This window comes from Thalassoglobus neptunius (assembly GCF_007859735.1).
Classification (GTDB): Bacteria; Planctomycetota; Planctomycetia; order Planctomycetales; family Planctomycetaceae; genus Thalassoglobus; species Thalassoglobus neptunius.
Map to the genome: position 1 here is coordinate 1 of NZ_SIHI01000016.1, position 57,671 is coordinate 57,671.

44 protein-coding genes (1 of these 44 running past the window's edge) are annotated in these 57,671 nt (G+C 52.3%); 26 read left to right on the forward strand and 18 right to left on the reverse strand.

Annotated features, from left to right (window positions below):
• Both KOR42_RS27890 and KOR42_RS17620 read left to right on the forward strand, forming a co-directional pair.
• Window positions 1-162, forward strand: a complete 162-nt coding sequence (locus KOR42_RS27890; protein ID WP_390620856.1) for an integrase core domain-containing protein — start codon at window positions 1-3, stop codon at window positions 160-162.
• A gap of 400 nt (window positions 163-562) precedes the next feature.
• Window positions 563-1,003: a hypothetical protein gene (locus tag KOR42_RS17620; protein WP_146511164.1), complete on the forward strand. Its 441-nt coding sequence runs from the start codon at window positions 563-565 to the stop codon at window positions 1,001-1,003.
• Between the two features lie 110 nt (window positions 1,004-1,113).
• Here KOR42_RS17620 and KOR42_RS17625 read toward each other — a convergent pair whose 3' ends face one another.
• The 3 genes from KOR42_RS17625 to KOR42_RS17635 all read right to left on the reverse strand — a co-directional run bounded on the left by KOR42_RS17625 (window position 1,114) and on the right by KOR42_RS17635 (window position 5,130).
• Entirely contained in the window at window positions 1,114-2,280 is a 1,167-nt protein-coding gene (locus KOR42_RS17625) for a DUF1573 domain-containing protein (protein WP_197441306.1), read from the reverse strand.
• A 204-nt stretch (window positions 2,281-2,484) separates the two neighbouring features.
• On the reverse strand, window positions 2,485-3,981 hold the full coding sequence (locus tag KOR42_RS17630) for a sulfatase (protein ID WP_197441307.1): 1,497 nt from the start codon (window positions 3,979-3,981) through the stop codon (window positions 2,485-2,487).
• 252 nt (window positions 3,982-4,233) lie between these two features.
• Window positions 4,234-5,130 carry a hypothetical protein gene (locus KOR42_RS17635; RefSeq protein ID WP_146511167.1) on the reverse strand — a complete coding sequence of 299 codons (897 nt, stop codon included), beginning with the start codon at window positions 5,128-5,130 and terminating at the stop codon, window positions 4,234-4,236.
• A 299-nt stretch (window positions 5,131-5,429) separates the two neighbouring features.
• Here KOR42_RS17635 and obgE point away from each other — a divergent pair, with 299 nt between their 5' ends.
• The 5 genes from obgE to KOR42_RS17660 all read left to right on the forward strand — a co-directional run bounded on the left by obgE (window position 5,430) and on the right by KOR42_RS17660 (window position 12,028).
• Window positions 5,430-6,440: a GTPase ObgE gene (obgE, locus tag KOR42_RS17640; protein WP_146511168.1), complete on the forward strand. Its 1,011-nt coding sequence runs from the start codon at window positions 5,430-5,432 to the stop codon at window positions 6,438-6,440.
• A gap of 280 nt (window positions 6,441-6,720) precedes the next feature.
• A complete protein-coding gene (locus KOR42_RS17645) occupies window positions 6,721-7,755 on the forward strand; it encodes a prenyltransferase/squalene oxidase repeat-containing protein (RefSeq protein WP_231740984.1) in 1,035 nt (344 codons plus the stop codon).
• 54 nt (window positions 7,756-7,809) lie between these two features.
• Window positions 7,810-9,063, forward strand: coding sequence for an NPCBM/NEW2 domain-containing protein (locus tag KOR42_RS17650; protein WP_146511170.1), 1,254 nt, complete (start codon window positions 7,810-7,812; stop codon window positions 9,061-9,063).
• 176 nt (window positions 9,064-9,239) lie between these two features.
• Window positions 9,240-10,997 (forward strand): polysaccharide biosynthesis/export family protein, encoded by a 1,758-nt coding sequence (locus KOR42_RS17655; protein WP_146511171.1) that lies wholly within the window; start codon window positions 9,240-9,242, stop codon window positions 10,995-10,997.
• Window positions 10,994-12,028 carry a disk-shape morphogenesis protein volactin gene (locus KOR42_RS17660; RefSeq protein ID WP_146511172.1) on the forward strand — a complete coding sequence of 345 codons (1,035 nt, stop codon included), beginning with the start codon at window positions 10,994-10,996 and terminating at the stop codon, window positions 12,026-12,028. Before KOR42_RS17655 ends, KOR42_RS17660 begins: the two co-directional genes overlap by 4 nt.
• A gap of 381 nt (window positions 12,029-12,409) precedes the next feature.
• On the opposite strand, the gene KOR42_RS17665 is transcribed toward KOR42_RS17660, so the two are convergent.
• The 4 genes from KOR42_RS17665 to KOR42_RS17680 all read right to left on the reverse strand — a co-directional run bounded on the left by KOR42_RS17665 (window position 12,410) and on the right by KOR42_RS17680 (window position 17,520).
• Window positions 12,410-12,856, reverse strand: coding sequence for a hypothetical protein (locus KOR42_RS17665; RefSeq protein ID WP_146511173.1), 447 nt, complete (start codon window positions 12,854-12,856; stop codon window positions 12,410-12,412).
• 191 nt (window positions 12,857-13,047) lie between these two features.
• A complete protein-coding gene (gene mraY / locus KOR42_RS17670; RefSeq protein WP_231740985.1) occupies window positions 13,048-14,127 on the reverse strand; it encodes a phospho-N-acetylmuramoyl-pentapeptide-transferase in 1,080 nt (359 codons plus the stop codon).
• Window positions 14,128-14,547: 420 nt separating this feature from the next.
• The gene (locus tag KOR42_RS17675) at window positions 14,548-15,963 is read right to left on the reverse strand and encodes a UDP-N-acetylmuramoyl-tripeptide--D-alanyl-D-alanine ligase (RefSeq protein WP_146511175.1); all 1,416 of its coding nucleotides are present in this window, start codon (window positions 15,961-15,963) and stop codon (window positions 14,548-14,550) included.
• Between the two features lie 39 nt (window positions 15,964-16,002).
• A complete protein-coding gene (locus KOR42_RS17680; protein WP_146511176.1) occupies window positions 16,003-17,520 on the reverse strand; it encodes a UDP-N-acetylmuramoyl-L-alanyl-D-glutamate--2,6-diaminopimelate ligase in 1,518 nt (505 codons plus the stop codon).
• A 472-nt stretch (window positions 17,521-17,992) separates the two neighbouring features.
• Here KOR42_RS17680 and KOR42_RS17685 point away from each other — a divergent pair, with 472 nt between their 5' ends.
• The 3 genes from KOR42_RS17685 to KOR42_RS17695 are packed head-to-tail and all read left to right on the forward strand — an operon-like array spanning window position 17,993 to window position 21,800.
• Complete coding sequence (locus KOR42_RS17685; RefSeq protein ID WP_197441308.1) at window positions 17,993-18,583, forward strand: RNA polymerase sigma factor; 591 nt, start codon at window positions 17,993-17,995, stop codon at window positions 18,581-18,583.
• Window positions 18,580-20,124, forward strand: a complete 1,545-nt coding sequence (locus KOR42_RS17690; RefSeq protein ID WP_146511227.1) for a serine/threonine-protein kinase — start codon at window positions 18,580-18,582, stop codon at window positions 20,122-20,124. Before KOR42_RS17685 ends, KOR42_RS17690 begins: the two co-directional genes overlap by 4 nt.
• Window positions 20,125-20,129: 5 nt before the next feature.
• A complete protein-coding gene (locus tag KOR42_RS17695) occupies window positions 20,130-21,800 on the forward strand; it encodes an HlyD family secretion protein (RefSeq protein WP_146511178.1) in 1,671 nt (556 codons plus the stop codon).
• 86 nt (window positions 21,801-21,886) lie between these two features.
• On the opposite strand, the gene KOR42_RS17700 is transcribed toward KOR42_RS17695, so the two are convergent.
• Window positions 21,887-23,023 (reverse strand): VWA domain-containing protein, encoded by a 1,137-nt coding sequence (locus KOR42_RS17700; protein WP_146511179.1) that lies wholly within the window; start codon window positions 23,021-23,023, stop codon window positions 21,887-21,889.
• Window positions 23,024-23,085: 62 nt separating this feature from the next.
• Window positions 23,086-23,856, reverse strand: a complete 771-nt coding sequence (locus tag KOR42_RS17705; RefSeq protein ID WP_146511180.1) for a hypothetical protein — start codon at window positions 23,854-23,856, stop codon at window positions 23,086-23,088.
• A 248-nt stretch (window positions 23,857-24,104) separates the two neighbouring features.
• On the opposite strand from KOR42_RS17705, the gene KOR42_RS17710 reads away from it, so the two are divergent.
• A complete protein-coding gene (locus tag KOR42_RS17710; RefSeq protein ID WP_146511181.1) occupies window positions 24,105-25,937 on the forward strand; it encodes a UbiD family decarboxylase in 1,833 nt (610 codons plus the stop codon).
• A gap of 32 nt (window positions 25,938-25,969) precedes the next feature.
• Here the strand turns inward: KOR42_RS17710 and KOR42_RS17715 are convergent, their stop codons facing one another.
• The 3 genes from KOR42_RS17715 to KOR42_RS17725 all read right to left on the reverse strand — a co-directional run bounded on the left by KOR42_RS17715 (window position 25,970) and on the right by KOR42_RS17725 (window position 28,929).
• Window positions 25,970-26,365, reverse strand: a complete 396-nt coding sequence (locus KOR42_RS17715) for a hypothetical protein (protein ID WP_146511182.1) — start codon at window positions 26,363-26,365, stop codon at window positions 25,970-25,972.
• Window positions 26,366-26,630: 265 nt separating this feature from the next.
• Window positions 26,631-27,671, reverse strand: coding sequence for a hypothetical protein (locus KOR42_RS17720; protein ID WP_146511183.1), 1,041 nt, complete (start codon window positions 27,669-27,671; stop codon window positions 26,631-26,633).
• A 172-nt stretch (window positions 27,672-27,843) separates the two neighbouring features.
• Entirely contained in the window at window positions 27,844-28,929 is a 1,086-nt protein-coding gene (locus tag KOR42_RS17725) for a polysaccharide biosynthesis/export family protein (RefSeq protein WP_146511184.1), read from the reverse strand.
• A gap of 529 nt (window positions 28,930-29,458) precedes the next feature.
• Here KOR42_RS17725 and KOR42_RS17730 point away from each other — a divergent pair.
• Window positions 29,459-30,832 carry a hypothetical protein gene (locus KOR42_RS17730; RefSeq protein ID WP_146511185.1) on the forward strand — a complete coding sequence of 458 codons (1,374 nt, stop codon included), beginning with the start codon at window positions 29,459-29,461 and terminating at the stop codon, window positions 30,830-30,832.
• A 283-nt stretch (window positions 30,833-31,115) separates the two neighbouring features.
• On the forward strand, window positions 31,116-33,002 hold the full coding sequence (locus KOR42_RS17735) for a preprotein translocase subunit SecA (RefSeq protein WP_231740986.1): 1,887 nt from the start codon (window positions 31,116-31,118) through the stop codon (window positions 33,000-33,002).
• A 66-nt stretch (window positions 33,003-33,068) separates the two neighbouring features.
• Here KOR42_RS17735 and KOR42_RS17740 read toward each other — a convergent pair whose 3' ends face one another.
• A complete protein-coding gene (locus KOR42_RS17740; protein ID WP_146511187.1) occupies window positions 33,069-34,619 on the reverse strand; it encodes a hypothetical protein in 1,551 nt (516 codons plus the stop codon).
• A gap of 272 nt (window positions 34,620-34,891) precedes the next feature.
• Window positions 34,892-37,987 carry an MFS transporter gene (locus KOR42_RS17745; RefSeq protein ID WP_146511188.1) on the reverse strand — a complete coding sequence of 1,032 codons (3,096 nt, stop codon included), beginning with the start codon at window positions 37,985-37,987 and terminating at the stop codon, window positions 34,892-34,894.
• Between the two features lie 279 nt (window positions 37,988-38,266).
• Between KOR42_RS17745 and KOR42_RS17750 the strand changes: the two genes are divergently transcribed.
• The 13 genes from KOR42_RS17750 to KOR42_RS17810 all read left to right on the forward strand — a co-directional run bounded on the left by KOR42_RS17750 (window position 38,267) and on the right by KOR42_RS17810 (window position 53,541).
• Entirely contained in the window at window positions 38,267-39,478 is a 1,212-nt protein-coding gene (locus KOR42_RS17750) for a class I SAM-dependent rRNA methyltransferase (protein WP_146511189.1), read from the forward strand.
• A 292-nt stretch (window positions 39,479-39,770) separates the two neighbouring features.
• Window positions 39,771-40,562 carry a dienelactone hydrolase family protein gene (locus KOR42_RS17755; protein ID WP_146511190.1) on the forward strand — a complete coding sequence of 264 codons (792 nt, stop codon included), beginning with the start codon at window positions 39,771-39,773 and terminating at the stop codon, window positions 40,560-40,562.
• 438 nt (window positions 40,563-41,000) lie between these two features.
• On the forward strand, window positions 41,001-42,311 hold the full coding sequence (locus KOR42_RS17760; protein WP_197441310.1) for a GspE/PulE family protein: 1,311 nt from the start codon (window positions 41,001-41,003) through the stop codon (window positions 42,309-42,311).
• A 201-nt stretch (window positions 42,312-42,512) separates the two neighbouring features.
• Window positions 42,513-43,517, forward strand: coding sequence for a CNNM domain-containing protein (locus KOR42_RS17765; protein ID WP_146511192.1), 1,005 nt, complete (start codon window positions 42,513-42,515; stop codon window positions 43,515-43,517).
• Window positions 43,518-43,629: 112 nt separating this feature from the next.
• Window positions 43,630-44,682 (forward strand): type II secretion system F family protein, encoded by a 1,053-nt coding sequence (locus tag KOR42_RS17770; protein WP_146511193.1) that lies wholly within the window; start codon window positions 43,630-43,632, stop codon window positions 44,680-44,682.
• A 198-nt stretch (window positions 44,683-44,880) separates the two neighbouring features.
• Window positions 44,881-45,915, forward strand: a complete 1,035-nt coding sequence (locus KOR42_RS17775; RefSeq protein WP_146511194.1) for a type II secretion system F family protein — start codon at window positions 44,881-44,883, stop codon at window positions 45,913-45,915.
• An 18-nt stretch (window positions 45,916-45,933) separates the two neighbouring features.
• A complete protein-coding gene (locus tag KOR42_RS17780) occupies window positions 45,934-47,556 on the forward strand; it encodes a type II secretion system F family protein (protein WP_146511195.1) in 1,623 nt (540 codons plus the stop codon).
• Window positions 47,557-47,603: 47 nt separating this feature from the next.
• The gene (locus KOR42_RS17785) at window positions 47,604-47,951 is read left to right on the forward strand and encodes a hypothetical protein (RefSeq protein ID WP_146511196.1); all 348 of its coding nucleotides are present in this window, start codon (window positions 47,604-47,606) and stop codon (window positions 47,949-47,951) included.
• Window positions 47,948-48,526, forward strand: coding sequence for a hypothetical protein (locus tag KOR42_RS17790; RefSeq protein ID WP_146511197.1), 579 nt, complete (start codon window positions 47,948-47,950; stop codon window positions 48,524-48,526). The genes KOR42_RS17785 and KOR42_RS17790 overlap by 4 nt, the downstream gene beginning before the upstream one ends.
• Window positions 48,523-48,972: a hypothetical protein gene (locus tag KOR42_RS17795; RefSeq protein WP_146511198.1), complete on the forward strand. Its 450-nt coding sequence runs from the start codon at window positions 48,523-48,525 to the stop codon at window positions 48,970-48,972. Before KOR42_RS17790 ends, KOR42_RS17795 begins: the two co-directional genes overlap by 4 nt.
• Window positions 48,972-49,853 (forward strand): DUF1559 domain-containing protein, encoded by an 882-nt coding sequence (locus KOR42_RS17800; protein WP_146511199.1) that lies wholly within the window; start codon window positions 48,972-48,974, stop codon window positions 49,851-49,853. The genes KOR42_RS17795 and KOR42_RS17800 overlap by 1 nt, the downstream gene beginning before the upstream one ends.
• Before the next feature lie 84 nt (window positions 49,854-49,937).
• Window positions 49,938-51,896, forward strand: coding sequence for a hypothetical protein (locus KOR42_RS17805; RefSeq protein ID WP_146511200.1), 1,959 nt, complete (start codon window positions 49,938-49,940; stop codon window positions 51,894-51,896).
• A gap of 181 nt (window positions 51,897-52,077) precedes the next feature.
• Window positions 52,078-53,541 carry an ABC transporter permease gene (locus tag KOR42_RS17810; protein ID WP_231740987.1) on the forward strand — a complete coding sequence of 488 codons (1,464 nt, stop codon included), beginning with the start codon at window positions 52,078-52,080 and terminating at the stop codon, window positions 53,539-53,541.
• Window positions 53,542-53,555: 14 nt separating this feature from the next.
• On the opposite strand, the gene KOR42_RS17815 is transcribed toward KOR42_RS17810, so the two are convergent.
• The 4 genes from KOR42_RS17815 to KOR42_RS17830 all read right to left on the reverse strand — a co-directional run.
• The gene (locus tag KOR42_RS17815; protein ID WP_146511202.1) at window positions 53,556-54,977 is read right to left on the reverse strand and encodes a M14 family zinc carboxypeptidase; all 1,422 of its coding nucleotides are present in this window, start codon (window positions 54,975-54,977) and stop codon (window positions 53,556-53,558) included.
• A 109-nt stretch (window positions 54,978-55,086) separates the two neighbouring features.
• Window positions 55,087-55,779: a hypothetical protein gene (locus tag KOR42_RS17820; RefSeq protein ID WP_146511203.1), complete on the reverse strand. Its 693-nt coding sequence runs from the start codon at window positions 55,777-55,779 to the stop codon at window positions 55,087-55,089.
• A gap of 490 nt (window positions 55,780-56,269) precedes the next feature.
• Window positions 56,270-56,629, reverse strand: a complete 360-nt coding sequence (locus KOR42_RS17825) for a hypothetical protein (RefSeq protein ID WP_146511204.1) — start codon at window positions 56,627-56,629, stop codon at window positions 56,270-56,272.
• Window positions 56,626-57,671 carry the 3' portion of a DUF3592 domain-containing protein gene (locus KOR42_RS17830; protein ID WP_197441312.1) on the reverse strand. 247 nt of this gene lie beyond the right edge of the window, so only the last 1,046 of its 1,293 coding nucleotides appear in the window; its start codon lies beyond the right edge, outside the window — the gene reads right to left on this strand; it ends in the stop codon at window positions 56,626-56,628. The genes KOR42_RS17825 and KOR42_RS17830 overlap by 4 nt, the downstream gene beginning before the upstream one ends.

Here is a 57,671-nt window from a genome sequence, read left to right on the forward strand (position 1 = left end):
ATTCAGGACTGGCGGATGACTTACAACCACCGCCGTCCGCACAGCTCTCTTGGAGGGTTGACGCCTGCCGAATTTTCGACTCAGTGTGCTTCCGTTCCAGAGAAGGTTCCGCCTACGGCTCCACCTTCTCCTCCACTCCAGCACACTGACTTACTTACCTAACCCCAACTCTCATAAGCCTGGTTCAAACTTCGGGGGCATTTCAACTGATGATCGTCCTATCGGAAGTTTAGGGTCCGTTATGTTGACCGGATTCTCTTTGCCACAGTTTCTTGTCGTGTTTCGAATTAAGGTAAGTTGTTGACCACCTCAACCCAATAGTGGCAAAGTCACATTCCAACCGACCGGTAAAACGATGAATCTGCTCTATGGGCGGAGAAGTTGAGATCATTCACATCACTGGATTCTCATAGGTATAATGGAAACGGTCAACATGTCCATGTTCATCCTCAATCGAGTGCCCCCAGAATACTTGCTACTACAACGATGGTTGCCGTATCAAACAACTGCTCCCCAACCTAATCTCAGAGAAAACACTAGTGAACATAATAAGGCATTCCCGATGGGCAAACGTGTTGAGATGGATGTGTTTGTCGTTGCGATCTTCTTCTTTGCTGCTCGCTCAACAGGTGGCCAAGAGTGGTGGCTGGTGGCGGCTGTCGTCCAGGCAGCTGCAATGAGCATTTGGGTCCGGCTATGTATTGAGTATCCAAGGCGCGACCGCGGATTCATACCTCATTTTTTCGTGGCTACAATTGCCGCAGTGATCCTTGTCTATGTAAACGGATGCAGCATGGCGGGAGACCGCTTGCCAGAGGTGTTCACCGTGGGGTTGATCTTTGCGGTTTACGGAGGACCTTTCGTCCTCGGAATTTGCACCCTCGTTGACGCCTTCTATCTACTGTCTCGCAAAGACGCACAATCAGAAATGCGACTGACTGACACATATACATTCTTACTCTTCGCAGCACTCTTGCTGGTGCATACCAATGGTGCTCCTTGAGGCGTTTGCGAAACACCAGCGGCAAGTGCCCCAAGAGAGTCACTGCCGAATGACGCTCTGGAGAAGAATGAATCGCAGATGGAATAAGTCTCGAAGAGAGGGCTCTCTGGTTACTCGGAGCGGATTTCGAGGTCGAGGGACATTGAGATTTCTTGCAGCTGCGGGTGGTTCGTTTTGATTTTCAGCGAGCCTTTGCGTTCTCCGTTCCATCTTCCGACGGGGCTGTCGGGAGGAACTTGAACGCGGAGAGTGAACCGTTCTCGGGATGAGGTTTCGGAAGTCTTTTCCGGAACCATTTCGACTTTGAGAAACTTTGGTTCGACCTGAATTTCTCCGATCTCAACAGGTTGTTCTGCCTTCTCGATCATCAGTGTCAGGCGGGAAGAGGATTCTTCCCCTTGAACCACTTTCCCGAGGTCGAAGAGTTGCGGGCCTTTGTACCAGGAGGGGCCGACAATCACGATCGGACCGGATTGATTGCCGGTCAGGTTGAATTCGAATTTCTGGTGCTCTTCGAGATTCGTCGTGACGGTCACTTTTTCTCGAAATGGTCCAGATCGCCCATCCGGTTGAAAGGTTCCTTTCAATTGGTAACCGACTTTGGCAAGAACGTCTCCTCGCTCATCCTCAGACATCGGGATCACTTCGACCTGAACGTTGTCGGAACTGGTCGTGACATCTTCGATATTGAAGTCTTCAATCACGCCGGAGTAGATGACTCCTTCGAAGGTGGTCGGTGTTTCTTTGGAGACGGTTCCGAGGACCCATCCTCCTTCCGGTTCAGAGACAATCTCGCGGTGCATTTCTCCCTCAACCCGGAAGAGCAGCTCTTGATTTTCGGGATCGTTGGTCCAGATCGATGCTCCCTGGCCGAATGGTCCAAGGGCTTTTGGTGTCCATTCCAGATGCACTTTCGCACTTTCGCCAGGTGCGATTTCGTCTGTCTTGAGACCACTCACGGTACATTTACATTGCGACGGGCCGCGAGCGATCTTCAGTGGGACGTCCCCCTGATTCTCGATGACGAAGTCATGCTCGCCGGTTTGCCCCAACGCCATGTTTCCGAAGTCGTAAATCAACTCCTCAGCCACGGCTTTCGGATGGGGTCCATCTCCTGAGAGATCGAAAGGGTTCCGCCGCTCGTAATCAACTTTGGGAAGCGGCTCAGGCTCATTGTCCTCTCGGTCACGAAGCTCTTCAGGCTGCTCCACGACGAAAGACGGCGCGGAATTGGCCAACCAGGCGACGAGACCAATGGCGAACAATAAGGACAACACGATGCTCACTAGCTGCATCGGCTTCATGGACACGACTTTCCAAGGTTAAGAATGTACACGTTTCCAATGCACAGAACGGCGAATGTCCAGAATTCCCTCGCTGGTCGACGTTTCAGCGAGGCTGTCTGTATCTTAAGTCCACAGCACTCCCGGTCAATTGCCGGACTCGAAATCGCCAGTCGAATGAACCGGAAAACCCGAATGCTATTCGTTTGGCGAACCGTTGGCGACCGAGGAATTCGCGTTTCGGCGTTCGACGAGCAATCTCGATTGGAGTTCTCGCTGTATCGCTGAGGGAGTTTTGGTGTTCGCGAGATTGGTGAATTCTTCGGGATCCAGTTCGTAGTCGTAGAGTTCCACGCCGTATTCTGCTTCGTCGCCCCATTCGGTGTAGCGGTAGCGGTCGGTCCGGATCGTTCGCCCGAGAATGTCTTTCCCTTTCAGCTCGGGATAGAGGTTTCCTCCTCGACTCTTCGTGACGGAGTAGGCGGCGCTTCCGGTTTGGGCTGTTGGATCCGCGAGCACTTCCGTCAGGCTGTCCCCCAGCACAAACGGTGGAATCTCAAGTCCACACAACTCGGAAACAGTTGGATACAAATCGAGAAGTTCAACGGGATGCTTATGAACCTGTCCGGACGAAGTATGGCCCGGGACGCGGATCATCATCGGCACCCGACATGAACCTTCGAAGAGATCTGATTTCTGCCACAGCCCGTGGTGACCGAGATGGTACCCATGATCGGAGGCAAAGACGACGATTGTGTTTTCCTCCAAGTCCAGCTCCGCGAGTGCATCGAGCAATCTTCCCACTTGAGCGTCCATATACGAAATGGCTGCATAGTACGCCTGAATGATTTCCTGTCGCTGTGGCACTGTGAGAGTTCGCTGATGAGCACGATCGGGAAGGGCGGCGTGAGGGATATCGTCCCGGTCTCCCGGCTTCTCCATCACAGGTTCGATCGCGTCCCGGTCGTAAAGATCGAAATACTTCGACGGAGCCACATACGGAGTATGCGGGCGATAGAATCCGACCGCCAGAAAGAAGGGTTTTCCGGTCTTCTCAGGACGATGTTGCTTCATGATTTCGATGGCAGCGGTCGCCCCCCGGCCGTCGGTCTGGTCTTCGTCAGGAGTGTCGAGATTCAGCCAGCTGAGTGTGCCCCCAAACTTTCCGGGAATCAGAGAGTGGATTCTGTCATGCACGTCCCGGTCTCGGCCACGAGGACTGATGGTCGCGTCCCAGGAACCAGGGTCGTCTTCCCCGGGGGTTCCGATCTGATCGGGAACTCCGTAGTGATAGATCTTTCCAACGCGGGCTGCGAAGTAGCCGTGATTCATAAAGTGCTGAGGAAGTGTCGTCAGGTCGGGATGACGCTTCCGAAAGTTCCCCGAGTTGGACAGAACACCGGTCTGTTCCGGATAAAGCCCCGTCATCAGTGACGAACGACTCGGATTGCAGACTGGATACTGAGAATAAGCCTTTGAGAATCGAAGAGCAGTCGCTGCCAGTTCATCGATTTGAGGCGACTGAACCAGAGGATGCCCATAGCAACCGAGATCGCAGTTCAAATCATCGACAAGAATGAACAGCACATTCGGAGGAAGTGCATCCTCAGCGCTCAATCGATGTGAAGCAACACACGCTGAGACAACGACCAGGCAAATCAGCCACGCAGGATAAAAGTTGAACTGAATTCTCATCGGCACCTCGAGATCGGGGAATGTCTCGTTCAGACTCGCACGGTCTGCCGGACTTGTCAACGATCCCCGAAACGGATGCGAATAGCCGTCGACTCGGCGGAAGTGCGCGCAAGAGTTTCGCCCGCACTTCTCCGAGCCCATTCTCATGATTCCTGGAGGCCGCCCTTCGGAAACTCACTCAAGCAATGACATCTTCCCCGGAATGAAACGAGTTCCGCCGCGTGTCGAGAGCCCCAGAAGAAGGTTTGCGTTTTATCGAAACGTGGACTCATTTCCATCGGATAGCTGAACGGGAAGAATTCGTTGAGTGTGTTTCTGTCGAAACGTGAGCTTGCTTGGTCGATTCGTGAATCCGGGAACTTCGTTGTTCTGATTCAGTTCGAAACCAATCAACTCTCCTCTTTCGAGATGAATCTGATACGTCCCGGCAGGTTGCCTCCGCAGCAATTGCATCTGCAATTCGGCACTCTCAACGGGTGTAATGACAACGGTCTCCAATTCAAGGCTGGCCACTCCGTTCTCCACGGAGACGAATTTGAATCGGTCCTGCAGACGAACTTTCTTCTTGAGTTGTGAGTCCGGCAGCGACAACTCGATAAACGAATCTTCTTTCCAGGTCTCTCCAACACGAACCGGTTGCTCAGGCAAACGCCTGAGCACTTCGACGGTAGAAGGGTCTGGCTTGCCTCCGTCGCCGAGCAATGACTCTGCTTCGAGAACTTCTCCAGTTGGCGTAATGGTGACTCGCATTCTGGGGCGACCGATAATCTGCGCCAGTGCCTGAAACTTCACCGACGGTTCTTCACCGGTCCGGCTGTCGAACGCCTCTTCTTCGCCATTCTCTCGAATTTTGATCGTCACCCAGTTGATTTGCAGCTCTGCAATTGCGGAACCGTCTTCGAGTACATCGATGACTTTCATCGATTTCCCGGAAGCCTGGAAAGAAAACGGCTCGTCCACTTCCTCCTGAACTTGAATCACGTAGTCATCCCGGAGCGATTCTTCGTAACGAATCACTTGTCCCGGATGGAACTGATACCGAAGAGAATACGCTTGCCCTTCTTCGGCATCGGCAGACGAATGAACTCCGAGACCCAAAGTCAGAACGAAAAGGATGATCGTGAGAAGTGATGTGGAACATCGCATCATGGGCGTCCCTGCACATGAGGTGAATGGGTGGAAAACTTGCTGCTCAAGGTGGCTCAGAGGAATGGTCTAGCAAATATTGCCGTTTGCAGCGATAGCGATTTTGTTCACCTTTCCAAAATTTCGCGAACTCTTCCGTGTTCCGCCCAGCAGCCCTGATCTGAGTCGCTGCTTCGTGATCTTCGCTGCCTGCATCATCGCAAGTTCGTGAAAGTTCTGTAAACTGGTGGTTTCAAACGTGGCTTTTCACTTTCGTTCTTTCTCCATTTGGGGGACGGAGTTCGTCCCAAACTGTGTGACTTATGTTTGTTGATCGTGTGGAAATTCTGTGTCAGGCAGGAGATGGAGGAAATGGGTGCATGAGCTTTCGCCGGGAAGCTCACGTTGCTCGTGGGGGCCCCGATGGCGGTGACGGTGGAAACGGGGGAAGCCTGTTCATCACTGCCGATCAGAATCTGGGAAGCCTGGTCAATCTGACAGGTCATCGACACTGGAAAGCTGAAAGTGGTCGCCCCGGTGAAGGAAAACTGAAGACGGGAAAATCCGGACAGGACACGCACATCTATGTTCCTCCTGGCACAATTATTCGAGACAAGAATCTCGGGTTCGTGCTGAAAGAACTGTTGCATCAAGGAGATTCGCTGCTGATTGCACAGGGAGGAAAGGGCGGTCGCGGAAACAAGCACTTCGCAACATCGACTGATCGTGCGCCAAGACAATTCGAAGAGGGAACACCCGGTGAAGTTCGCGAAGTTTTGCTTGAGCTGAAACTGATTGCCGACGTCGGTCTGATCGGGAAACCGAACGCGGGAAAGAGTACGCTTCTCAGTCGCTTATCAAGAGCAACTCCGGAGATCGCTGACTACCCGTTCACGACGAAGTATCCCAACCTCGGAGCTGTCCGCGTCGGGTATGATCACGACTTCGTCGTCGCTGATATTCCGGGTCTCATTGAAGGGGCCCATGCTGGTGTTGGCCTTGGACACGAATTTCTGCGGCATGTCCAACGGACGAGAGTCTTCATTCACCTCGTTGAACCAAGCCCGATGGACGGAACGGATCCTATCGAGAACTATCGTCAGATTCGCGAGGAAATGCGTCTCTACGATCCAAGTCTCGTGGACCGTCCGGAACTCGTCGTCGTCACGAAGAGCGAACTTCCCGATGCAGAAGCCTGTCGCGATCTCCTGAATGAAGAACTCGACAAACCAGTGCGGCTCATTTCCGCTGTCACGGGCGATGGTCTCGCAGAACTCATCAAGGAAGTTTCGCGATTGCTTCGTGAAATGGATCAGGTCGATGAATTCCATTAGCAACGAAACCGCTTACTAAAATTTGCATCAATCAGAGCGACAGTGAGTTCGGTCCCATCGTTCCTGCTATTCAATTCAACGATCACAATTTTAAACAGTTCAAACGAGTACACATCCGAACGTAACATTCTCCCGAAACGAACGATTAAATTCGTGTTGGAGACCCCAGTTGAAAGAGCCAGTTCAACATCAAGGGACTGCTATGAACCGTCAACGATCGAGTCAACTCACTTCAGGAATGGCGCATCATCGTGCAAGCTGCGGTCAGCGGAAATTTCGGTTGACGATAAATTTGCTCCTGATCGCGATCGTATTCTTAACTCCGTTCCCACGTCGCTCTTTCTCTCAGGACTCTCCTACAAATTCTTCGGGAAGCGCCCCCCAATATGTGACCGATCAAACCGTTCAAGCGACCGCTGAAGGATTGAGATGGCTCGCTCGTCGTCAACGAATGGATGGTTCGTTCGGAAACAACCGCGAACGATCGGAGAGTGTCGGCATCGCCGCTTTGTGTGGGATTGCGTTTCTCTGCTCAGGAAGCGTTCCCGAAGCAGGCGACTACTCCGAGACGATCAACCGTACGGTTGAATTTCTTCTCAGCTGTTCTCAGAAGAACGGGTACCTCGTCGATTCCGATTCCGCTTCACATGGCCCAATGTATGGGCATGGTTTCGCGACAATGTTCCTCGCGGAAGTTTATGGAATGACTCCTCGTGACGATCTCGGTGAGAAACTGCGGCGGGCTGTCGATTTGATCATCGCCACTCAAAATTCTGAAGGAGGATGGCGATACAATCCGGTTCCGCAAGAAGCTGATGTTTCGGTCACAGTCTGTCAGGTGATGGCACTTCGCTCAGCACGCAACGCCGGCATTTCTGTTCCGAAAGAAGTTGTCGATCGAGCGGTCAATTACATTAAGAGTTGCCAGAACCCGGGCGGCGGTTTTCGATATCGCCCGTTCGATCCGGCAGAATCACGACTGGCCCGTTCGGCCGCTGCGGTCGTCGCGTTGTATTCCGCCGGAGTCAGTGACGATCCAGTCGTACAGAACGGCTTGAACTACGTGGTCGAACGACTCAAAATTCGGGATGACCGTGAATATTACTTTTACGCTCAGTACTACGCAGCCCAGGCTGCCTGGCAGGCACGTGATAATCGCTGGCGGATTTGTTTTCCGATTCTCCGGGACGAATTGTTGAGTCAGCGTGCTGGAGATCACTGGGAAGACCCATTGCAAGGTGACGAATACGCGACAGCCATGGCACTCGTCGCTTTGCAGATTCCTTACGATGTTCTTCCAATCTTTGAGCGATAACGAAGCCGTCGTGCAATTCAAGTTTTCATCCAGTCCTTGACGCAGAACTGTCCGATGGCACTTCACAGAACAACTCGAACTCAGAAACTCACCTATCAAGGTGTGAATATCTGTTTCGCCATGTTCTTACTCGTCACGTTCTCGATGTGTGTCCCAGATGTCGCTCACGCTCAGGAACATTCCGCTGTCCAAATACGACTTTTGGATGGGACGACTCTTTCCAGCGAGTCCGTTCATTGGCCGGAGTCGAATTCACAGATCGAACTCCAAACGGAAACAGGGCCACAGCTCATCGACTGGGAGTCTGTTGACGTCGTCGAATTCGACCAACCAATTCGTGAGACGAATCTCTCCACTTCCGCGATTCGCCTGACAAGCGACGATCTTCTCTTCGTCGACTCAGTTCACCTGCTCGACGAACAGATCGAAACGGAATTCGCAGGACAGACGATTCGTATCCCAATCGAGATGTGTCGTTCGATGACTTTTCACACGACTCCTCGATTGCTTCACGACTCAACCGGTTCTCTTCCGAACCGAGATGTCGTCACTCTCATTAACAACGATCAGATTCAAGGCGACCTGATCGATTTCAGCCGGGAAGCGGTTGAGATCGACTGCAATCTTGGCAACCTTTCGCTTCCCATTGAAAACATTCAGAGTGTTCAATTCAATCCGATTCTGTCGACGGTCTTGTCGCTAGAAACTTCACTGGCACGCATCATCTTTCGCAATGGCAGCCTCTTAACCGTCGAATCCATTCAGCATTCGCAGACCCCGGATCACATTCAACTCAATGTTCCGGAACTGGGAATTTTAGACATCAGCATCGATGCGGTTCAGCGAATCGAATCACTTGCGCGCCCGTCCGTTTCCATCGGGCAATCAATTCAACCTCAAGTGGCAACCTCTGACTTTTTCGGATCACAGCTCAAATCCATCTGGAACAGAACTCCCGACGGACGAACCCTATTGACTGACGGGCGTTTCTTTCGGGATGGAATTGGTGTTTACCCGAAGACAGAAATTCAGCTGCAAGTTCCCGCAAACGCGCGATCGTTCATGACATCAGTCGGGCTGGATGATCGACAGGAAGATTGTGGGAACGTCGAAGCGACGATCTTTCTGGACGACGTCGTTCTGTGGACGGCAACTCTCGACGCCCAGTCACAACGCTTCGCGACCACGCCCGAAATTCCCGTTTCGCCCGGCTCTCTCAAGTTGGTGATCGACTTCGGCTTACGCGCAGACCTCGCCGATCTCACATGCTGGTGTCAGCCGCGATTCTTTCTCGATGAACGCCGGTAAACCAACTTCATCTCGACATGTCCGCTTCGAGCTGGCATCTCTTCTCTCCCCTCGGAAAATCCAAATAATCGGAATAATCGTCAAAGTTTGACTCAACTTTCTGCTCTCCTGCGTCGATTTCGAAAGGGGACCACCCACGCTTGCGGCTCGCGGTCCGCTATGGAGAGACATCACGAATGTTCATCACTTTCAATCGGAGCACGGCACAACAGGTTGTCCGAACACTTCTCACCGTGGCAATCACACTCAGCGTCTCGACGCTCTTCGCTCAGCCCGGATCTTCGCGGGCCATCGGAAATGCACGACCACGAATGAAGGTGCTGAATCTGGAAACGACACCAGTTCGCGGCCCGTTCTATTATTCGATCGTCGGAGCAGTCGATCTTCCCGGAGTCTTCGTCTCCACCGATCGCCCCAAGATTATTCTGAAAGACCTCCTCGCAGCTGCCGGGGGCCTGACCCCAGACGCAAGTTTGGCGGTCCGACTCGTAAGGCACGGATCTTCAACGGTCCAGATCTTCGACAACTCACACACTCGAGCCAATTTCGCGATTGAACCTGACGACGTCGTCGTCATTGTCCCTCGACGTGACTCTCCAACGGGATTCGTGACACACGACGTCACTCCGGTCGCCTGTCTCGGACTGGCCAATCGCCCTGTCGTCCTACCGCTTGAAAGTACGATTCTCACAGTCACCGATCTCTTGAAGAGTCTTCGACAACACGACCTCGCTCCGACTGCGGTTCAGGTTCTCGATCCCTATGCCCGGCAAGCACAGGAACTGCTGTTGAGAGGCTCTGTCGTTGTCTTCGATCCGTCGACACTCAATCTGGAATCGCTCAATCAGATCCAGGAGTTTCCGCCCGCCGTTCCGCTCAACCATCGCGAAATGGCAGCAAGAATTGGAACAAGACCAGCTTCGCAGATGAATCAGGAGCCTCAGCCCAAAAGCCCCAGAAGTCCATTGGCCGTCCCGCCGAATCCGGCACCTACCGAAACGCCGAAAATTCAGGTGACTGGCATTACGACTCCGGACGCTGATCCTCCCGTTCCGAATGGCGCAGAACTGTCCATTCTTCCAGAAACCGCTTCGTTCAATCTCGAATCCGTGAAGACAGAAGCATGGACAGATCAGTCATCGCACATGGTTCCCCCACCGCCAGAGGAGCCGAATATTGACGAACAAAAAGAGACTCCTGCCATTGCAGGGCAAGAGATGATTGAAGTCGCTCCTCCGCTTCCGCCTCTCATTTCGTCTTCCAAAAGACAAGCTGTTGCGGAAATGGAAAAGGGACCATCGTCGCCTCAAAACACCGGTCGCGTCGCAAAAGGACCGAAATCCAGCCAAGCCTACTGGATCGTGATTGTCGCTGTGAGTTCGGTGAGTTGCATTGGACTCTGGATCGCAATCGTCTGGTCGCGTCACGAGCGTCGTTCCAATGGCAACGAGAGTGAAACCGTTGCTCCTCAGCGAAACGAATCCAATCTCGGAAACCCGGTCGTTCAAGAAATTCTCGATAATTCAATCGGAACGATCGAGGAAGATGTGATCATCCCCCATGCCCAGAAGCTGCATGGGGAGCCACAAACTGTGCGGATTGACATGGCGCACGATCTTCCAGCCCCGCATCATCTTCAAAACATCGATACTCCGGCCGACTCTGATCAGGAATCGGCACCTTCGCCGAGTGCAACACACAGACTCATGGACGTTGAGGTGATCGCGCCGAAGCTGAAATATCTGGAGTACCGAAGCGTTGAAAAAAGCTTCAGTCTCGCACCGACTCCAACACAATCACCGCGAACAAAACCGGTTCCACCTCGTCGTCGTTCTGAAGAGTTTGATGTCGTCATCCCCGTGAGCGATGATGACTCGCAAGACAGTCCATTGGAACGGGCCCTTCGTTCACTTTCAGAAAGCAAACAGCAATGACTGTGGCCCTCGATCTTGGCTGCTCCGAGTTTCGATCGTATCGCCGCGTCGGAAAGCGGCTGATTGCGCGCCGAACACCGTCGCTGTTTTGCTCTGCTCCTGATGATATCGAAATTCATGAGATTGCCAGTCAATCACGAATCCCGTACTCCGTCGCTGAGAGTTCGCTCGTTTTTCTCGGGAAGACTGCTGTTGAGATCGCTCCAGAAATCGGCCGCCCACTTTCCGCAGTTTTCCGGAATGGGTATCTCCCGGAGAAAGATCCGGTCGCGCGTCAGGTCCTGTCCATTCTGATCGAAACACTTCTTCCGCCTGCGACACATCCTGACGAACGATGCGGCGTTTCGATTCCCGCGTCTGCCGGGAGGCGACAGAGTTCCAAGACAAATTTCATTCATCAATTGCTCTCTTTGCGGGGTTATCATCCTCTCTTGCTGGATCCCGCGACAGCTCTCGCGATCAGCGAACTGGCATCGTCGAACATGACCGGGCTGACGGTTGTTGTTGGTGCGGAATCCGTTGCATTCGCTTTGATGCATCGTGGGCGATCAGTTTTTCACTCGCAATATTCGAAGGGCTTTCGAGAGATCGGTCAAAGATTCGCGACTGAATTCCATCAATTCGTCTGGGATCAGAACGGAACGCAATTCCTCGACCTGGAAGCAGCCTCACGGCTCCTGCCAACTCTGAAGACCAATTCCGCCAGTGAGCCAAACAATCAACAAAAGTGGCTCGCCAAGTCGATTTTCGATCTCATCTTCTCCGCGTGGAACGCACAGTATCTGCGACTGTTTCGAGAGTTGGACGATCCCGTTTTTCGAGAAGAGTTACAGGTCGTTTACACAGGCGGCCCAACGCATTTTGAAGCGTTTCCGGACTTGTTAAGAGCAGTCTTTCAGAATAGCGCGATTCCAATCTCGATCGGAATGTGCCGGCCTTCTCGATTCGCTCCCTATGGCGTTGCACGTGGCTTGCTCGTGCATGCGGAACTCGATTCCAACCTCATCAAGCTGAATCGCCAAATCGCGTAGTCTCAGCATTCACTGAGGCGATCTTCTTCTTCGATGGGCAGCGATTCGTCGAAGCAGACAGACTTCGGAGGAATCGTGAGAAGTGCGATCCGGCGAGTCAGAGACGCGATGAGAGTGGCCTCGAGGAGATTCTCGCCTAGCTTTGGAAGTCCGTTTCGTCCACTACGATCGTCTTCCGGAACTGTTCACTTTCCGCCATTTGGGTCGCTGTAAAAAAAGGTGGGAGCTGACACGATCACATCGTGCCAGCTCCCGTCCCTCTCTCCCTACGACGCCTTTAAATTCACTGTTTCCAATAAACCCAGTGTTTCAAAATAGGGATCAAGTTTCTCGGGGATTAAACCCTTTGTATTAACTCCCGCTCGTCACGATTGTTTCGATTTAACCGTGATCGTTAATGTAGTCGAGTTCCGCTTGCGTGTGTGTCTCGATCACTGCTTGACCCTGCTTAAGTCGTTTCTGCAGTTCCGCGTGTCCGGTGAGTTTGTCGCCGCGTCGTTGTCCATTCACCAGAACGGTTCCGAGATCGGTAATCTTGACCAGATCGCCTTCGGAAACCTCTCCGCTTTCGACTCCGTTGATCATCAGTTTTCCATTTTCCGAAAGTACGACCAGTTCAGGCGAGTCGTACATCAGAGAACCGTCTTTGCCTTTGACGATGGAATGATTTCTCAGATCACGATGAATGCTGTAACGAATTCCGTGGTGTGTTCCGTTCCAGGTCAACGCGTTACATCCAACAGTCGAAACTGCCAGCACGGAACCAGAAACGAGAGCACAAACCAGAGCGAGTGCGGAAAGGTTGAATCGTTGAACCGGATGTATCATCAGGGGACTCCTCAAACCGCAATATCGCTCGTCGGCGAGCAATCCATCTTTGAAGCAGGTCAGGAAAAGGTTGGAAGCCGATCCGATCCGTAAATCGGATCGACTTCCATTCCCTCTCTCCCTACGCTGCATACTAACTTCGTTGAATCTTGTTGAACGTTGCTGCTCGTTTGTCGACACCGGATCTCCAGTTACAAGATCTTCAGACTTGCAACACTCAGGATGGCCAGCAGTGCCGAGCCGATCCAGAACCTTGTGACGATTTTAATTTCGTGCTCACCTTTGAATACGAAATGGTTGTGCAACGGGCTGCACGCAATCAATTTGTTTCCAGTCATTCGGAACCATCCGACCTGAGCGATCACACTCAGCGTCTCGATAACGAACACTCCTCCAGCGATGACCAGGACCGCCTCTTGACGTGTCACCAGTGCTGCCAGTGCCAGGAGTGCACCAATTGGAAGGGAACCGGTATCGCCCATGAATACTTGAGCGGGATAACAGTTAAACCAAAGGAATCCCATCACCGCACCAACGAGTGCTCCGATAACAATTCCGAATTCTCCTGCTCCAGTAATGTGCGGGATACTCAGGTAGTCCGCCATCACCACATGCCCGGCGAGGTAGGTCAGTCCGATGAATGCCGATCCAACAAAAACCGTACATCCACTGGCTAGGCCATCGAGGCCATCGGTCAGATTCACTCCGTTCGAAGTTCCAACCAGGACCAGAACACCCCAGGCGATAAATCCAGCTCCGAGCCAGATTCCGTGTTTTCCAATTGGCCAGATCAGTTCCAGGCCGTGTGGAGTTTCTTTATGAGAGAAGTACAACCACGTGGCTGCCACTCCCCCCAGTATTAATTGTGTAATAAACTTGTGCCGAGCACTGAGTCCGCGTGTTTTCTTATGAACCTTTGTCCAATCATCAACTGCTCCCAGAGCAGCGAATGAGATCGCGACAAAGAGTCCAATTTGAACAAAAACGTTTGAAAGGTTGCCCCACACCAACGTTGAAATCACAACCGACGCAATGATGAACAGTCCGCCCATGGTGGGGGTTTCCTGCTTATGTGCGTGCAGTTCATTTAAACGTTTGGAGGCACTATCAATTCGTTCTCGACAGCGGGCTTTCAGCCAGCGAATCGCGAACGGTCCAAGTAACAAAGCTGCTAGGAACGAGGTCACAGAAGCCAGTGCAATACGTCCCGTGAGGAGAACGCGCGAGTCACCAGCAGCGTGCCGCTCCAACTGTTCCGCGAACGGAACCATGTGGTTCAGCAACCATGGAATCATGTGAGTTGAATGGATTGAGGAATGGAGAGGGAGGGGAGGTTTTCGAACTCGACCTGAGAAGCCGAACTCAAAATCAGTTAATGGAGTGTACTTACTTAAACTGGAAATGCAGTTTAATCAGTACATGAAGTGATATATCGAAAGGGATGTGTGAAAAGGGATCCTGCTGTGTAGCAGCGAATTTGAGCGATCGACCCAGGAGACCACTCGTAGTTCCGCCTGTGGTGCTTACCGACCCGAGACGCCTAGTGGGACGGTGCTGAGGAAGTCCCGCAACCTCAACAGCAACACAACAGGATCCTCTCGTTCTCTTGGTGTGCGAATGTTGAAAAGTCCGTAGGAAATCTTCGTATGTATTCTGATCGAGCCTCCACGACTTCGCATGAGCAATCCGCTCTAAGCGACTTTTCTCGTAGACGCTTCGAAATTCGATTCAATCTGCGGAATCTGTTCCGCAAGCTGTTCCAGACGAGGCAGGAAAGTTTCCATTCGAGTCCCTCGCGAACCTTTGACGAGAACCACATCATCCGGTTCCAGCCACAGGCTCAACAGTAACATGGCGATCTCGTGATCGCGTGCGATTCCCAGGCAGCCGGCATCCATGCCATGTTGTCGTGCGCTTCCTGCGACACTTGCTGCCTGTGAACCGATCGCAATGACTCGATCAATTTTGGCTCGAGTGACTTCTTCGCCGAGGAGATGATGGAAATCCTCCGACCATTCTCCGAGTGCGAGCATGTCTCCAGTGAGGAGAATTCGCTTCCCCTCGGTTGTCATGTCCTGCAACGTTCGACACGCGGCCGACATGGAAACAGGGTTGGAATTGTATGTGTCGTCAATCACGGTCCAGGGACCGATCTTCCGCAAGTAGCTCCGTCCGGGGATGGCCGCGAATGAATTCAGACCGTTCTGAATTTCGGAATCGGTCATGTCAATCTGTCGACCGATGGCGATGGAAATAAGTGCGGATGTGACATGGTGTCGTCCGGTGGCCGGAACATGAAATTCCGACTGATCGACACGAAACTTGACGAGATTGTTCGATACTTGAATGTCCCGGGCGACCAGGTCATTCCGGCTGCGTTCTCCGACAAATACGACGGAGCAGTCTGCGTTGTCTGCGATCTTGCGAACGTTGCGGTCGTCGCCGTTCAGAACGACAAAGCCTTCCTTCGGAATACGCTCAATCAATTCCGCTTTGGTTCGCAGGATGTTTTCGAATGATTTGAATTCGTCGAGGTGACAGGGACCGATGGCGGTGATGACACCGATCTCTGGATGAACAACTTCTGTGAGGTCTCCGATCTCACCCGGCTGCGATGCACCGATTTCGATCACACCGAAATCCTGGCGATCGTCAAGCTGCAACAGGCTGAGCGGGACTCCAAAGTGGTTGTTATAATTCTGTGGGCTTTCGATTCCTCGAAACTTGTTCGAGAGAACCGAGTGGATCATATGGCGAGTAGTGGTCTTGCCGACTGTTCCCGTCACTCCAATGATCAGTGAATCAAATTGACGCCGGTACGCTTCTGCGAAATCCCAGAACGCCATCAATGTATCGGCAACTTGTATTGTTCGTTCGAGGTTGTAACTTTCCGGTTCCACGACTGCCAGCAGCGCTCCTTGCTTGAGAGCTGACTCAACGAAATCGTGTCCGTCAAAGTTGTTTCCTTCCAGTGCCCAGAAGACATCTCCGACTTGAATCTGTCTCGAATCAATACAAATTCGAGTCACATCCGGATTGCCAGCTGGTAAACCGTTGGGAACTCCGCCGATTGCGGAGATCAGGTCATCGACCGCAATGGGTTGCATGTTTCCGCTTCCGAATTGTGGTCTTTTCGATGCGATTCATCAGGCGACCTTCGCCGTTGCTTCGGCACGATGGAGCGTGCGAAAATTCCATTGAATCGCTTCTCGACAAACGGCGACATCGTCAAAAGGAAGACGCTGATTGCCGACAATCTGAAATCGTTCGTGTCCTTTGCCTGCCACGAGAACGGCATCGCCGCCTTTGGCTTCGCAAATCGCACGATGGATGGCTTTCTTTCGATCGACTTCAATGATTGGCTTCACCGACGTCGATTCGAAACCTTCCAGAATGTCTTCGATAATCTGTTCGGGTGACTCGCCACGCGGGTTGTCGCTCGTCACGATCACCTTGTCTGCAGCAGCTGCTGCAGCTGCCATTTTTCTTCGCTTGAATCGATCTCGTTCTCCGCCAGCACCGAAGACAATTGTTGTTTGCCCCGATGTCAACGGACGAACCGTTTGGATCGCATGCTGAATCGCGTCGTCAGTGTGGGCATAGTCCACATAAACGTTGAAGTTCTGTCCGCAATTGACAGTCTCAAGTCGACCGGGAACCGGAGGACATTTCGCGAGCCCAGCCTGGATTTCTTCTGTTGTCAGTCCCAAATGCAGTGCAGCACAAGCGGCTGCAACAGCATTCGAAACATTGTGTTTTCCGATGAGAGGAATCTCGCAATCGAAACGTTCTACACCGTAGTGCATGCGGAACCGTGAACCGCTTGACGAGAGTTCCAAAATCTCCGGGAAGATATCTGCATCGTCAGTAGCCCCGAAGGAAAGAACGCGAACTCGCCGTTCCTGTTCCGGGATGAATTGCTCCCAATGGGGGCACTCCGTGTTGACGACAAGGATGCCTTCGGGCTTCAAGTAGTCGATAATTCTGGCTTTGGCTGCAATGTAATCTTCAAGTGATCCATGATAATCGAGGTGGTCATGAGTCACGTTTGTAATGACAGCGACATCCAGTCCGAGCCCTTCGGGCCGTCCTTGAGCCAGAGCATGACTCGACAATTCAATTGCCGCGTAATTTGTCTGGTGATCTCGCATCGCTGCCAGCAGTCTGGCCGTTGTCATCGCATCGGGCGTTGTCAGTGTTGAGGGTTCTGAGTGGACGCCGTCGTTGTATTCGATCGTTCCAATAAGGCCGGTTGATCGAGAGGCAGATTGGAGAAGGGACCTCAAAATCCAGGTGGTGGTCGTTTTGCCATTCGTCCCGGTCACCCCTGCGATTCCCATTCGACGGGAAGGATGACCGTACATTGCATGACAAAGTTGACCGTACGCTTTCCGGACATCTGGAACGATGCACTGGGGAAGTGAAATGTCCGCGAGTGGGTAATCAGTGAGGATTGCCGCGACCCCGCGTTGGAGGGCAAGGGGAATATGATCACGGCCGTGGGATTGTGTTCCAGGAAGAGTGGCAAACAGGCAACCAGGAGTGCAATCGTCGGTGTGAGCCGCCACTTCCGAAACGGTAATGTCGGGACAGCCAACGAAACTTGCCAGTGGAATCTCTTTGCGGAGATTCACGGCTCCAGGTTGTCGATGCGGAATCAACATGAAAACAGGGCATCCTGCCCCACAACCTGCCAGGCAGGTTGCGTCGTCCGTGACGAAGTTAAAATGAAGGGGAAGGAGCACCGAAGAGGTTGTTTCGCCAATGAGTTTGACTTTGTAACCAATTCTGGTGCAAGTGGTTGTGTTGTCAGCGGCGTGTTTGCTGCTGGCCAAGTGAGAGGGATTCTCTCCATTTTCCGAAAACGGTCAAGCAGGCTTTGAAGGAAATTCCGATTTCATCCCCCCACGTTGTAACTGTTACATCGATCACGTCGAAATCGCCTCATTCCGCATAATTCACTGAAGAACCGGCTGTTTCGCCCCACAGTCCCCCCTCGTGCGGTCGCCATCAGAGCCATGGTCGGTTGGATTTCACTTAGTCGAAGCCGACAATAAATCTTCGAAAAAGCGTGTCAGACCACACTCGTTGATGTGTGCTTCTTTCCATTAGATGCCCAACAACTTCGGAGGATCCGTGTCCGACCTGCCGACAACACGCTGGAGTTTGCTTCAACGCGTTCAAAATGCGGACGACAACGATGCCTGGCGCGAATTCCTGGAGATCTACCAGTCTGCGATCTATCGATATGCCCGACGAAAGGGTTTACAGGCTGCGGACGCGGAAGACCTTGTCCAACGAGTCTTCGCGAGTGCCGCTGAGAAAATGAAGACGTGGCGTCTTGATCGAAAGAGCGGCTCCTTCCGGGCGTGGCTCTTGGTTGTGACAAGGAACGCAGTCGTGAATGCGGCAACCCGATCCCGTCGTCACCATTCCCTCACATCCGTCGATGTTCACGCCGTTCCAGATGGAGAAATTCCGTCAGAGGAAGAAGCGGAGATTCAACTGGAATTGCGGAGGGCGACGTTTCGCAAAGTCGTCGAGAAAATACGCGACGAGTTTTCCGACTCGACCTGGATGGCGTTTTGGAGAACAGCTGTCGATGGACACTCAAAAACAGATGTTGCCAAAGAACTCAACATCTCGATCGGCTCACTCTACGCAGCACGGAGTCGAGTGATGAAACGCTTGCGAGAAGGCGTCCTGGCAATGGAGGACGAAACATGAGCAACACAAAACCGACATGCTCTTCAGCCCAATTGACAGCCTTCCTGAATGATGAGCTGTTGGAAACGGATCAGGGACGATTCCTCAAACATCTTGACGATTGCCCTTCGTGCCAGAAGCAACTCGATAAGCATTCTGCGGACCAACAATGGTGGCTCGAAACTTCATCATTCCTCAGCGACGATGTCTTTGATTCGGAACTCAAAGAGTCGCTGCCGAGTCCTCTGACCAAACATCACAACGATCCCGTTCTTCATTCTGCCATCCCCGGTGTCCTCGACGCACTTCAGCCGTCGGACGATCCCCGAATGCTCGGCCGGTTTGGGGGGTACGAAGTTGTCGGAGTCGTCGGATGTGGCGGAATGGGTGTCGTCCTCAAAGGGTATGAACCAGCCCTCAATCGATATGTCGCCATCAAGGTTCTCGCTCCACACCTCGCCATGTCGGGAGCAGCACGAGCCCGATTTTCGCGAGAAGGACAAGCAACAGCTTCGGTCGTTCATCCGAATGTTGTGTCGATCCACCGAGTTTCTGAATCGAGCGGATTGCCCTTCCTGGTCATGCCCTACGTCGCGGGGGAGTCCTTACAGCGACGTCTCGACCATTCCGGCTCACTTCCCATCGAAGCGGTCATTCGCATTGGTCTGCAAGTCTGCTGTGGACTCGCTGCTGCACATGCTCAGGGACTGGTTCACCGGGATGTGAAGCCCGCCAACATTCTGATGGAACCCGACGTTGATCGAATCATTTTGACAGACTTCGGCCTCGCCCGGGCAGCGGACGACGCCAGCATGACGCGAACAGGAGTTCTGGCTGGGACGCCTCAATATATGTCCCCCGAACAAGCTCGTGGCGAACGTGTGGATCAACGCAGCGATCTCTTCAGCCTCGGAAGCGTTCTCTTCACGCTGTGTACGGGACGCCCTCCGTTTCGAAGTGAAACGAGCTACGCAATCCTGAGAAAAATCACGGATGAGATTCCAAGACCAATTCAACAGTTGCGGCCCGAGACTCCCGTCTGGCTGATCCGACTGATCGAACGTCTCCATGCGAAAGATCCTGACGATCGATTCCAGACAGCTCACGAAGTCGCGGAGCTTTTCGAACAGTGCCTTGCACACCTGCAACAACCCGATCAGCGGCCGCTTCCAATATCACTGCAACGATCACCTGTTCGATATCGTTCACGCTTCCTCTGGGCAGGCGGATCAATCTTGGCACTTTCAGCAATGATTGCAGCGGCAACTTACCTTGTTCCGAATCCTGAAAACCTCTCTTCAGCTTCCTCGCAGCCTGAGCAAACCGACGCCCCTGCGAGACTCGACGACTCACAAAAGAAAGAGACGAAGACGATCGCTGTGCCGGAAATTCTCCCTGATGACGACGAACTCTCGATGTCGGCGATCATCGGTGAAATCCAGGAACTGGAGGGGGAACTCAGCCGTGTCGAAGACCTCCTCAATGAAGCTGACACTCAACACGACACCGCGACCGAATCCCCATCTCCATCTCTCGAACCGCTCCCTAGCCCGCAGGAATAACGAACATGAACTCATCGAACACAAATTCGTCGAAGCGGCAGTTTTCGCCCACAGCTTCAGCTGTCACGATTCTCCTCTGTCTGGTCGGAGCAATCGTCGTACTGAACTGGCGAGACGTCGGTCAACTCAGTGCGGAACCTCCTGCAACTGTTGCGGACCCCTACCGGAGCCCAACTGCCAAGCAATCAGTTCCCCCACAACCCGTTTTCGCAGCTGACCAGCTCGCTCAGTCAACGCCTGCGGTAGCGGCGTCTGGTTCATCAAATCCGAATCCCCAACCGAACTCGTTTTCAACACAAGGTAATTCGGCGAGTGGCATCCATCGCGAAATTTCGGAACTTGATGAATCCATGTGGGAAACGGAACAAGCGATTCTGAGAGAAAAGATTACTCAACTCCGGCAACGACTGGCTGAGATTGAAAACAAATTTCATGAGCGTGAACGACGATTTCAGACAAGCCGACGGAATCGCCCCCCCGCGGTACCGTCACCGATCGGACTTCCGCTAGGGCCACCCGATCTGACGAATCAGCCACCGCGATTCGACTCGGCTCCCTCACCGTCACGGCAAAATTTCGGCGATGACTCTTTCCAGCCCGTTCAACCCGCACCACAGCAACAGCCATTGCCAGAATTTCGTCCTCAACAACAACAGGCTGCCCCACCGGTAGATTCATTTGGTTCGCAGCAAGAACTAAGAGATCCCTCATTCGCCCCGACACAACAGCAGCAGCAATCACCATTTACGCAACCTGAAGATCCGACCCGGACTCGTCAAAACGAACCATTTCTTTCTCAGGAAGTCGAGCACGAGGAAGTGATCGAAAACCAAACTGACAATCAGCAACGGACTGAATATGCAGACGAAAAATCACAACAACTGGCGATCGAAATTCTGGGCCTCGAAGTCCAAAGAGCGAAGCTTCGACTGAATACAGCACAACAGAGCCTCGCAGAATCTCAAGAACAATTCGATTCTCATCGAGACTTCGTAGCCATGAGGTCTGCTCCGCCAAGTGAAGAATTTGAGATCATACGCAGAGAACTTCTGCATGAACTGCGTGAAAGTGAACAGGCTGCCATTGACGCGGAGATCGAACTGAAGCGAGCACTCCTTAAACAGCAGCAAGCAATGGCCCAACTCGACAGAAATCAAGAAGAAGTTGAAGCGATCATCACCTTCACATCTCCGGAGGTGTCCATCCAGAGCACTGCGATCGATCGAGAACTACTCGTACTGGAAGTTGAACAAGCGAAATTTGAACTCGAAACCGCTCAGAGTGAATTGGAACGTGTCAAAAGACTCTACACGTCCGGAGCCGCCAATCAGCAAGATCTCGCCGAAGCCACTAGTCGGAAGCACTCTGCTGAGATTTCACTACGACGAGCGGAACTCCTTCTAAAACGATCTGATCCTCAACAAGGTTCGCCTCCCGTCGATGCACTCGACCAGCCCAGTGAGAATCAAGTTCCCACTCAAGAACCGATAAACGATGCGGCCCCGGAACCAGCTGAATCTCCATCTCTTGACATCAGGTTGCCGGAAGAACCAGCACCAGAAGACACTGTTCCCGATCAGTCTCAAGACTCTACTTCCGACACCATTCAGCAGACCGAACTGAATTCCGTTCCGTCGGACGATCCTCTTCCAGTTGAACTTTCACTTTCACCGTAGTCCTGTGGGATCGACGGGTTTCGAATGCGCGATCGAGGTACTTCGTTAAAACGTGCTAATGATCAATATCCAGCTCGAAGGCGTGATCAGACTCGCGCCTTCGTTTTTCGCCCTTTGACGAAGCTGTTGATGACCATGTTCCCCATGTCCTGAGCATTACAGGTTGCGCAGATTCCTTTAGACACGATCGCCATCTGTTCCACAAAGTTGACCAGCCCGTGGTAGAAATAGTCTTCGATCAAAGCGAAACTTGATATCTGTATTCCGTCGCTCGCACAGCGTTTGACTTCGTTCAAAGTATGGCGTGCTGTTTTCTCAGCGGGCGGATAGAGCAGCACCATTTCACGCCCTTCAATATGCGCGGTCGGCTCACCGTCCGTAATGCAGATGATCTGCTGATTCTGGGCTGGTTGACGCTTGAGAATTCGTCGCGCGAACTGCAACCCGGCTTGAATGTTCGTGAAGTGTTCCGGCACGAACTCCGGCGGTTGATCGAGTGGAACCCGCAAGCTGACGTAAGGATCGAAAATGCTCACCTGCTTCGGTGCGGAGTTGAGAAGATCACGCTCGGACATGGCTGTGGCGTAAGTGTAAAACCCGACGATTTGCAGGAAGTCAGACTGATACCGGGAACGAACCAGCCCCTGAAGAGCCATCGCCACGCGCTTCGCAGCTGCATATTTTCCATAATGCATCATGCTTCCCGACATGTCAATCAACACGACGGTCGCACATGATGTTTGATATTCGGTGTCGAAGATCTCAAGATCCTCTTCATGAATTGAGACGGGCGATCCGCCACCTTGCCGGTAGATCGCGTTCTTCAATGTCTCATGCATGTTCAGATTCGAAACCGGGTCCCCGTACTCGTACGGTTTCGATTCCTCAGTCTTCATCTGCCCGAGCCCACGGAACTCTGTTTCGTGTCGACCGAGTTTGTCTTTGTTCTGGATCTGAAAAAGTGATTCCAGCGCCTTGTTTTCAACGCGTTTGAGCCCCTTCGGAGTGACGGAATATGTGCCATCTCGATCTTTCGAGACATACCCCTGCTTGACCAACATCTCGACGACATCGGGATTCTCATCTTCCCAGTCATTCAGGGAGTCCAGGACAGCGTCTCCGTAATCCATCAAGAATTCGGAGAACTTGTCAAAGAGCTGATCTGCCGACTGCGGAGAGAACTTCTTTGATCCATCGAATTTTGAATATTCAAATGAGGGCATGATCAACACTCGGAATTTGAAGAAATCAGGTCACTCTCAACGCTGTCGCTGTGTGGGGATTTTCAATCGCTGTCCGAAGCCTTCTTCGGCGAATCAACCGGCGGACTCGGAGAAGGCCCCTTCGATGTTTGTTCGCCTTGAGAACTCTTTGTGGATTTCGCTTCGCCCGGCTTCCCGTCCGGTTTTCGACGCTTCTTCCTACGGCGAGATCGCGATTTTCCCTTGGGGCGAGCGCCCCCTTCTTGAGTCGACGAATCTGAAGCAGACGGCTTTTGCGAAGGCTTTGTTGAAGGCTTCTTCGAACGGTGTTCTTTCTGAACGGTCGACTCCGAGGCAGACTCTGGCTTCGACGACAAGTCCTTCTCACCAAACGAGTTCGGATCGACTGAATCGGCTTCAGACTCAGAAACTGAAGGGGTTTCCCGATCCGATTTCGAATTGTCGCCAAGATCACTTTTTGCGGTCTCAGTTTGAGCGGTATCGTTTTCAGCTGATTCGATTTCGCTCGCCGAATTCATTTGTGCCGCTGAATTTGCAGCTGCTTCGACGCTCGAATCGGAGACAGTCGACGATTCCGCTTCCGAGGAACTTTCGGTCGCAGAATCCCTCACGGTTTGATCAGGAAAGTCCTCTTCGGTGACGTAGCAATCTAATTCGCCGAGTTCGGGGCGAACAAATCGCTTCGGCTCAACCAACCGCATGAACGTGTTTCCATCCTGGCAATGGCAGAGAACGGATGTGTGGCGGGCGTTGACTTTGCGTTCGTACCCACACTCGGGACACTTCCAGAGTCTCCGGACGTCGTATCGAATTCTCACAGATGGGCCACGCATACAGGTCCTTGTGTTAGCGCAAGTCGAATTTTGCGGATGACTGAGTGAAAACTGACCATCGCTCAGGTTGAATCCAGTTCATGATTGTACGCAATCCGCTACGATTCGGCGAACCGCGTACATCGACGGATTTTCCACTGACGCCTGAACCGGCTGTCTTCATGCGATCTGAAAAACCATGTCTGAGCTTCGATGAGAAGACTCAGAGACAAGAAGTCGCTTGAAACCAGTCGACAAAACGAAACGCCATGGGTTACCGAAATCTCAAAGACTGCGTCGTCGACCTCGAAAAACACGGCCAGCTGGTTCGCATTACGTCGCCAGTTGACCCGCACCTCGAAGCTGCAGAGATCCAGCGACGAGTTTATCAGGCGGGCGGACCTGCTCTGTTGTTCGAGAATGTGACGGGATGCCAATTCCCGATGCTCAGCAATTTATTCGGAACGATTGAGCGCACCCGATTTCTTTTTCGAGACACCATCGACCTCGTTAAGCGTCTCGTCGAAATCAAGATCGACCCGGCTGTCGCGATCAAAAATCCTCTCCGATACGGACGAGCATTCCCTGTCGCGTGGGCGATGCAGCCGAAATACGTTTCTCGCGGACCTCTGACACAGAATCAGACATCTCTCGATCAGCTTCCCCAACTCGTCAGCTGGCCCGACGATGGCGGCCCGTTTGTGACTCTACCTGCGGTCTACTCAGAACATCCCGCTCATCCCGGTTGGCAGAAATCCAATTTGGGAATGTACCGAATCCAGATGGCCGGAAACGATTACACGCCTAATCGCGAGGTGGGCGTTCACTACCAGATTCATCGAAGCATCGGAGTTCATCACGCAGCTGCCATCCAACGCGGAGAAGCCTTGAAGGTCAACATTTTTATCGGTGGACCACCGGCTCTTCCGTTGTCGGCCGTCATGCCGCTTCCGGAGGGCCTTTCTGAGCTGACGTTCGCAGGAGCACTCGGCGGGCGTCGTGTTCGCATGATTCGCAGCAAGGACCATCTTCCACTGATTGCCGAAGCAGACTTTTGTATCTCGGGCACGATCGATCCACAGCGACTGAAACCGGAAGGTCCGTTCGGGGACCATCTCGGCTATTACAGCCTTCGACACGACTTCCCCGTTTTGAATGTCGAGCGGGTTTATCATCGGAACGACGCAATCTGGCCATTCACCGTGGTCGGTCGGCCGCCGCAGGAAGACACGTCCTTCGGTGAAATTATTCACGAGATCACAGGCCCGGCGATTCCTTCTGTTTTGCCCGGAGTGAAGCAAGTCCACGCTGTCGATGCTGCGGGAGTTCACCCACTGCTTCTGGCAATCGGAAGCGAACGATACGTGCCGTATGCCGAGGAAAGAGTCCCTCAGGAGATTTTGACTCAGGCGAATGCGATTCTTGGACAGGGACAACTCTCGCTGGCCAAATATCTGTTCATCGCAGCTGAAGAGGATGCCCCGGAGCTGAACCTGCACGATATCGACAAGTTCTTCCACCATATATTGGAGCGAGTCGATTGGCGTCGCGATTTGCACTTTCAGACAAAAACCACGATCGACACACTCGACTATTCCGGAGACGGGTTCAATTCCGGATCGAAAGTCGTTGTCGCAGCTGCGGGGAAACCTGTCCGGGAGCTTTCGCGTGAGATCCCCGAATCGCTTCGACTTCCGTTTGGGTTTTCAACTCCGAAGGTGGCACTTCCCGGAGTCCTGGCGGTTCAAGCTCCACCATGCGAACGAGCAGACGACCACGTTCTGAAAGCGTTTTGTGATCAGCTTTCGACTGGCGACTCCATCAACCATTTTCCGCTGTGCGTCTTGGTCGACGATTCAGAATTCACAGCCCGGTCGCTCAACAACTTTCTGTGGACCGTATTCACTCGGTCCAACCCAGCAGCCGACATCGATGGAATCGAGAGCTTCATCGATAACAAGCACTGGGGCTGTCGCGGGTCACTCGTGATCGATGCCCGAATTAAGCCCAAGCACGCCCCGCCTCTGATTGAGGACCCCAAAGTTACTGCCAAAGTCGATGCTCTGGCTCAGCAGGGTGGACCACTGCACGGAATTCTCTGACGGTCCACCCAATTTCAAGTACTGAATAGATCTTAACGACCTCTCAACTGACTTCGGTCGTAATAACTTCCCGTGTTGTTGAAGTGGTTGCCGGGATTGAAGAAATGCGACCGGTGACCGGTTGGCTTGAGTTGATCGTCGGCCAGTTGTTCTTCTCGTTGCCGCAGGACGGTGACGTCTTTTTCCAATCCCTGAATCAGCCCATAGTTGGTTCGGTTCGCTTGACGAAATTCTCGTTCCGGGAGAATTCTCTGGTAATAACTCAGTGCTGAGTTAAATCGACCGTTGCCGAGAAAGAGGAACGGGCTTGTCGTCGGCGTCAGATGCGGCCTCAACGGTGCTGGTGCAATCGCTGTTTGCGCAGCTGCGAATTTCCCGGACAACATCACGATTGCGATGACGAACAGGTAGCTGGTACTTCTCACCATGATGTCAGTCCCTTCATTGAATTGGACAATGATGCCATTGAAAACAGTTCATGACATTATTGCATGCTTACAGGCCGATTTCTCTTATTAAAACCATTTTCGTGGCTTCTCTACCGGCACCTGATCTCGTTCTCTCGTGATGGCACAGCGTTCAAAGCAGCGTTCGAAATCTGGGAAACGCCGCAGTTTCATCCCGATCAATGCGTTCGAAATTGACTCAATTCACAAATCTTGAGATCACGTCGAACGAATTCGTTGACGGGGTCTATTCAAACACTGGTCCCAATCGTGGCACTGTGCGACGAATGGGAAAAGCTGGCAGTTCGACTGTTGTATGCAGAAAGTGGTACTCGCTTGATCCGCGAGGTGCCCCCTCGATGGTGGCAAATCCCAAATGATCTCCGGTCGCAGCCACCGGTTTGGAGTGTCCGGGACGACTGCCGTGTCGTGCGTGAACGACCGTCGGCCGATTGTCCTGGAGTCGAACGAAACCAACCCGTTCCACTGTCGTCGATTGTACGGTTGTCGGATGTTGCACATTCTCTTCAACCTTCGGGGCTTTCGCCTTTCCCTGATAGGGTAACTCTTCGAGAGTTAAAACGACTGGCATCTCCGACTCCTGAACGACGGCGACGGGAACCGAACGGGTCACTGGGTCCGGAAACGTCGACTGCGGAACTTGTGTCGGAAATTTCCGGAGAGGCTGCGGAATCGCACTCGTTTGTGAATTCACTCCGTTCGATTCTTGAGGCGGAGCCAATGAGTGACGTCCGGTCCGAAACAGCGGAACAGCCATTCCGGTCTCGGCAGGAGCTGCCTCAAATGATGGTGCTGGCGGGGCTCCTGTTGGGACCTCTGTCGGAACTTCCGGAGAATCCAGTTGAATAGGTGGACTCGCTGGAATCGACGGATACTGTGGAACCGAATGTCCTCCCGCCGGGACAGACTCGATCACCTGTCCCGGAGGACAAAATTGAGATCCCTCATAAGGCGAGCGGCTCCACTGAGTCTCGAAGTACCCGAAGTTGCAAGTGTTATCGGGAGTGACTACGGGATTCAAAAACCATCGGTGCCAGGTGTGCCACGCTTCGACTCTCGCCTTGCGTTTTGGCATGGTCTTATTGTGAATCCGATCGTAGTCGAAAAGTCGACTGATGGGACCACTCTCCTCGTAGTATTGCACTTCGGTATCGCAGGCTTTGTCTTTAGAGAACCAGCCGAACAAGTCGGCCGCCTGCAGGGGAAGAGCGTTCCATCCCACAGCACCGAGTACAGAAGCAGTAATTACAACTTTTTGCAGTCGCATGATCGCGGACCTTCATTTCAGGAAAGCTTCAGCCGACAGTTTTCTCGTTCAGGAAAGCACAGCAGGTGACAGAAGTGGCTTCGAATTTGGTTTCGCAGATCCGCATGAGCAGTGACAGCAATCTGTTGAAGTCAAACAACTCTTGCAGGTCTGCGAATGAAACCCTCTTGCACTAGAACCCGCCTCCCTGGTTGCCAATCTGGTAGAACGAATCCCATGTGGAGTCCCCGAGGAGGATCACACCGAAGACACGTTCCACTGGAGAGATGATCTTCGCGAATGTGTTGTCCAGCTTGATCAGGCGATCAGCCTGGATGTAAATCCGGTCACCCGGCATCAGTTGATAGTTGGTCGCAGTGACACCTTCAGCAGCAATCTCACGCCAGTTCACAGGAAGAATCTGTGCGACTCCCATTCCTGCAGGAGCTGGGCGAGCGACCCAGATGTTCTTGGACGACACCTGAGAAAGCCCTTCAATCTGAGCCACCGCATCGAGAACGGTTTCGTTCCCGGTCGCAGGCAAGCGAATCACCTGCTCACCATAGCCCCCACCGTCTGTGATGACGTAATAGCTCTTGCTGTTGTAGGCGAGAACGTCCACGTTCACTTGCGGTTGATTCAAGTGCGGTTTCAGGAACTCTTCGACGACGTGTCGAATCTCATCGACAGTCATCCCGGAAACGTACACGCTTCCGTAAGATCCCAGCGAGACTGTTCCGTCGGGACGAATCAAATGTTCCCCGCCAACAGGTTGCTTGGCGTTTATATCGATCAGTTGCAGACTCACCTTCGGTTCTGCCAGATCGTTTGATGCGACAAGATGATCTTTGATCAACTGTTTCGCATCTTCTTTACTCAGCCCGGCAATCTTGACGGTTCCATAGAACGGACCAAGATCGACGTTTCCTTCGAAGTCAATCAGGAAGTTCCCGTTGATGTCCTTGAACGAGCGTTCGACATCAATGACTGCTCGAACTTCGTCGATCGAGTCCGTCTGAGTCAGGATTTCCCAGGGAAGACCATAAGCGACCTGAAGGAAGACGGTATCACCCGGCATCAACAAGCTGTTCGGATGCCGAATGTTATCGATCGCTTCAATGATCAAGACGTCCGGTGGAGCAACCCGGTATTCCGGCAGCGACATCATCTCCAGTTCTCGTGGGATGCCCTGCGTCACGTAAGGTTGGCTCTTCACTGTATGTGCACAACCTGTGAAGACCATACACGCCAATAGGAGAAGTCGAATCCCCAAGTGCATCTCAATCACCTCAATCCGTTACGCGGCTGACAGACAACCCTCACACTGGGTGAGAGTGTCGGGCCTGATGGAAAGGACTTCACTAGCGAGAGTCCTGACGTTGCTTGAGGAATCGGTACAACACGCGTCAGCGGTACAGCCCATTCAGATAGATCCTCGATCGTGATGTGATCTTTGTACCGGACGTGCGCGTTAATCCGGTTACAGGAAACAGGAAAACTGCACAACATAGAGAGTCTCGTTTCCGGGCGGGCAGACAGTGATTGTGAACGTTGGCTCACTCAACTTCAGGCCCTCGTCCGTCCCCTAAACCCTAACCGAACTGGTAGTTACGCAACGAACTCAATGACGACCAGGTCGCTCGTCGCCCCCATTTCGCGGCCCCGGTTCGATCGGACGAACCATCATTTAACGAAGAATTCCTACAGTCATCACAATTTCTTTTCTCAAACCATCTTGACTACCCAAAGGAGACAGTCTTCCGCATTCGCAATCAATTCTCTATCCACTCAAACAAACGAGGAAGTTCATGCTTCAGAACCTGTCATTCAATCGTCCGTCAACCTCACGCCGAATGGTTCAATCAGTTTTCGAAACTGAAAGCCTTGAATCGCGAACACTTTTGTCGGCCGTCATGGTGACTTCCTCTGCAGATAGTGGGGAAGGGTCGTTTCGCGATGCCATTGAGCAGGCCAACGCCGATTCTTCAATCACGAAAATCAAGTTCAAGAGTTCCGTTGATCTCGTGAATCTCGAATCGACCGTCGAATTCACTGGGGCTCAGGATCTCAAGATTGATGGCAAGAACGTTACGCTTCAGACAGTCGGAGAAGACATCGGACAGTTCAATCTGTTTGAGTCGACAGGGAATGCAGATCTGAGTCTGCAGAAGATGACATTGATCGGCGGATTGAACGGAATCTACGTTCCGATTTCGGCAGACGCGGAAGGGACTGTATCGTTTGAAGGAAAGAACCTTACCGTTCTGGACAGCGACCTGTTCGGACTGCACATCGCTGATCAGCTTGAAGACTCCGATGCGAGCATTGAGTTAAAGCTGAACAAAAGTAACTTCTTCAACAACGGAATCGGCGATCTCGACTATGACGGAGTGCGCGTCGACGAGGGCGGAGCAGGGAATATCTCCGCTGAGATCAAAAACTCCCGAATCGATGGAAACGGTGGCGATGGACTGGAACTCGACGAGCGAGGGGATGGAAGCGTTTACTTGACTGTCAAGAATTCCACGTTTGACGACAACGGGTTCTACAACGAAGCCGATCTCGATGACGGTCTCGACATCGACGAAGCTGGGGATGGTGGAATTTATGCTTCGATCATGAAGACGAGCCTGAGCTATAACTACGATGAAGGTCTTGATCTGGATGAAGAAGGCGAAGGCGACGTCGAGTTGATGCTCAAAAAGATCGACGCAAGCTGGAACAATGACGAAGGCGTCAAACTTGACGAAGAGCAAGACGGAGACGTCTACGTCGACTTCAAGAATGTCTTGACATTCGGGAACGCCAACGAGGAAGGAATCGCGATCGAAGAAGCTGACTTCGGAGATTTCTTCGCGAAAGTCAGAAACGTTGACGCAAGCCAAAACGGAAAAGATGGCATTGATTTCACCGAAACTGGTGAAGGGGACTTCTTCGCCGACTTCAAGAAAGTTCAGGCATTCGACAATGCTGAGAATGGCGTCAAACTCGAAGAAGAAGATGAGGGAACCCTCAACGCTTCTGTGAAAAAGATCGTTTCAGAGTTCAACGGCGAGTACGGTTTGGCCGTGTATCAGGAGACTGTCGGTTTCGACAGCTACGGACTCCTCCTCCTTCGCCAAGCTTCGCTGTTTGACAACGGTTTCGGCGACCTCGACACCTGGGATGTTTACGTCGAGTAGAACGTTCTGGCGAGACAGCTGGAATCGCACTCGCTGAGAGCGACAAACATCATGCTGAAAGAGTCACTCTGTCTTCGCAGAGTGGCTCTTTTCATTTGGATCGTCCGTGATTCAGGTCCTCTTGCAGGCTGAGTTCGACGGGATACGATACTCTCAAACCACAAATCACTGATTTTCAAATATACAGACACTCAGTATTCGACTTCGTTTTTCGTGCATTATTTCGTCACGAACCCGAAAAACACTCAAGTCGCAGACAACGAATGGATCGTGAGACGCTTTGTTGGACCGCCTCGCCTACTGGAGAAAGCAAGCCCGCCTGATCATTCGAAGGTCGGAAGCGCTACAGAGCCTCAGTTCTGAAGAATTGGCAACCTTTGCTCGTGAGATGAAATGGAAGGCCCGGTCGGGAGTTTCACTCTCTCAGATTCTTCCAGAAGCTTTCGCACTCACGATCGAAGCATCGCACCGTGCGCTCGGAAAACGCCACTACGAAGTTCAGATCATGGGGGCACAGGCGATCTTTGAAGGGCACATCGCCGAAATGCAAACCGGTGAAGGGAAAACACTCACCGCGGTTTTGCCGGTCGCCCTGCGTGCTTTCGTCGGGAAGGGAGTCCATGTCGTCACAGCCAACGATTACCTCGCCGCTCGTGACGCTGAAGAAATGGGACAGGTCTACCAACAGCTTGGGCTGACGACGGGATGCGTCACGCAAGACATGAGCGACTCTGAACGACTCGAAATGTATGCGCGCGACATCACCTACGGAACCGCGAGCGAAATGGGATTCGATTTCCTTCGAGATCGAATCAAGAAGGGAGCGGACTCCGGTTTACTTTCGAGTCGGAAGATCTTCACCGAAGAGACTGAGTCTTCAATGCCGGTCCAACGCGGCCACTACTTCGCAATGATTGACGAAGCGGACAGCATCCTGATTGACGAAGCACGGACGCCGTTAATCATCGGAGTTCAGGAAAAAAACAAAGATGCTGTCATCAGCCTCTATCGATGGTGTCGCACCGCGATCAGAAATCTTGAGATCAATCGAGACTTTCTGTTCGATCAGCGAAAGCGAACCGTCTTCCTCACCGAGAGTGGATGTCGTCACGTCACTCTCATGTCAAAACCCGTTCTGTTGGACACAATTGATACTGAGCAGATTTACCAGCACATCGAGAAAGCACTCACAGCCGAACTCGCTTTCGAAAAAGACCGGGACTATGTCATTGATGATGGAGAAATCGTGATCGTCGATGAAGGGACCGGTCGGAAGATGGAAGGACGAAAGTGGCAGGAAGGATTACATCAAGCGGTCGAAGCGAAGGAGCGGCTCGACCTCACGGAATCGACCGGGGCAGCGGCTCGAATCACGATTCAAGCACTCTTCCGCCACTACGAACATCTGGCAGGAATGACAGGAACTGCGTTGCAGGCGCGGAGCGAATTCAAGCGTGTCTACAATCTTAAAGTCTCCGTCATTCCCACCAACCGACCCTGTATTCGGACCGGCAGCCCAACGCGTGTCTTCGTTGATCAGTCGTCGAAGTTCGATGCCGTTATTGCCGAAGTCAAAACGCACATCATGGGCGGTCGTGCTGTTCTCATCGGAACGCCTTCTGTCGAAGCTTCCCATGCATTGTCGATCAAAATGAAGGAAGAGAATCTTCCGCACACCGTGCTCAACGCACTCTATCACGATCAGGAAGCGGAAATCGTCAAGCAGGCAGGACAGCGGGGAAGAATTACGATTGCAACGAACATGGCAGGTCGAGGAACGGACATTCTGCTGTCAGAAGAAGTCCGAAAGGCAGGTGGGCTGCATGTCATCGCGACCGAGATGCACAGCTCCAAGAGAATTGACCGCCAGCTGATCGGACGATCTGCAAGACAGGGCGACCCCGGAAGCTATCAGTTCTTTCTATCATTGGATGACGAACTGTTGCGAGTGATGAGACCATCGCAGCTGCAATCACTGAAGCGCAGAGCGAACCCAAATTCAAACGGAGAGCTGTCCTCCAGCTGGGTTCGCCGGTTTGAGTCGCTCCAAGGCAACCTTGAGAAGCGGCACGTTCACCTGCGGAAACAGTTGCTCAAGTTTGACAAAGATCAGAAGAAGAAATTTCGGCAAATGGGGCTCGACCCGTATCTCGAAGTCGCCGAATCGTAAACTCTCTTTTGTCTTCGGCTGCGACAGATCTCCCGATCGCACGAGCAGAAATCAATACGCGTCTCGCTACAGAGTCTTGAGGTATTCGAGATATTGTCGATCGAGTGTTTCGAAAGGGATTCCCAGGAGCTGTTCCATCGTTTTCGTATTGAGGCGAACTCGATCATCCGGGCTGTAAATCTGTGACAGATACTCCATAAACGCGTCGCGGTAGATTCCCCCTTCGTAGTGCAAAAAGAAGTGGCACAACCCTGTCGCCTGACTGTAATAAGCGTGAAGGACATCGTTGTCATCAGGGCGCATGAACTCGCGTTTGCCCATCACCATGAATCGTCTCATGGGAATGTAATACAGCTCTTCGAGAGCTTTCTTCTTCGCCCAGTATATTCGGGGGTGTTCCGGATCGCCAATCGAGAACGATTTCGCACTCGCACTCGAGTCCAAAGTTTCGGTCGTGTCCACAATGGTTTCAAAGGATTCCATGTAACACGGAAATCCTTCGATGACCCAGAAGTGATAGTACTCACCCACTTCGATGGTTTTGGAACTGCTTTCGCCCAGCAACTGGTGAGTCACTTCATGGAACATGGTTTCGATGTTGCTTTCCTTCGCTTCCGGATCGTCAACATGAAAGAAGTAAGCCGTTCGAGTCCGTGGAAGATAAAACCCGTTTGCGATTTCGATCCGGCTTTCGATCGTCTTGAGTTCCCTGATGAACTCGTCCTTGTTTCGAAAGTACGCGATGCGATGCGGATTCCGCCGAACTCTCGATGGAGAGGCAGCCCCGTTAAACAGTCGCTGCATCTGCTGGGGAGTGCTGAAGATCGCGGTGAATTGTTCCATGAAGAACTGATGGAACATTTCAAGGTTCCGTCCCAGTTCGACGCCCCGCTCAAGTGAATGATTCGTTTGGATGAGAAAGTTCTCAGTCTCGATCTCCCAGGCGTTCTTGAAGTCGCTTCTCAGAATCTTCTCTCGCTCGGCACTAATCCACTTGCCTTTGAAGAGCCGTTCTCCGTTTTCATAGCGACTGACATGCTCTTTGGCGATCCAGCCGAAATCCGGATGATCGACGAACCCTTTCAACTTCATGCGACGTGCGAAAGGTGTCGTCCAGTGATCGTCATCCTGAACGTATCCCAGCAACTCTCTCGCGTACCGGTGATCGGGATCGAAGTACAAGACGTGTCGAATGAGTTGGTATGCCAAACTCGGATGCCGAGCTTCAATGGCTTCCCGGGCGAGACGGTACAGCTGAATGGCATGATCTTTTTCCGCCGCACGAAGCCGGATTCGCCATTGCTTATGAACCGGATCGAGATCTCGCGGAAGCGGAGGAGTGAGCTGCTCCGGAAGTTCACGAAGGTCCAAAGCTGACCGCTGCGAATAGCGGGCTCGATGATGAATTCGTTCAGCGTCAGTTAAGTAGCTGTTCTGCTCACAGAATTCAGCGATTGATTCCATCTCTTCAGCGAAATCGGAGTGAATCGCTTCGAATCTCGCGAAGAGCCTTTGCAGTCGATCATCCTTTGCGACTGCCTGGGCTCCCAGCAGATGAATCGCAATCAACGAGAACGACAGCGCAACGCAGCGGGCGGATCGGATGGAACATTTCATGGTGAAATCCTACGTCGATGATTCACTCTCGAAAAGATGAATGCTCCCGAATCACACATCGCCCGCTTCACTTGTCTTGTCGCGCTGCGTCATATTTCTTCATGACAGACCCGCTTCGAGACCGAACTGCGTCAGACCATCGATTCCGAAAGCTGCCTAGACGACCAAGCGACCGAAGGTGTTTGACCGCTTCATCAATTCGCAGAGGCAGCGTTCAACTCTTCGCCAAATCAGGTTTGGTTCCGAGTTGATCCAACGCCCCCCGCAGCGAATTACTTTTCGATCTCAGAAGAGGTTGATGGCGCATTCGGTTGAGGTGCTGCGACAGGTCGAGCGTATCGAACCTGCTGCATCTGCTGACTGCGATATTGCTGGAGCGGTTCCACCAAACTTGACTCCAGAAAGGCCCGACGATTCTCCCAGTCGCCCTGACGAACGTTCGCTTCAACTCGCAATTCTTCCATCGTTTCCATTGCGGAATCGATCGCGTCGAGGCAACGTTCCGTGTCAACGAGTTCGTAGTCTTCCTGACTTCCATCGGTCGCTTGCCAACGAGTCTGCCAGCGCATTCGAAGGACGTCGAGGAGACCATTCAGGTGATCCCATTGTTCGGACGGAGTGAGCGTTTCGCCATTTTCGTCAGTCACGAGCGAAATCGTATCGCAAACGTTTCGAACGGATCGGTCTCGAGGGGAAGAGAAGTAAATCGAGTGCAACAGATAGTCGAATCTTCTCGTGTCGGTTTGTTCTTCTGAGACGCGTTTCAAGAGTTGAATCGCTTCGTTTCGGGCGAACGGGGAGACGAGTGGATCAAACGGATGAGTATGCTCGATCAACGTGTCGACATCTTCGGTGGACAACTCGGTTTCTTTGGTCAATCGCCCCAAGGTCACCAGATAGTCTTTGCGTTTTTGATCTTCCGGATGCAATTGGTTCTTCAACCCTCCATGAGCAACCTGCATGAATTTTGATCGAGGTCGGTCAGAGAGTTTTTGCTTGATGGCCGCACGATATCCCCAGACATTGTCCGGTTGTGTATCGACGACTTTCTGCGCCAGCCGAAGATCTTCCAGACGCTGTGAAATCTCTGTTGCGATTGCGGGATCATCGATCCTTCCGCTGAAGAGTTGACCATGTTTCGCGAGGAGTTGACGCGACTGATTCATCTTGTCGTTCCAGCGGGCAATCTCCCACGGCAAATCGAACGACGCAATCGGCCAGTCGACATCATTCGACGAAGCCTTTGACGACATCATGGCGTCCAGCGCGTTCGCATCCAGTGTTCCTCGCGTCGCTGCAATGGCCCAATCCCACGCCATGCCAGCCAGAACGCGTCTTGAGTGCGATGACTGCACACGCTCCAGCACCTGTTCTGTAACGAGTGGCTGATCAGATTGCGTTCCGATCAACAAAAGTTCTCCGGGAACAGTTTCTGTGACAAGGAGATTCGGAAACACAGATCGAAATGTTTGCAGAACGCTGGTGACGGTCTCAGGACCGATGTCGTAGTAAGAAAGTCGCTGGCAATAGAAACCACCGTCGGCGAGATGACGACGTGCGTTGGCGAAACATTCTTCCGTGAGAAGTGCCGTTCCTTGTGTGTTCGCGATGACGCTGTTGGGACAAACGATGACATCGTATTCACGAGTGTGCTGAGTCCGAACGGCCTGCAACAAATTCGCACTCAAGAACTGGTATCGATCTTCCGAAAAGATTCCCGACTCAATCGTCTTCTGCAGCTGTCCGTCATGAGCGTCATTGGTGACGACCGTCACAGACATCAAGGGGAAGTACTCACATGTCTGCATCGACGTTTGGTGCAATCCCAGGATGAGGACATCTTCAGCAGCTGGATGCATGACCAGCGGAAACCAGACAGGGCAAACTTCCGCCGCACTATGCGGACAGCGTTCCGGTTCAAGTGAATAAAGCCCCGATGGAATTCCGTTCGTGCGTGTTACTAACTGTTCGCCACGATGTTTCCACAAACTTGTGCGCCCCTGAAGCGTTTCCCACTCGTTGACGAGACGTCCGTCGTCCAGCCAGGCGAGTTGTTCGAAAGGCACACCGCTGCGGGCTGCAAGATACGAATTCCCCGAGAACAGAGTCTTTTCCGCCACGGCGGTATTGAATCGGGAATTGAGGAAGACTGCTCCAATTGCGAGCAGCAGAGTGAACGCTGCCCCTGCAGTTTGAAGGGACACTCTTCTCTGAAGTGCTCCAAAGGCAAATGCCTGTCGAAGTCCCAAAATTGTGGCAGTTGCCAGAACGAGAAGCAGATTCGCTGAACTGGTCAACCCGTTCGAGAAGGCAAACAAAGATCCCAACCATGCTGCGCAAAGAAACCACAACATTGAAGGACCATGTACTGCGGACTCATCATCCGAAGCAGCGCTCGACAGAACCCATCCGACGGGAATTGAAAGTCCCATGATCAATCCCGCTCTTGCAAGGAACAGGATGAACGGAGTGGAAAGATATGCCGTTGACTGAAAAGCTGTCCAAACGAACCACGGATATCCAAGAACGACCAGACTCGCCCAAATCGCGAGCGTCATCCAGCGTCCGCTTTTCGGAATCGATGGGAGAAGCGCACCGATCAATAATCCCGAGAACAAACTGAACTCAGTAATCAGATTCGGAACGATGACCTGGTGCCCCAGGAAATGTCCAATGGAAATGGCTCCCCCGCAGGCAAAGCAGAGCAGCACGGACTCCCAATTGAGAGCCGATTCCGTCGGGATAACGTTTTGATCTTCTTGTGAACTTTCCGGGGCGTGACTTTCATGCGTTGGACGTCGCAGCAACAACGCTCCTGAAGCCATACAAACGACCGCTGCCCCCCAAACAGGAAGCCCCCAGCCACCGGGAAACCCGATCGCCATCGGACTAATCACTCCAGCGAACGCGACGCCCGCCAGAATCCCCCGGTTCGACGATCGATCACCAGTAAGAACCAGTCCCGTCCCGGCGATCGCCGGAAAGACGGAACACGCGGCAATGGCAACGAGAGTAAACGGTCCCCAAAACGGATGCGAAACCGTTTCAACGTCGACAGAGCTCAAAAAGGTGTCGATGCCGGAGGAAACCCATGGTTGCAGGAAAACCCAACTTGCGACCGCCCACAGCCCCAAGCTTCGCCCCAAATCGCTGCGTTGCGGAGTTTTCAGGAACTGTAGCCGTAAGAATAATGCTGTGGCTGGCAGCGCCGCGAAGATTCCAAGCGTCGTCTCCCAGGTGGACCCGAATCTGATCCACAGCCTTCCGACGAGAAGAACCAACAAGGTTCCAATGGCCCATCCCACCACAAATCGTGAGATCCATGGACTGACTTTTTGAATCGTCGCTTGATTTTTCCAGCGAATCATCGGCATCCCTGCCATTCGAAAAAAATTCATGGCCGCAATTGAGCACCGGATCATTCCGGCAATAACTGCGGAAAAAACGTCTACAACCCGGAATCTATGGAATGGCGGGAAATTTGGGCAAGGTCATTCTGGGAAGCGGAAGTTCCTTTCCCCGGCACACCTGATCGATTTTCAACAAAACTCCTGATCATCGACGTTCTGGATGTGATCAGGATGACATTCTGACTCACGGGTCGATAACCTGAGCGGATTCTGCATCTCCAACGAATTGAATCTTCGATGAACGACCCTTCGACGCCTCCCGTCGCGACATTAAAGCCTCGCAAAGCGCTCCCATTTTTCTGTCAACACCCTTGGGTCTACGACTCCGCGATCCAGAAGATTTCCGGATCTGTGTCAACTGGAGATGAAGTCATCGTCCGTGCCAACGACGGACAATTCATCGCCCGGGGACTGATCAATCCCAACAGCAAGATTCGCATTCGTCTCTATAGCTGGGACGAATCAACACCGCTTGACGCATCATTCTGGAAAGCTCGAATTCATGATGCACTTCAGCTTCGCAAGAAACTCTTCGGAGACACCCCGACCGAGAAGACCTGCCGACTCGTTTTCAGCGAATCCGACAGGCTGTCCGGGTTGACCGTCGATCGATTCAATGACTGGCTGATCCTGCAATGGACGAGCGCAGCTCTGGAGAGCCATAAAACAGAAATCGTCAATGCTCTTCAGGAGGAAGTTTCGCCTCGAGGAATCTGGCTCCGAACGGAGAAGGGGATCAAGACACTCGAAGGACTCGATATCGAGGACGGATTGATCCAGGGAGAAGAACCTCCTCGCCGCATGACCATCGAAGAAAACTCGCTTCGATTTCATGTGGACCTCATCGAAGGACAGAAGACTGGATTTTATTTCGATCAACGCGAGAATCGACGAGCCATTCACAATCTCGCTGCCGGGGCGCACGTTCTCGATGTCTGCACGTATACAGGCAGCTTCGCATTGAATGCTGCTTCCAATCCCAAGTGCGAATCCGTTCTTGCAATCGACTCTTCTGCCTCGGCATTGGAATTGGCTCAGACGAACGCCGAGGAGAACGGACTCGCGAACAAGGTCACCTTTCAGCGGTCCGACGCTTTCGACGGAATGGCGGAGTTGGTCGAACAAGGCATAAAATTCGATCTCGTCATTCTTGATCCTCCCAAGCTTGCCCGGACTCGTGGCGGTCTGAAGAGGGCGGTGAAAGCGTACATTCGTCTGAACAGTCTCGCGATTCAACTTTTGCAACCGGGCGGGTTTCTCCTCACGTGCAGCTGTTCCGGACATGTTTCGGTGACCGACTTCTTTGAAATCATCGCCCAGTCCAGCCTTGAAGTTGCCCGTCCCGTTCAAATCCTTCAGGAATTCGGACAGGCACCGGACCATCCTGTAATTTCGAGTTGTCCAGAAACGTCCTATCTGAAAGCGTTCCTTTGTCGAGCCATCGGTTAAGCGATTCGAAAAACGATCCCCGCTCACGACAAAGTCTGTGCACTCATTCTTGAAGTGAACTCTCTCAGCGACCAAAATGGTCAGACGAACGCTTTCATCAAATCCGTTGGACCAGTTTCCAGTCCGTAGCCCGAACTCAAGAGTTGAACGTCATTCGTGGTCGTGTTCGCTCGAGTTCCTACGGATCACGAAATTGAAGAGGTGGATTCATTTCACCATTCCAACACACAACGTTCCATAGATCATTTGCGAGTTGTCCCTGCGCGAAGTTCGCATCCAAAGGAAGTTCGAAATGAAACTGACAGATCGTGTGCTTAGCCTCGTCGTTATCTTGGCAGGATTCTGCTCTACCTTGAATGCCGAAGTCCAAACTCGTCGGATTGCTTACGAAGAGAACGGAGCCCAACTCGAAGGAGTCCTCGCTTGGGACGATTCCTCCGATGCTGCTCGTCCCGGAATTCTTGTTGTGCATGAATGGTGGGGCTTGAATGACTACGCAGAGAATCGTGCCCGTCAACTCGCGGAACTCGGATATATCGCGTTTGCATTAGACATGTATGGAAAAGGGCAGATCACAGAACACCCTCAGCAAGCTGGAGAGTGGTCGTCTCAAATTCGCTCGAACAGCGAAGCCTGGCGTTCCCGCGCAATTGCCGGTCTCGACATTCTGAAAGCTCAGCCGATGGTGGATCAATCCAAAATCGCAGCGATTGGATATTGTTTCGGAGGATCAACCGTTCTCCAACTCGCATACGCTGATGCTCCTGTCCGAGGTGTTGTCAGCTTTCATGGCGCGTTGGTCACTCCATCGGAGTCAGACACGATCGATGCCAGTGTTCTTGTCTGTCACGGCGCATCGGACAGCTTCGTTCCTCCGGAATCAGTTCAAGAGTTTGAAGCTGCCATGCAGAAAGTGAATGCCGACTACCAATTGATTTCGTATGGAGGCGCTCGACACGCTTTCACGAATCCGAATGCGGGATCGTTCGGAATTGAGAACCTGAAGTACGATCCACTGGCCGATTCGAGATCGTGGGATCAGATGCAGCTTTTTCTCGACGAAATCTTTCAGAATAAGCAATAATGCAATACTTGAGCATTTTCTGATTTGGTTTGCACTCACTCGCACGAGCACACTCAGCCTTCTACCTGATGAAAAAGTTCAAGCGAGTGCACAGGAAAGAGCAACTTGCTCTAAGGTCCCGACATTTGCTCTCGACCAGATGTTGAATTGTTGTTGATGAATCGTCACTGACGATCGAGTCAGTTCAATCGTGATGTCCGAAGAATTCGGCATCGCTGGATGTTGAACAAAGACTTCGAGCATCAGCTGCGGGAATGGCAATTCATCAGGTCGGAGCGATTGGAAGCGGACGGACCGAATCGGTCGAGTCGAATTTTTGGAGACTGTCTCCGAGTTCCACTCGATTGCAATTCATTTCCTGCATGTCACAATGCACTAACGATTTGCCCGCCAGCCTCGGAGAAACTGATTCTCCGAAAAGTATTGGAGTCAGACAAAGTGATTTTCGGATTCGGTAAGGGTGGACGAGATAAAGACGATGACGAGGATGATGACGATGATGACAATCTCGACTTTATCCTTTTTCGTGGGGCACTGAACGGCGTCACTCCGGATTTGTCTGCGAACGCGAGACTCGTTCAGGCGGGACTCATTCCGGCCAAGAAGATGATTTCGGAAGCTCTTGCACGCCGTGCGGAGATGATCCGGATTGATCCAAAACCGAAGTTCGCCGGGGTCACATTCTTCGTCGATGGAATTCCCTACCCAGCGGCAAAAATGCCTCCGAAAGCGGCGAACGCCATCGTTCAGATGGTGAAGTTGCTTGCCGGACTCGATATCAACGAACGATCCGCCCCTCAATCAGGGGGAATTAACGCGGAATTCGAAGAAGTTCCGCATGAAGTTCGGATCGACATCACTCCGTCGGCATCCGGCGAGATCATGACGCTGAGAGCCGAGAACCTGAAGAATCGGCTCGAAACTCCGAAGGAACTCGGTTTCAGCGAGCAGCTCCAATCGACAATCCGTGAGCTCGGCAAAAAGAAAACCGGCTTGATGCTCTCAGTGGGCCCTCCAATGTCAGGGGTCACGACGACGACCATCGCGACGTTGCGGGGAAATGACGCTTACCTTCTCTCGATTGGATCGATCGCCGATCATCAGGGACGCGATATCCCACACGTTCAAATATTTGAGTCAAACGAAGAGGAAGACCTCGAAACCGCGATCCGCCGGACTCAACGTGCTGACATCGACATTCTGTATGTTGACCCGATTCGCAGTAAGGAAGCTGCCCGCACGATCCTTGAGATGTCGGAAAACCAGGCAATCATCACAGAAATGCCTGCCAAAGATGCCGCCGATGGGATTGCCCGACTCAATACGTTGGTCGAACAACCGAAACTCCTGGCCCAAAACCTGAAGCTCGTCGTGAGTCCTCGGCTCGTTCGATTGCTCTGTCCGAAATGCCGTCAGGCTTATCGTCCGAATCCGAAACTTCTCGAGCGCGTCAAACTTCCTGCTGACACCAAAGTGCTCTACCGAGCCCCTCGCCCGGATGCAGAAGATGACGACGAAGAGACTTGTGAAAATTGCGGCGGAATTGGTTTTCGAGGTCGAATCGGTCTCATTGAAGCAATCGCGATCACGGACGAGTTTAAGAAGCTCATCCTGAAAGGAGCGTCGACTGCTGAGTTGCGTGAACTGGCAAGAAAACAAGCGGTTCAGTCCTTCCAGTCCGACGGGCTTCGTCTCGTCAGCGAAGGCAAGACGTCACTCGAGGAACTTCAACGAGCATTCCGTTCGTAGCTGAGAGAACCGTTGGTTGGAGAAAAAATTCAATTGACTCCAGCTGCGGAAATTCTCATTGGGACGAAAGGCTTGAAGACGATGCCTCATCGAGTTTCGGGGAGTCTTTTGGACTCCCCATTGGCGATACTGTTGGCTGCCAATACTGTTCATTGGCGTTGTAGAACACTGACATCACAGCACCCTGGAGGCTGACGATCTGTGCCCGACTGGTTGGAAGTCATCTTAGCGACACTCTTGCTGATCGTCGGGCTTCGCCTTTCTGCATTCTTCAGCGGAACAGAAACCGGCTTCTATCGGCTCAGCATCCCGCGTCTGAACATCGATTCCCAGACCGGTGACAAAGCAGCGACGACTCTGCTGTGGTTCAGTAGAAACCCAGCCTATTTCGTTGCAACCTGTCTCATCGGGAACAATGTTGCCAACTACGTAACAACGGCAGCGATCGGATTTCTCTCGCTTGCGTTCATGGGAGCGGCGAGCGAGCGATTTGAAGTCTTGATCACCATTCTCGTGTCGCCGATCATCTTTCTTTTCGGAGAACTCCTTCCGAAGAGTCTCTACTATCTCGCCCCGATGCATTTGCTTCGAAGAGACATTCGATACTTCAAGTACATTTTTCGCCTTCTTTTTGTCGTGACGTACCCCCTTGTCTTGCTGACAAGGACGATTGAACGGTTGAGTAAACAGAGCCCCCAGGCGGTCGAGTTTGTCCTCGGACGCAGTCGACTCGTCCAGCTCATGAGACACGGACACGAAGAAGGAGTCCTGACCGACGTTCAAAGTCGCCTTTCGGGCGGACTACTGCAACTGGCTCCACAACCGGTGACAGGGTCCGTCACCCCAGCGACCCGGATCCTTGGAGTCTCCGAGACCGCGACCAAAGACGAAATCCTGAAGTTCGCTCATCAGTTCGGAATTTCGACAGTCGCCGTCCATCGCAAGAACGATCCTGAAGACTGGTACGGGTACGTCGTCGTTTCAGAGTTGATGCTTCAGACGCGTGTTCGCCCGATCATTCATATCATGCCGGTCTTCGACGCCAAGAGCAGTAAGCTTGAGGTTCTCCACCATCTGCAATGCTTCCAGTCACACAGCGGTGTGATCAGACAGAATGGAAAAACGTTCGGGGTTGTTTCCAGAAAAGGATTGATCGAACAGCTCTATCGCCCGAACGTCGCAGCTCCCCCTTCTCGATCTTCATAAAAATCGGGATTGTCGCCAACGTTGCGTTCACCAGGCGCGTACTTCATCATGACCGAGAGCGTTCTTTCTCAAGAATGCTTTTCCCGGTTGGTCACCTGAAGGCACCACCTGAATGTTACGTATGACACAGTCTTCCTCGACACAGCGTCTGCGGCCGGATGAAATCCGCGCACTCATTCGTGAGATTCAGGCCATGATCTCATCCGGTGTCCCCTTGAATCTCGGATTGAGAAACTCAGCCGTTGGTCTGACCAAGCAACTGGACCCGGTCGCGAAACGCCTCTCCGAACGTCTCGAAAATGGAGCGACGGTCTCAGCGGCTTTCGAAGATGAAGAATCAATCCCCGCCGAATTTCGAGCGGTGGTCGTTGCCGGTTTGTATTGCGGGGAAAGTGAGAAAGTTCTGGAAGACGTCAGTCAAATGACCAGCACCCTGGATCAGATGCGGCGCACCGTTCGCCTGGGCATCGTGTATCCGATGACTGTCGTCATTGTCGCAGTTGCGCTACTCGGAATTCTCATCAGCGGACTGCTCCCTCAACTGCTCGCCACTTATCAAGATCTGCATCTGGAGATCCCGTGGTGGCTGTCCTGGTCTCAACACGTCCAGATTGAATCCCGTTATTTCCTCTGGGCAGCCGTTGCTTTGCTCTTTGGTGCAATCTGGTGGCTGGCGGGTGATCGAAGCGGTTCCGGGGCACGTTCGATGTTGCTTCCTGGAGTCCGAAGAGTCCAGCGGAGTTTTCAAATCAGCCACTTCGCCCACTTGCTGTCGCTTTTGTGTTCACACAATGTCCCCTTGTCCGACGCACTGAAACTATCCGGTGACGCTTCCGGAAGTCCTCGACTTCAATCCGACTGTGTTCAACTGGCGACTGCGGTGGAATCCGGTGAATCGGTCGAAGTCGCGATTGAGAAAAGCGCTGAGTTTCCCGACTTTCTGAAATGGCTGATCGTCACCGGAAGTGAAGACTCACAACTGCCGACTGCACTGGCTGAAGCTGCGGAGTTTTACCAGAAGCGAGCAGAGTCCAATGCCCGCTGGTTCTCCAAAATCATCCCGGTGATCTTGGTTGTTGCCATCGGAGGAGGCGTCACGCTGGTGTATGTGTTAAGCGTTTTCGGCCCAATGGTTGACCTGTGGCTTCGCCTCGGCCAATTCTAACTCCTAAATACATTCCCTTTTAACTTTGGCTCTGCACCGAAACGAAAATTATCGATCGACGTGAAACACTTCATGGAATGACTGAATGATTTCACTGACTGCGACACACAGATCTCAACACTTTTCACAAGATCCAAGTCACAACATTCAATTCCCAACAAGCGATATTCACTTCTTAGCGAACTTCTGGAGCACTGAGTGGAACCTCCATCACTGAACATGGAACCTGAACAGCACGAGGAACGACCGCGCAAGCCGCTTTCGCCGTACTCGATTTCTGTTGGGCTTCGGGCGGTCGCTGAAGAGATGCCCTCTTCCCGTGATCGGCGCGCTCTGATTCGTCTGTCCGAACAGATTCGTTCGGGAAAGTCACTCGACGACCTGCTTGCAAAGAATCGCGATCTCCCGAAGGATCTCGCCGCTGTCGTCTCAGCAGGAGTTCACACCGGCAAGCTCCCTCAACTGTTGGAAGAATACCTGACTTGTCATCAATCCTTAACATCTGTCTGGAGATCGTTTTACGCGAGTCTTCTGTACCCGTTCACCATGTTTGTCGTCGCAATGGTGATCATGGTCATCTTTTTCGGCGTGGTGATCCCCGATTTTTCCGTGATCTTTTCCGACTTCGGGCTGGAGCTTTCGGCACTCACGCTGGTGATCCTTCTCCTCGCAGAATTCGCTTCCACATTCTGGCCACTGCTTGCTTTGGGGTGCATTCTGCTGGGACTCTTGGTCGTCTTAAACAGGTATCTCCCGTTTAAAGCTTTTCGATCGAAGCTCTTTCAGTCGCTCCCGCTCATTGGGAAAGCTCAAAAAATGGCAGCTTCGTCAGAATTCTGCTCCCGCATGTCGATACTTGTCGATTGCCGTTTGCCTCTTGAAGAAGCGCTTCGAATCACATCGCTCTCACTCAAGGACCAGTACCTCGCCAAGATGGCTGGTCGGCTTGCCAAGAGAGTTGAGTCCGGAGAAACGTGTGACGAGCTGGCCCGCTCCACAAGCGGAATCCATCATTCCTTGGCGAATTCGTTTCGATGGGCCAAGGACCCTGAGACATATTCTGACGGACTGAAGTCGCTGGCCTCGGTCTTTGCATCTCAGTCTCGCGGTTTGACGAATCAGATTGCCGTCATCATCGAGCCACTGACAATTTTCGGAATCGGGGCTTTCGTTGGAATTACAATAATAGCCCTGTTTATGCCTTTAATTAACCTCCTGAATGCACTGAGTTAACCACGGACTGAACGCCTCATGGAACCGATTTTTCTTCTACTCGTGATCCCCGGAACGGCGCTGATGATGTTGCGATTCAATCATCAGAGAACTGCCGGTCTGGACCCAGAGACGAGAGAGAGAAGCCGTCAACTCCTGGGAGCGGTTGCAATTCTATTGGCCGCCTATACTGGGATTATGGCTTACCTTGCCCTTCAGGAGCTATTTAAAGCCTCTCTCAATTTCTCATCGACCAGCGTCGTTCTGGTTCGAGGTTTGATTGCCTCGCTTTGCGGAATCACAGCCTGGAAGACCTGGCAAATCTCAAAGTTTCAACTCGACTTTGATGAAGAAGGGCCAAACACAGACGATTCACGAAGTTCGAACGACACGTTTCTCCAAGTTGTGGAACGTGATCAGACGGAAACGACTGCGACAGCGTTTGCGATCCTGCTTGTGCTTCTTCCACTCGCACTCCCTGCGATTCTGTTTGCTGCGACGATTGGACTCATCCCGATTGTCATCTTTGTCTTTTCCTCACATCCGGGGAGAGTCCGCCAGAATCAATTGCTCTGGTCGCTGGCGGTCGGAGTTCGGAACGATCTGAATCTCGGAGTCGAAGTCGATGAGCTTGTGATTGCCATGAGACCACGGCGGCCGATCCTCCGCTCGGTTGCCACCATCGCGACGATCTTCTTTTGCTTTCCGATTGGAATCCCATTGTTCATTAGCGCAAGACGTTACGATCGGTTTCTTAAACGGCTTGAAAACCTCGCATTCGATCTTCACGATGGAACGCCACTTCACTCAGCATTGAAGGTCCAGCGAGACCTGATTCCGCAGGAATTTCTCGGGGCAATTGAAACCGCAGAATCGACGGGACAACTGAAAACCGTCCTTCCGCAACTCGCGTTTGAACACTCCCGGATGCTTGAACGTCGCAGCATGGGAACGCCGGTCATCAGCACGATGATTTATTCCTGGGTTGTGATCATGGTCACGCTCATGGTCAACTTTTTTGTCATGGTGTTTATCGTTCCGAAATACAAGCAGATCTTTGAAGACTTTGGGATTGAACTTCCGGCGGCAACTCTTCAACTGACGCACGTTTCCGACTGGCTCTTCCAATACTGGTTTCTGGCGAGTCCGCTGCTGATTGCTCCGTTTCTGATTCCGTTGGGCATCCTTTGGATGTTCAATGAATCGAGCGATCGACTTCCGGACTGGGTCATTAATTTAATCCCGAGAATCGAAGCTCCGTCGCTGTTGAAACGATTCGCGTACGTCATTCAGCAAGGTGCTCCAATGCAACCCGTATTGAAATCCCTCGCTGATTCTTCACCATCTTTCCCACGTGCACGAAGATATGAACGTATGCAGCAACGATTGAATTCTGGTGAACAGATTGGGGAAATCCTCCAGGAAGAGCGATTTCTCAATGTCCGTGAGTCACTCGCTCTTCAGAATTCTGAAAAGATCGGCCATCTCCAGTGGGCAATGTCATCGATTGCTCAGGCCATCGAGCAAACCCGATTCAATCGAATGCGTCTGTTCGCGGAGATCATCCGTCCGTTGACAATCATCATCCTTGCAAACTTTGTCGCGTTCTTCTGTGTTGCGATGTTTCTCCCGCTCATCAAGCTTCTCAACGACCTTTCATGACCAACAGATATCGAACACAAACTGAACAATCGCGAACGGGATCGCTCATGGTCGAGCTTATCGTTTCCGCACTTCTCCTGGCTGTCGTCATGAGTCTGATCGCCCAGTTCCTCGCACAGATTTCTGTTGTGAATCGGAACCTGTCCGACAGCGAAGCAGCGCTTCGATGTGTTCGTCAGATTGTTGATGAAATGCGAAATGATCCGAACTGGACACCAGAGATTCCCGAGAGCCTGAAAGCCACGCTCACTGATCCAGAACTGCAGGTGACGACCGACCAGGAGGATGGCAGCCAGGCCAGTCGCGTGACGGTCTCGATCGTTTGGAAGAACTTCGAACAAGAGACTGTCCGCCCCGTCGCCCTCTCATTCTGGAAATGGGAGAAAAGCGAATGATGATCAACTCAAAGAAACAAACCACGACATGCGCCCACCGGAGTCGACACGGCTGGACTCTCGTGGAGACGTTGCTCATCGTCACGATGACTTCAACAATCGGAATCGTGGGGGCCAAGCTGATTTCCCGCCTCATCAGCATGGGCAATCAGCTCCAAACACAGACGCAGACCGAATACACGGCCCAGAGATTCGAAGATCGATTGCGGACCGATGTTGAATCATCAGAGACCGCAGAACCGATTGACCACGGGATTCAACTTTTCTCCCCCAACGGTGAAGCGATCCAGTACGTCATTCGGAAGGACAACTCCGTTCGCCGAGTCGCTCCACGCCCCGGAGGGACCGCTTACGAGACGTTCCAGTTTCCAGAGACAACCATTGCATTCGAAGTCCAGCCGGATCGAGTTTTGTTCTCCTGCGTTCCCGAAAAGGAAACAGACAGCTTTCGCCACAAAGTCTTCGATCGCCCATGGACGATTTCCACCTCGCTTGGCCGCAGAAACCGGCCTTTCAGCCAGACCTCCGAGTCTTCTGAGGTTTCAAACGAGAACGTCAGCGAGACCGTTGAATGAATACACATTCCCACAAAGTTCGTCGATCCATTCAGAGCCACCGCCGCGGTGCTGCGCTCGTCATTGCGATTATCGCTCTCATCCTGTGCTCGTCATTTTCACTCTCCATGATTCGGACGACCGTTCTTCGCCAACAACGATTTATTCAGCGGCGCGACATGCTTCAGGCGCAGCTCATTGCCGAAGCAGCAGTGGACCGAATCAAAGTTGAAAAGCTTGATCAGGAAGTTCTTTCCCACGACAAGTGGGACATTGAGGTTCTCGGTGAAAAGGGCCTCGTAACATCAACGGTCACGCAGAACGATGGAAAAATTGAGGCAAAAGTTACCGCCAGATATCCCGTTTCAGTTGGCCCGTCTCGCGGAATAAGCAGTTCGATCGTCGTCCCACTTGGACCGGTCGAATCACAGCACCAGTCAGAGAGTCAGACAAAGGAGTCAATGTGATGCATCGAAATCGAACCAGACGCCGCGGTTTCACCGCAATCGAGTTGCTGGTCGTGATTGCCATCATCGCCATTCTCATTGCACTCCTGCTCCCTGCAGTGCAACAGGCTCGGGAAACAGCTCGACGAACCCAGTGCAAACATAACCTCATGCAACTCGGGCTCGCGCTGCACAGCTACCACCAAACACATGACACGCTGCCTCCCGGGTCCGTCAACTGGACAGGACCTGTACGAGACGGCCAGCCGGGTTATCTCTTCAGTTGGATTGCTCAAATCTTGCCGTATCTCGAAGAGCGTCTGACGTACGATAAGCTCGATTTCACCCGGCCCGTGGACGACCCAGCGAATCTGGAGCCGGTCTCTCGAGTTCCTTCGATCTTCGTTTGTCCGAGTTCCACTTCATCGAGCCACGCCTACGCTGGCTGTCATCACGACACGGAAGCTCCGATCGATACAGATAACAATGGGACGCTTTACCTGAACAGTCGCGTTCGTTTTCGTGACATCAATGACGGCCGCCGAGCCACAATTCTGCTTGGAGAAGTTCTCGCGAGTAGTACCTGGGCATTGGGGACAAGAGCGACACTTCGAAACACATCAGGAGTCAATCGCCCTGACGAAGTACAAGCTTTCCGTAAGCTCAATCGAGGAAGCTATTATGGTCTGCCAGAAGAAGCACCTTCAGACACTGAAGTCGAAGAAGACGCTGAAGCCGTCGATCCGGATCTCATTGTCGGAGGGTTCTTGAGCAGCCACACAGATGGCGCCCATTTCTGTTTCGCAGACGGAGCAGTGAAGTTTCTCACCGGACGAATCGACCAGCAAGTCTTCCAGAATCTCGGCAACCGAAACGACGGAAACCTCGTCGAAGGATTTTAGAAGTGCCCCGAGAAGTGGAAGTGCAAGCAGTTTTCCGAATCGCTCATTGAATCGCAAACAGTTTTCCGACGAGTCCCAGAAGTGATGCTCAAACCAGCAAATCGATCGGATCTCAAAACTCACTTTGTGTCAACGTCCATGCGAGTGCGCGGGAACGATCAGCAGGCTCTTCACACTTTTGTCCTGAGCCTCGTCGCTGCACTGACGATCTTCTTGTCTCCCTGCTTCACTTATGCTCAGAATTCCGATCCGAATCTGATCACGGTTTCCGAAGTTCAGTGGGGTTTCGATGGTCGGGTTCTTCTCGATCATTTCATCCCCGTCACGTTTCAGGTCCACAATCTCGGGCCAAATCCCTGGCAGGGAGAACTCAAGCTTCAGAGAACGATCCGCCAGAGGGAACACGTCTTCGGCGGAACTTATGTACAACCCGTGACATTGCAGGGAGAAGAAACTCGCTGGGTGCAGATGGTTGTTTACGTCCCGAACGACGTTGAAGACTGGTCTCTCTCATGGGGACCCGACAAGAATCATTCCGTTGACTTTCCTCCCGTCGTCGAAGGAGAGCGCGCGACACTTCTCGTTTACGATACAGACGGTGTGCAGCAAGGCAGTAGCGTCTTGAAGCGAATGTCGGAAGATCGTTTTCCGACCACGATTGCCGCACTCGATGGGCTTCGGGGTCTCATTCTCGACAGCCCTCCGTTCTGGCAAGGTGCGAGGATTCGAGCATTAAGAGACTGGCTTTACTCAGGAGGTCGAATTTACATCCTCTTTGGCCCTGACCGAACTTATCCCGTCTTCCCGAAAGCGATGGATTTTCTCAATCGACAGGAGGACTTCTTCCAAATTGGCCAAGGCACGGTTCAGAGGATTCCACTCACCGCAGATGAATTCTCACTTGAGGAGGCACGCACTCAGCTCTTCAATGAAGAACTCACAGATAAAAAACAACAAATCCTAAAAGAGAAATTAGAGCGACAACAAACGCCAGTCTTAGCGCAGGCCATGGAGGTATCCCAATCGGTCTGGACGAAGAACGCCGATATCTTTCGAGAGCTGATCGAATTCTCAAAGTTTCAGCGAAAGTGGTGGCTCATTTACCCCGCAGTCATTGCGTACCTTTTTCTGTTGTTTCCGACATGTTTCCAGATTGGAACGGAACAGAGAGCGGTCCGAACGTTTTACATCGTCTTCTTAAGTTCGGCGCTGCTCTTCTCGCTGGTCTTTGCCTTGCTCGGAAAAGTCGGAGGAGGTGTCCGCAGTCGGATCCGGACGGTTGCAGTTGCCAGGACTTTGGGTGACGGAGCATTCGATGTCACCGGTTGGTCAACACTGGCAAACGTGTTTGCAGGCGAATTCGATGTCGAATTCGCTGGGACAGGTGGAAGCCTGACAACGGCACAGGAGGTCGAGGCAGCTGACGTCAACATGCTCACTGGCACCGACTGCTGGGCGAGCGCAAAGATGCCGCCGGACTCTCGGCAGACGTTCCATTATCGGACACGCGTGACGACCGATTTCGGACAACCGGTCTTGCTCACCCATTCAATTTCCGGGCTGCGACTATTATCGATCTCCATCGATATCTCCGAAGCAATCTCTCAAGACCCATTGCAGGCATTCGTCATTTACAACGGCACCATCTACGAGTTAGATGTCACTTCGCCAACTCTCACTTTGGCGACAGGCAAAAAACCGACCGATCTGGAAACGTACTTGTACCGTCCCTATTCCTTCGGTTTTAACACATGGAATGCGTGGAATCTTCAATCCACCGGAGATGAAGAAGAGGACGAAAAACTCATTGGACTGTTGCGATACAAAGTGATGAATCGTTTACTTGTCGGAAGTTCGTTCGGATTGACCGAGAGTGTCGATCCAATCCAGTTAAAATTACCCGACGGCACAGCTCGGCTCCTCATCCTGGCAGAACTTCCTGAAGAAATGCGAGCGAAAACAGACCACTTCCCCGATCAGGAAGGAGTCGTCATGTATTTCTACGACTTCGAACTCGATCTTGGCTCCAGAGCCCAGCAATAACTCAATACAGTGATAAACTAAGACGTAAAATCTAAACGTATTTTTTCGTTCTGACCGAATCCCGATCTCCCAACTGTTTTAACAAAGCTTTCTGATGTTTCACGGCCCGCTAACACTTCTCATGCGATCAGTTCGATCAGACGCGCTGAAACGAAGCGCTCATCTTGCACGAATTGCCAGCGTGATTTTGATCCTCCTCTTCCTCATCGCCGCTCATCTCCACGAGTCAACCAGTTCCGCTCCTGGACTCGATTTATTTCGATCCATCGCGTTTCTCGCCATTGCGCTCATCAACCTGGCTGGAGTCGGTCATTTCTGCAATTCGATCACTGAAGAGAAAGAGGAGGGCACGCTCAGTCTTCTTCTTCTCGCCAACATTTCCCCACTGGGAATTCTGCTGGGAAAGTCGACGAATCGAATTCTCTCAGTGATTCTAATCTTCGCCGCCCAGTTTCCATTTGCTTTGCTGGCGGTCACACTCGGTGGAATCACGGTCCTTCAAATTGTGGCCACTTTTCTGGCTTTGTCCGCCCACTTGTTCTTAATCGCCAACCTCAGTTTGCTGATGTCGGTCTGGTCGCGACGGTCACAAGAGGCGGCGGCAGCGATGGTGATGGTGTTGATGATCCTGTATGGGTTTCCATATGCCGTCTACCAAGCTGCCAGGCAAGCCAGAAGAAGCACGATCTTTCAATCTGCAGGTCTCTCAGAATGGTCAGACTGGCTGCTCGACTTGAACGCCCAAATCTCCGTTGTTGATCAGGTTCAACGAATTTTAGGGACAGATGGAGACTATCAATTCTTGAGCTGGCAATTGATCAGTTCATTGATCTTCGGAACGATTGCATTCCTGATTGCGTGGGCAAGTTTCTGTCGCATTATCTGGGCTCCCGACACAGATCGACCGACTCGAATGGACGTGAAGACGCGCTCACGCTGGAAGTCGATATTAATTCCACGTGCCTGGCGTCAGGCCGTGACCTGGAAAGACTATTATTTTATTGCTGGAGGGATTTCCGGACTCATCGCACGAGTTGTCTTCTACAGCATCTCACTACTGATAATGGTGTTTTATCGTCGGAAGATTTATGCACAGATGGAAATCGACGGAGTCCAGCTGTTCCGTGATTTGCTTCTCGTGCTCTTGTGTATCGAGACACTCGTTCTGGCATCGCAGTTTTTTCATACCGAACGAAAGTCCGGAACTCTTCCAACGCTGCTCATGCTCCCACAAACGCCGCTTCGAATTACATGGGAGAAAGCTTTCGGGTGCTTTCTCGGAGTCCTTCCAACGATTGTATTCCTTTTCATCCCCGAATCGTTTCTGCAAGAGCGATACTTCTTTGAATCGTTCGTTCTCACTCCGCGGATGCTCACTTTGATCTGCGGACTTTTGGTGATGGCCCATCTGACCGCACTTTGCTCGCTGATCGTAAAGTGGGGAGCCCTCCCGTTAGCGATCGGGTTAGCGCTCATCGCCGGCGGGCTGTTCGCTCCGTTTATTGCAGTGGCGAAATCGTTGATCCGAAGTGCGGGTGAGGGTGCGCTCGCTGAAGCGAGTCCGATGCTGTACTCGACAGCCATCGTCTGTGGAGCGATTCAATTCGAAATGGTTCGAAGGCTCACAAGAATCGCAGGATCTTAGCGAGTTCCCAACATTTACTGCCCAACAGTGCCCGGTGGAGGAGGCAGTTCGTAGTAACGAGAATCCCCGCCCGCTTCCGATTGAGACGCATTGTTGAAGCGTTCAGGAGTTGGAGGAGGAGGAAGGAACTCCACAAACCCTTTCTTCCCCTGTGGCGATCGCTCTTCCGGAAGAACGTTTTCAGCTGTCGGAACCTCAGTAGCGGGAGGGGCAAGTGGCTCAACCTCGGTCGCTGGAGACTCATCCAGTTGCTGGGTGTGTCCTTCTTTGAGGTTCGTTTCACAGATCACCATCAATTGACGCGGCGTCAATTGCGGGAATCCTGAAGGCGGCAAGTGGACTGTCGCCATTTCGGTTCCTGACCGAATGCTGACAAACTCTTCGAGTGATCCAGCTTTGAATTCTCCTCCAAAACCACCCACATCAACTTGATCGAGACGATCGATTTCGCCACGAAGTCGATCGAGTTTCGAATTCACCAGCACCAGTGGACGAACTCCGATACTCCCACGAATATGAACAACTCGATGGGGACGGAACTCCTTGAGAATTCGCAGCAGATGCTGAGTTTCGACTTCACTTCCCGGATGCGGCCCAGTCAGCCGATTGGGATTGGCAGTAAACCAGGTGGAAGGAAAGTTCCGGTTCAACTCCACTCCGTTATGGTTCGTTCGGACATGGTCGATGAAACCGTCGGGATTGGGAGTTCGAATGATCAGGTACTGTGTCTGGGTACTTCTGATTCCATTTCGAACCTCTTCGGAAAACGAATCGATCAGTTGAATGCTTTCCGGCTCGTTTCCGTAGATGCTGCCAACGACGAGAATTCGAAGCGGCCCACGTCCAACCGGTGTGATTTCAATGGGTCGCCCTGCGGTACTTTGAAGCGGCTTCTCCCAAACGGCGACCACTCGATCTGAGGAATCGACTGAAGATGGGAGGACCATCGCCTCCGGATCAACGATGCTCTTCTGTAACTTGTCCGGAAGGCTATCGATGACGTTCGTCCAATCCTGACTTCCGAGGATGGACGCAGGCGACTGGGAAGTGATCGCGTCTTCGAAGGGCTTTTTCTCTTGAGACGGAATCACCTGTTCAGGAACAACTTTGACAGGTGGGGTGAAGGTGGATGATCGACTCCAGGGTTGAGGCTGTCCCAAATTGATGGGTGGGCCTCCCCGATAAGCGAAGTACCTCTTCACAGGCTCAGCGTTCTGGGAACGCGAAGCAATCCGCTGTTGATTCGAAACCAGTCGAATCGGAGTTTTCAAACTCTGAGCGGCCGACTCGATCGGAACTGCGAGACGTTGAGAATTGCGAGTGCCTTCATGCTGTCCTGCAATCTCAAGGGTTGATGAAACCTGCGAGGAGATCCCAACACATCCCTGGTTGATGAGAACAAGCCCAAGACACAAGCCGAAGGGGAATCGACTCATCTGTCTTCTCGGTTAATCAAATGGCAAAAAAACGATTGGATCTGTCACGAGTCAGTGAAGACTCTGAACGATGCGTCCGCGTGGATGCATCCAGTCCGAATGTGAGTTTTTAAACGGCACTCTCTCCGTGCTCCACGCCGAGTTGCATTTTCAAAGACTCAAAACGGTTCGTGTATTCGTCTGTCGTCGAATGAATATGTTCTGCTTCTGTGACGAATCGAATGGTGTCGCTGGCGAAGAGATGATGGGATTCCAACACCTCAATGAATGGATTCAAATCGTGACCGTACATCATCAGCAATTTGTGTTCGTCGAATTGCACTTCCATCGGAATGCGTGGGTTCAGAATGGCGATCCCGGCGCATCCGTCGTTCAGAAGAACGTCTTCATACTCGTACAAGAGGCTCTTAAGAATCGGTAAATCGATCGACTCACGGTAAAGATCGTCGTGTTTTCCGAGATGGCTGTTGTGGCTGGTTTCCAGGACAACATCAACTTCGTCGCCCAGCGGATCGAGCAGATCGAGAAACAGGTCAAACAGATTCTCGCGTGACTCAGCTGCCATGATCACAGGCACATCGATCTGAGTTTCCGCATCACGGTAGACGTCTTTTCTCCAACCGGCGCTCGGCACCACCTGCAGGTCGAATGCAGGACGAATCGCATCGGTCAGGAGAAAGCTCCCGTAACGGGCGATGTTCAGATGCTGGTCAAGTTGCGTTGACGTAGCAGCTGCCGTCTTGGTTCCCTCACCGCCATCTTCCCGCAGCGAGGTCGCACTACGATGTTGAATGAAACTCATCTGTTGCTCCAAAACGTGTCTGTCGTCCACCCGGCTCTTTAATGCTGAGTCGCTAAAACTCTAGCACTGGAAATTCGCGGTGCGGCGAGGAGACGTTCTGTCACAGAGCTTTTCAGAATTTCCTGAGTGTGATTCTCAGGTCAGTCCAGTAAGCGGAACCCGAGAATCCTGGGAATGACTTCCAGATTTGACGATTATTCGCGAGCAACTCTCGCACTGAGAGGTCGAAGTTCCGCTCGAGTCCCGAGTATCAGTTGCAACCGATGCGAGTCCTACGACCGTCTCAACAGGACAACTCCCGCTTTTCGCAGGAGATCTAAAACCTCAGTGAAGATCGACCACGAATTCCTCTGCTGAGAAACCCGTTTGCCCGAGTGAAGCGTCCACTTCAGAGCATGAATGCATCACATCATGAGCTGTAAAGAGAGGAACTGTTCAGATGCCCTTGCCGTTTAGATCCCGTTGATGAGCGAGCACTAATCGACTCGCTTCAAACAACCACTTCCTCGCCGTTCGGAGCGAGAACGATTTCGCGGCGAAGCGATTCATTATTCGGAAATGCGACAAGTTCTAATGCCCAAACGATCGAAAGAAGTTTTCCCGAGAAGCTGTAAGGTCCCCAGGGAAGAGTGAGCATCACCTCGTGGCTTCCGGTTGGTGAAGATGGCGAGATCTCGACAACTTGAACGACCTTGAGGTCTCGATCGCCTTTGCCTGATGTATTCCAAACCAGCCTCAATTCGAGTGCATCCGGAGTCTCATCGAACTTCCAGCCAACGCGCACAGAAACTTCGACGCCGGGATCAAACCCCTTCTGTTCCGACAAGATCGTGAGTTCGAGTTCGTTCATTCGTGAGGCACCACGCGAATTGGAAACTTCATTTGCACATCAGGCCACAGAGCAATTTCTCCATGCAGCTTGAGCACCCAAATAACTTTATTGTTCGAGCTCGTAAATGAGTGCATTGTGTCAGTGGGAATTGAGACTTCTGTTTCGCCGTTTGAGATCTCACTCGGTGATTCCGTTTCAAAGAGAACTTCCCGGTAAAACTCATTCGTGTCGGTATGTGTATCCGTCCCACGTCGATAGACCGCTTCTTCAGTCCCAACCAGGGACAGAGTCAACTTTCGGACAGATCCAAATCCCCCTTCGAAATGCCAGTTGGCGGTGGCGAAACCACCCAGCGGAATCAGTTGACGACTGAGCACGACAACCGGGCGGGGATTTAATGAGGCCATGAAGGCATAGAGTGCCCCCAAAAGGACTCCGATGCCAACGATCAAGAACGGCATGAGGAACAAGTCCTCGAAACCTTTGAATTTCAGATTGATCCAATCATCGAATCGCTCGGAAGCGATCATGAAGACAATGCCGTTCCAAACAATCCCGAAGGCCAGCAGAACGAAGAACAACATCAGTGGATGGGAGTCTGCCTTCAGCGTGATCGGTCCCGGCTCTTCGAAGAGATCTTCTTCGTCATATTCTGACTGTCCGGGCTTGGTTTCTGACCTCACTAATCCAGATCGAAGCTCAGAACGATCCTCGACATCGAAAGCTCGTTGTGCGTTTGAGTCGGCAAAGGGATCAGACTTCTCAATTTCGCTTTTTCGATTGGAAGCGACAAATGTTCCGATTGCCAACGCAAGCCCGATGACCACAAACACCAGCCCCAACAACCCCATCCATGTAATCTCGGGGGATCCGGTTTTCAAGACTGCTGTTGCTGGATCGTCCGGATCAACAAAGCAGGTCTGTTTGGTCCCGACAATATACTTCTCCGCAATCTCGCGAATTTCATCCGAACTCAATTCGTTCGCCGGTGACAGGCTGAATTGATCGCTTTTGTACTTTTGACCAGCGAAGTCGTATTCAAACTCAATCTCGAGAGAAT

Bases quoted from the DNA above. Each gene is read 5' to 3' on its own strand.
- KOR42_RS17635 (WP_146511167.1), bottom strand. From the start codon at position 5,130: ATGATGCGATGTTCCACATCACTTCTCACGATCATCCTTTTCGTTCTG.
- KOR42_RS17755 (WP_146511190.1), top strand. From the start codon at position 39,771: ATGAAACTGACAGATCGTGTGCTTAGCCTCGTCGTTATCTTGGCAGGA.
- KOR42_RS17715 (WP_146511182.1), bottom strand. From the start codon at position 26,365: ATGGTGAGAAGTACCAGCTACCTGTTCGTCATCGCAATCGTGATGTTG.
- KOR42_RS17730 (WP_146511185.1), top strand. From the start codon at position 29,459: ATGCTTCAGAACCTGTCATTCAATCGTCCGTCAACCTCACGCCGAATG.
- KOR42_RS17745 (WP_146511188.1), bottom strand. From the start codon at position 37,987: ATGATTCGCTGGAAAAATCAAGCGACGATTCAAAAAGTCAGTCCATGG.
- KOR42_RS17795 (WP_146511198.1), top strand. From the start codon at position 48,523: ATGAATACACATTCCCACAAAGTTCGTCGATCCATTCAGAGCCACCGC.
- KOR42_RS17750 (WP_146511189.1), top strand. From the start codon at position 38,267: ATGAACGACCCTTCGACGCCTCCCGTCGCGACATTAAAGCCTCGCAAA.
- obgE (WP_146511168.1), top strand. From the start codon at position 5,430: ATGTTTGTTGATCGTGTGGAAATTCTGTGTCAGGCAGGAGATGGAGGA.
- KOR42_RS17675 (WP_146511175.1), bottom strand. From the start codon at position 15,963: ATGCAACCCATTGCGGTCGATGACCTGATCTCCGCAATCGGCGGAGTT.
- KOR42_RS17780 (WP_146511195.1), top strand. From the start codon at position 45,934: ATGGAACCGATTTTTCTTCTACTCGTGATCCCCGGAACGGCGCTGATG.
- KOR42_RS17815 (WP_146511202.1), bottom strand. From the start codon at position 54,977: ATGAGTCGATTCCCCTTCGGCTTGTGTCTTGGGCTTGTTCTCATCAAC.
- KOR42_RS17790 (WP_146511197.1), top strand. From the start codon at position 47,948: ATGATGATCAACTCAAAGAAACAAACCACGACATGCGCCCACCGGAGT.
- KOR42_RS17665 (WP_146511173.1), bottom strand. From the start codon at position 12,856: ATGATACATCCGGTTCAACGATTCAACCTTTCCGCACTCGCTCTGGTT.
- KOR42_RS17785 (WP_146511196.1), top strand. From the start codon at position 47,604: ATGGTCGAGCTTATCGTTTCCGCACTTCTCCTGGCTGTCGTCATGAGT.
- KOR42_RS17805 (WP_146511200.1), top strand. From the start codon at position 49,938: ATGCTCAAACCAGCAAATCGATCGGATCTCAAAACTCACTTTGTGTCA.
- KOR42_RS17650 (WP_146511170.1), top strand. From the start codon at position 7,810: ATGGCACTTCACAGAACAACTCGAACTCAGAAACTCACCTATCAAGGT.
- KOR42_RS17620 (WP_146511164.1), top strand. From the start codon at position 563: ATGGGCAAACGTGTTGAGATGGATGTGTTTGTCGTTGCGATCTTCTTC.
- KOR42_RS17800 (WP_146511199.1), top strand. From the start codon at position 48,972: ATGCATCGAAATCGAACCAGACGCCGCGGTTTCACCGCAATCGAGTTG.
- KOR42_RS17770 (WP_146511193.1), top strand. From the start codon at position 43,630: ATGTTACGTATGACACAGTCTTCCTCGACACAGCGTCTGCGGCCGGAT.
- KOR42_RS17720 (WP_146511183.1), bottom strand. From the start codon at position 27,671: ATGCGACTGCAAAAAGTTGTAATTACTGCTTCTGTACTCGGTGCTGTG.
- KOR42_RS17705 (WP_146511180.1), bottom strand. From the start codon at position 23,856: ATGCGTGGCCCATCTGTGAGAATTCGATACGACGTCCGGAGACTCTGG.
- KOR42_RS17695 (WP_146511178.1), top strand. From the start codon at position 20,130: ATGAACTCATCGAACACAAATTCGTCGAAGCGGCAGTTTTCGCCCACA.
- KOR42_RS17690 (WP_146511227.1), top strand. From the start codon at position 18,580: ATGAGCAACACAAAACCGACATGCTCTTCAGCCCAATTGACAGCCTTC.
- KOR42_RS17655 (WP_146511171.1), top strand. From the start codon at position 9,240: ATGTTCATCACTTTCAATCGGAGCACGGCACAACAGGTTGTCCGAACA.
- KOR42_RS17710 (WP_146511181.1), top strand. From the start codon at position 24,105: ATGGGTTACCGAAATCTCAAAGACTGCGTCGTCGACCTCGAAAAACAC.
- mraY (WP_231740985.1), bottom strand. From the start codon at position 14,127: ATGGTTCCGTTCGCGGAACAGTTGGAGCGGCACGCTGCTGGTGACTCG.
- KOR42_RS17680 (WP_146511176.1), bottom strand. From the start codon at position 17,520: ATGTTGATTCCGCATCGACAACCTGGAGCCGTGAATCTCCGCAAAGAG.
- KOR42_RS17700 (WP_146511179.1), bottom strand. From the start codon at position 23,023: ATGCCCTCATTTGAATATTCAAAATTCGATGGATCAAAGAAGTTCTCT.
- KOR42_RS17825 (WP_146511204.1), bottom strand. From the start codon at position 56,629: ATGAACGAACTCGAACTCACGATCTTGTCGGAACAGAAGGGGTTTGAT.
- KOR42_RS17630 (WP_197441307.1), bottom strand. From the start codon at position 3,981: ATGAGAATTCAGTTCAACTTTTATCCTGCGTGGCTGATTTGCCTGGTC.
- KOR42_RS17660 (WP_146511172.1), top strand. From the start codon at position 10,994: ATGACTGTGGCCCTCGATCTTGGCTGCTCCGAGTTTCGATCGTATCGC.
- KOR42_RS17820 (WP_146511203.1), bottom strand. From the start codon at position 55,779: ATGAGTTTCATTCAACATCGTAGTGCGACCTCGCTGCGGGAAGATGGC.
- KOR42_RS17740 (WP_146511187.1), bottom strand. From the start codon at position 34,619: ATGAAATGTTCCATCCGATCCGCCCGCTGCGTTGCGCTGTCGTTCTCG.
- KOR42_RS17725 (WP_146511184.1), bottom strand. From the start codon at position 28,929: ATGCACTTGGGGATTCGACTTCTCCTATTGGCGTGTATGGTCTTCACA.